Origin of the sequence: Streptomyces sp. M41(2017), assembly GCF_002078175.1 — a bacterium.
Lineage (GTDB): Bacteria > Actinomycetota > Actinomycetes > Streptomycetales > Streptomycetaceae > Streptomyces.
Genome location: NZ_MWFK01000001.1, coordinates 2,806,293 through 2,862,282 on the forward strand (window position 1 = coordinate 2,806,293; position 55,990 = coordinate 2,862,282).

General features: G+C 66.8%; 60 protein-coding genes and 1 tRNA gene (2 of these 61 only partly in view). 54 read left to right on the forward strand and 7 right to left on the reverse strand.

Going from position 1 to position 55,990, the window contains the following annotated elements; genetic code table 11:
• On the forward strand, positions 1–1,439 hold the 3' portion of the coding sequence (locus B0675_RS12350) for an MFS transporter (protein WP_241539766.1). The gene continues 202 nt to the left of window position 1, outside the view; the window shows 1,439 of its 1,641 coding nt (coding positions 203–1,641); its start codon lies off the left edge, out of view; the stop codon is at positions 1,437–1,439.
• 145 nt (positions 1,440–1,584) lie between these two features.
• Positions 1,585–2,640: a UDP-N-acetylmuramate dehydrogenase gene (locus tag B0675_RS12355; protein WP_081218859.1), complete on the forward strand. Its 1,056-nt coding sequence runs from the start codon at positions 1,585–1,587 to the stop codon at positions 2,638–2,640.
• An 85-nt stretch (positions 2,641–2,725) separates the two neighbouring features.
• Here B0675_RS12355 and B0675_RS12360 read toward each other — a convergent pair whose 3' ends face one another.
• A complete protein-coding gene (locus B0675_RS12360) occupies positions 2,726–3,358 on the reverse strand; it encodes an NAD(P)H-binding protein (RefSeq protein ID WP_081218860.1) in 633 nt (210 codons plus the stop codon).
• Between the two features lie 136 nt (positions 3,359–3,494).
• Between B0675_RS12360 and B0675_RS12365 the strand changes: the two genes are divergently transcribed.
• Positions 3,495–4,127 (forward strand): TetR/AcrR family transcriptional regulator, encoded by a 633-nt coding sequence (locus B0675_RS12365; RefSeq protein WP_179165287.1) that lies wholly within the window; start codon positions 3,495–3,497, stop codon positions 4,125–4,127.
• Positions 4,128–4,136: 9 nt separating this feature from the next.
• On the opposite strand, the gene B0675_RS12370 is transcribed toward B0675_RS12365, so the two are convergent.
• Both B0675_RS12370 and B0675_RS12375 read right to left on the reverse strand, forming a co-directional pair.
• Positions 4,137–5,156 carry an adenosine deaminase gene (locus tag B0675_RS12370; protein WP_081218861.1) on the reverse strand — a complete coding sequence of 340 codons (1,020 nt, stop codon included), beginning with the start codon at positions 5,154–5,156 and terminating at the stop codon, positions 4,137–4,139.
• A 172-nt stretch (positions 5,157–5,328) separates the two neighbouring features.
• Entirely contained in the window at positions 5,329–6,555 is a 1,227-nt protein-coding gene (locus tag B0675_RS12375) for a pyridoxal phosphate-dependent aminotransferase (protein ID WP_081218862.1), read from the reverse strand.
• Positions 6,556–6,802: 247 nt separating this feature from the next.
• On the opposite strand from B0675_RS12375, the gene B0675_RS12380 reads away from it, so the two are divergent.
• From B0675_RS12380 to tuf, 15 genes are all read left to right on the forward strand, one after another.
• Positions 6,803–6,875 (forward strand) — tRNA-Trp (locus B0675_RS12380).
• 108 nt (positions 6,876–6,983) lie between these two features.
• Positions 6,984–7,262 (forward strand): preprotein translocase subunit SecE, encoded by a 279-nt coding sequence (secE, locus tag B0675_RS12385; RefSeq protein WP_081218863.1) that lies wholly within the window; start codon positions 6,984–6,986, stop codon positions 7,260–7,262.
• Positions 7,263–7,339: 77 nt separating this feature from the next.
• Positions 7,340–8,218 carry a transcription termination/antitermination protein NusG gene (nusG, locus tag B0675_RS12390; RefSeq protein ID WP_081218864.1) on the forward strand — a complete coding sequence of 293 codons (879 nt, stop codon included), beginning with the start codon at positions 7,340–7,342 and terminating at the stop codon, positions 8,216–8,218.
• Between the two features lie 193 nt (positions 8,219–8,411).
• Positions 8,412–8,846 carry a 50S ribosomal protein L11 gene (gene rplK / locus B0675_RS12395; RefSeq protein ID WP_081218865.1) on the forward strand — a complete coding sequence of 145 codons (435 nt, stop codon included), beginning with the start codon at positions 8,412–8,414 and terminating at the stop codon, positions 8,844–8,846.
• 94 nt (positions 8,847–8,940) lie between these two features.
• Positions 8,941–9,666 (forward strand): 50S ribosomal protein L1, encoded by a 726-nt coding sequence (rplA, locus tag B0675_RS12400; protein ID WP_081218866.1) that lies wholly within the window; start codon positions 8,941–8,943, stop codon positions 9,664–9,666.
• 189 nt (positions 9,667–9,855) lie between these two features.
• Positions 9,856–10,770, forward strand: coding sequence for a hypothetical protein (locus B0675_RS12405; RefSeq protein ID WP_081218867.1), 915 nt, complete (start codon positions 9,856–9,858; stop codon positions 10,768–10,770).
• A gap of 174 nt (positions 10,771–10,944) precedes the next feature.
• Positions 10,945–11,802 carry a DUF1396 domain-containing protein gene (locus B0675_RS12410; RefSeq protein WP_081218868.1) on the forward strand — a complete coding sequence of 286 codons (858 nt, stop codon included), beginning with the start codon at positions 10,945–10,947 and terminating at the stop codon, positions 11,800–11,802.
• 320 nt (positions 11,803–12,122) lie between these two features.
• On the forward strand, positions 12,123–12,653 hold the full coding sequence (gene rplJ, locus B0675_RS12415; RefSeq protein ID WP_081218869.1) for a 50S ribosomal protein L10: 531 nt from the start codon (positions 12,123–12,125) through the stop codon (positions 12,651–12,653).
• Positions 12,654–12,763: 110 nt separating this feature from the next.
• Complete coding sequence (gene rplL / locus B0675_RS12420) at positions 12,764–13,144, forward strand: 50S ribosomal protein L7/L12 (RefSeq protein WP_081218870.1); 381 nt, start codon at positions 12,764–12,766, stop codon at positions 13,142–13,144.
• A 640-nt stretch (positions 13,145–13,784) separates the two neighbouring features.
• Entirely contained in the window at positions 13,785–17,270 is a 3,486-nt protein-coding gene (gene rpoB / locus B0675_RS12430) for a DNA-directed RNA polymerase subunit beta (protein WP_081218871.1), read from the forward strand.
• Between the two features lie 114 nt (positions 17,271–17,384).
• On the forward strand, positions 17,385–21,284 hold the full coding sequence (locus B0675_RS12435; RefSeq protein WP_081218872.1) for a DNA-directed RNA polymerase subunit beta': 3,900 nt from the start codon (positions 17,385–17,387) through the stop codon (positions 21,282–21,284).
• 641 nt (positions 21,285–21,925) lie between these two features.
• The gene (gene rpsL / locus B0675_RS12440) at positions 21,926–22,297 is read left to right on the forward strand and encodes a 30S ribosomal protein S12 (protein WP_003948652.1); all 372 of its coding nucleotides are present in this window, start codon (positions 21,926–21,928) and stop codon (positions 22,295–22,297) included.
• Positions 22,298–22,299: 2 nt separating this feature from the next.
• The gene (gene rpsG / locus B0675_RS12445; RefSeq protein ID WP_081218873.1) at positions 22,300–22,770 is read left to right on the forward strand and encodes a 30S ribosomal protein S7; all 471 of its coding nucleotides are present in this window, start codon (positions 22,300–22,302) and stop codon (positions 22,768–22,770) included.
• 39 nt (positions 22,771–22,809) lie between these two features.
• Positions 22,810–24,939, forward strand: coding sequence for an elongation factor G (gene fusA / locus B0675_RS12450; RefSeq protein ID WP_081218874.1), 2,130 nt, complete (start codon positions 22,810–22,812; stop codon positions 24,937–24,939).
• 143 nt (positions 24,940–25,082) lie between these two features.
• Positions 25,083–26,276, forward strand: coding sequence for an elongation factor Tu (gene tuf / locus B0675_RS12455; RefSeq protein WP_081218875.1), 1,194 nt, complete (start codon positions 25,083–25,085; stop codon positions 26,274–26,276).
• Positions 26,277–26,412: 136 nt separating this feature from the next.
• On the opposite strand, the gene B0675_RS12460 is transcribed toward tuf, so the two are convergent.
• From B0675_RS12460 to B0675_RS12470, 3 genes are all read right to left on the reverse strand, one after another.
• Positions 26,413–27,645 (reverse strand): cytochrome P450, encoded by a 1,233-nt coding sequence (locus B0675_RS12460; RefSeq protein WP_081218876.1) that lies wholly within the window; start codon positions 27,643–27,645, stop codon positions 26,413–26,415.
• A gap of 63 nt (positions 27,646–27,708) precedes the next feature.
• Positions 27,709–28,338 (reverse strand): Uma2 family endonuclease, encoded by a 630-nt coding sequence (locus B0675_RS12465; protein ID WP_081218877.1) that lies wholly within the window; start codon positions 28,336–28,338, stop codon positions 27,709–27,711.
• Between the two features lie 50 nt (positions 28,339–28,388).
• Positions 28,389–29,414, reverse strand: a complete 1,026-nt coding sequence (locus tag B0675_RS12470) for a hypothetical protein (RefSeq protein WP_081218878.1) — start codon at positions 29,412–29,414, stop codon at positions 28,389–28,391.
• A gap of 412 nt (positions 29,415–29,826) precedes the next feature.
• On the opposite strand from B0675_RS12470, the gene B0675_RS12475 reads away from it, so the two are divergent.
• From B0675_RS12475 to B0675_RS12505, 6 genes are all read left to right on the forward strand, one after another.
• Entirely contained in the window at positions 29,827–30,681 is an 855-nt protein-coding gene (locus B0675_RS12475) for a helix-turn-helix transcriptional regulator (protein WP_081218879.1), read from the forward strand.
• Positions 30,678–30,887 (forward strand): DUF397 domain-containing protein, encoded by a 210-nt coding sequence (locus B0675_RS12480; RefSeq protein WP_081218880.1) that lies wholly within the window; start codon positions 30,678–30,680, stop codon positions 30,885–30,887. Before B0675_RS12475 ends, B0675_RS12480 begins: the two co-directional genes overlap by 4 nt.
• Before the next feature lie 46 nt (positions 30,888–30,933).
• Complete coding sequence (locus B0675_RS12485) at positions 30,934–31,587, forward strand: hypothetical protein (RefSeq protein WP_081218881.1); 654 nt, start codon at positions 30,934–30,936, stop codon at positions 31,585–31,587.
• Positions 31,588–31,737: 150 nt separating this feature from the next.
• Complete coding sequence (locus tag B0675_RS12490) at positions 31,738–36,333, forward strand: DUF6531 domain-containing protein (RefSeq protein ID WP_241539767.1); 4,596 nt, start codon at positions 31,738–31,740, stop codon at positions 36,331–36,333.
• Positions 36,334–37,198: 865 nt separating this feature from the next.
• The gene (locus tag B0675_RS12500) at positions 37,199–37,669 is read left to right on the forward strand and encodes a hypothetical protein (RefSeq protein WP_081218883.1); all 471 of its coding nucleotides are present in this window, start codon (positions 37,199–37,201) and stop codon (positions 37,667–37,669) included.
• Between the two features lie 102 nt (positions 37,670–37,771).
• Complete coding sequence (locus tag B0675_RS12505; protein WP_081218884.1) at positions 37,772–38,245, forward strand: hypothetical protein; 474 nt, start codon at positions 37,772–37,774, stop codon at positions 38,243–38,245.
• 67 nt (positions 38,246–38,312) lie between these two features.
• Here B0675_RS12505 and B0675_RS12510 read toward each other — a convergent pair whose 3' ends face one another.
• Positions 38,313–39,020, reverse strand: a complete 708-nt coding sequence (locus tag B0675_RS12510) for a hypothetical protein (protein WP_143661065.1) — start codon at positions 39,018–39,020, stop codon at positions 38,313–38,315.
• A gap of 521 nt (positions 39,021–39,541) precedes the next feature.
• Here B0675_RS12510 and rpsJ point away from each other — a divergent pair.
• The 30 genes from rpsJ to rplQ form a co-directional block, all read left to right on the forward strand.
• Positions 39,542–39,850, forward strand: coding sequence for a 30S ribosomal protein S10 (gene rpsJ, locus B0675_RS12515; protein WP_003948644.1), 309 nt, complete (start codon positions 39,542–39,544; stop codon positions 39,848–39,850).
• Between the two features lie 17 nt (positions 39,851–39,867).
• On the forward strand, positions 39,868–40,512 hold the full coding sequence (gene rplC / locus B0675_RS12520; protein WP_081218886.1) for a 50S ribosomal protein L3: 645 nt from the start codon (positions 39,868–39,870) through the stop codon (positions 40,510–40,512).
• A 4-nt stretch (positions 40,513–40,516) separates the two neighbouring features.
• Positions 40,517–41,173, forward strand: a complete 657-nt coding sequence (rplD, locus tag B0675_RS12525) for a 50S ribosomal protein L4 (protein ID WP_081218887.1) — start codon at positions 40,517–40,519, stop codon at positions 41,171–41,173.
• Positions 41,173–41,589 carry a 50S ribosomal protein L23 gene (gene rplW, locus B0675_RS12530; RefSeq protein ID WP_081218888.1) on the forward strand — a complete coding sequence of 139 codons (417 nt, stop codon included), beginning with the start codon at positions 41,173–41,175 and terminating at the stop codon, positions 41,587–41,589. The genes rplD and rplW overlap by 1 nt, the downstream gene beginning before the upstream one ends.
• Positions 41,590–41,628: 39 nt before the next feature.
• Positions 41,629–42,465: a 50S ribosomal protein L2 gene (gene rplB / locus B0675_RS12535; RefSeq protein WP_081218889.1), complete on the forward strand. Its 837-nt coding sequence runs from the start codon at positions 41,629–41,631 to the stop codon at positions 42,463–42,465.
• Between the two features lie 12 nt (positions 42,466–42,477).
• The gene (rpsS, locus tag B0675_RS12540; protein WP_024755409.1) at positions 42,478–42,759 is read left to right on the forward strand and encodes a 30S ribosomal protein S19; all 282 of its coding nucleotides are present in this window, start codon (positions 42,478–42,480) and stop codon (positions 42,757–42,759) included.
• Between the two features lie 42 nt (positions 42,760–42,801).
• Positions 42,802–43,149, forward strand: coding sequence for a 50S ribosomal protein L22 (gene rplV, locus B0675_RS12545; protein ID WP_006604878.1), 348 nt, complete (start codon positions 42,802–42,804; stop codon positions 43,147–43,149).
• Positions 43,149–43,985, forward strand: a complete 837-nt coding sequence (rpsC, locus tag B0675_RS12550; protein ID WP_081218890.1) for a 30S ribosomal protein S3 — start codon at positions 43,149–43,151, stop codon at positions 43,983–43,985. Before rplV ends, rpsC begins: the two co-directional genes overlap by 1 nt.
• 5 nt (positions 43,986–43,990) lie before the next feature.
• The gene (rplP, locus tag B0675_RS12555; protein ID WP_010986348.1) at positions 43,991–44,410 is read left to right on the forward strand and encodes a 50S ribosomal protein L16; all 420 of its coding nucleotides are present in this window, start codon (positions 43,991–43,993) and stop codon (positions 44,408–44,410) included.
• Positions 44,410–44,634: a 50S ribosomal protein L29 gene (gene rpmC, locus B0675_RS12560; RefSeq protein WP_003998824.1), complete on the forward strand. Its 225-nt coding sequence runs from the start codon at positions 44,410–44,412 to the stop codon at positions 44,632–44,634. The genes rplP and rpmC overlap by 1 nt, the downstream gene beginning before the upstream one ends.
• Positions 44,634–44,918 (forward strand): 30S ribosomal protein S17, encoded by a 285-nt coding sequence (rpsQ, locus tag B0675_RS12565; protein WP_081218891.1) that lies wholly within the window; start codon positions 44,634–44,636, stop codon positions 44,916–44,918. The genes rpmC and rpsQ overlap by 1 nt, the downstream gene beginning before the upstream one ends.
• Positions 44,919–45,021: 103 nt before the next feature.
• Entirely contained in the window at positions 45,022–45,390 is a 369-nt protein-coding gene (gene rplN / locus B0675_RS12570) for a 50S ribosomal protein L14 (RefSeq protein WP_003992364.1), read from the forward strand.
• Positions 45,391–45,392: 2 nt separating this feature from the next.
• A complete protein-coding gene (gene rplX, locus B0675_RS12575; protein ID WP_081218892.1) occupies positions 45,393–45,716 on the forward strand; it encodes a 50S ribosomal protein L24 in 324 nt (107 codons plus the stop codon).
• On the forward strand, positions 45,716–46,273 hold the full coding sequence (rplE, locus tag B0675_RS12580; protein ID WP_081218893.1) for a 50S ribosomal protein L5: 558 nt from the start codon (positions 45,716–45,718) through the stop codon (positions 46,271–46,273). The genes rplX and rplE overlap by 1 nt, the downstream gene beginning before the upstream one ends.
• A gap of 5 nt (positions 46,274–46,278) precedes the next feature.
• A complete protein-coding gene (locus B0675_RS12585) occupies positions 46,279–46,464 on the forward strand; it encodes a type Z 30S ribosomal protein S14 (protein WP_003948630.1) in 186 nt (61 codons plus the stop codon).
• A gap of 210 nt (positions 46,465–46,674) precedes the next feature.
• The gene (gene rpsH / locus B0675_RS12595) at positions 46,675–47,073 is read left to right on the forward strand and encodes a 30S ribosomal protein S8 (RefSeq protein WP_081218894.1); all 399 of its coding nucleotides are present in this window, start codon (positions 46,675–46,677) and stop codon (positions 47,071–47,073) included.
• A gap of 24 nt (positions 47,074–47,097) precedes the next feature.
• Complete coding sequence (gene rplF, locus B0675_RS12600; protein ID WP_081218895.1) at positions 47,098–47,637, forward strand: 50S ribosomal protein L6; 540 nt, start codon at positions 47,098–47,100, stop codon at positions 47,635–47,637.
• Between the two features lie 3 nt (positions 47,638–47,640).
• Positions 47,641–48,024 carry a 50S ribosomal protein L18 gene (gene rplR / locus B0675_RS12605; protein WP_081218896.1) on the forward strand — a complete coding sequence of 128 codons (384 nt, stop codon included), beginning with the start codon at positions 47,641–47,643 and terminating at the stop codon, positions 48,022–48,024.
• A gap of 41 nt (positions 48,025–48,065) precedes the next feature.
• On the forward strand, positions 48,066–48,671 hold the full coding sequence (gene rpsE, locus B0675_RS12610) for a 30S ribosomal protein S5 (protein ID WP_037694140.1): 606 nt from the start codon (positions 48,066–48,068) through the stop codon (positions 48,669–48,671).
• Complete coding sequence (rpmD, locus tag B0675_RS12615) at positions 48,671–48,853, forward strand: 50S ribosomal protein L30 (RefSeq protein ID WP_055553514.1); 183 nt, start codon at positions 48,671–48,673, stop codon at positions 48,851–48,853. Before rpsE ends, rpmD begins: the two co-directional genes overlap by 1 nt.
• 3 nt (positions 48,854–48,856) lie before the next feature.
• Positions 48,857–49,312 carry a 50S ribosomal protein L15 gene (gene rplO, locus B0675_RS12620; RefSeq protein ID WP_081218897.1) on the forward strand — a complete coding sequence of 152 codons (456 nt, stop codon included), beginning with the start codon at positions 48,857–48,859 and terminating at the stop codon, positions 49,310–49,312.
• Between the two features lie 241 nt (positions 49,313–49,553).
• Positions 49,554–50,867: a preprotein translocase subunit SecY gene (gene secY, locus B0675_RS12625; protein WP_081218898.1), complete on the forward strand. Its 1,314-nt coding sequence runs from the start codon at positions 49,554–49,556 to the stop codon at positions 50,865–50,867.
• Positions 50,867–51,523: an adenylate kinase gene (locus B0675_RS12630; protein ID WP_081218899.1), complete on the forward strand. Its 657-nt coding sequence runs from the start codon at positions 50,867–50,869 to the stop codon at positions 51,521–51,523. The genes secY and B0675_RS12630 overlap by 1 nt, the downstream gene beginning before the upstream one ends.
• A gap of 238 nt (positions 51,524–51,761) precedes the next feature.
• The gene (map, locus tag B0675_RS12635) at positions 51,762–52,601 is read left to right on the forward strand and encodes a type I methionyl aminopeptidase (RefSeq protein ID WP_081218900.1); all 840 of its coding nucleotides are present in this window, start codon (positions 51,762–51,764) and stop codon (positions 52,599–52,601) included.
• 336 nt (positions 52,602–52,937) lie between these two features.
• Positions 52,938–53,159 carry a translation initiation factor IF-1 gene (gene infA / locus B0675_RS12640; protein ID WP_003948620.1) on the forward strand — a complete coding sequence of 74 codons (222 nt, stop codon included), beginning with the start codon at positions 52,938–52,940 and terminating at the stop codon, positions 53,157–53,159.
• Positions 53,160–53,227: 68 nt separating this feature from the next.
• Positions 53,228–53,341, forward strand: a complete 114-nt coding sequence (gene rpmJ / locus B0675_RS12645) for a 50S ribosomal protein L36 (RefSeq protein WP_003998809.1) — start codon at positions 53,228–53,230, stop codon at positions 53,339–53,341.
• 217 nt (positions 53,342–53,558) lie between these two features.
• Positions 53,559–53,939: a 30S ribosomal protein S13 gene (gene rpsM, locus B0675_RS12650; RefSeq protein ID WP_081218901.1), complete on the forward strand. Its 381-nt coding sequence runs from the start codon at positions 53,559–53,561 to the stop codon at positions 53,937–53,939.
• 69 nt (positions 53,940–54,008) lie between these two features.
• Positions 54,009–54,413, forward strand: a complete 405-nt coding sequence (rpsK, locus tag B0675_RS12655; RefSeq protein ID WP_003956432.1) for a 30S ribosomal protein S11 — start codon at positions 54,009–54,011, stop codon at positions 54,411–54,413.
• Positions 54,414–54,539: 126 nt separating this feature from the next.
• Positions 54,540–55,562 carry a DNA-directed RNA polymerase subunit alpha gene (locus B0675_RS12660; RefSeq protein ID WP_003966937.1) on the forward strand — a complete coding sequence of 341 codons (1,023 nt, stop codon included), beginning with the start codon at positions 54,540–54,542 and terminating at the stop codon, positions 55,560–55,562.
• 161 nt (positions 55,563–55,723) lie between these two features.
• On the forward strand, positions 55,724–55,990 hold the 5' portion of the coding sequence (gene rplQ, locus B0675_RS12665; RefSeq protein WP_081218902.1) for a 50S ribosomal protein L17. 231 nt of this gene lie beyond the right edge of the window; the window shows 267 of its 498 coding nt (coding positions 1–267); it begins with the start codon at positions 55,724–55,726; its stop codon lies beyond the right edge, outside the window.

The following is a 55,990-nucleotide window of genomic DNA, read 5'->3' on the forward strand; positions in this document are numbered from 1 at the left end:
TCGCCGGATTCATGGCGGCCCTCGACAACCTCGTCGTCACCACCGCCCTGCCCTCGATCCGCAAGGACCTCGGGGGAGCGCTGGACGACCTGGAATGGACCGTGAGCGCCTACACGCTCACCTTCGCCGTCCTGCTGATGTTCGGCGCGGCCCTCGGTGACCGGTTCGGCCGCCGGCGGCTCTTCCTCGTCGGCCTCGGCATCTTCACCGGTGCCTCCGCCGCCGCGGCCATGGCCCCCGGCATCGACTCCCTGATCGCCGCCCGGGCCGTCCAGGGCGTCGGCGCCGCGATCATGATGCCGCTGACCCTCACCCTGCTGACCGCGGCGGTTCCGGCCGCACGGCGCGGGATGGCGTACGGGATATGGGGCGCGGTGAACGGACTCGCGGTCGCCTCCGGACCCCTCATCGGCGGCAGCCTCACCGAACACGTGTCCTGGCACTGGATCTTCTGGCTGAACGTCCCGCTGGGTCTCGCCGTCCTCCCGCTCGCCCGGCTGCGGCTGTCGGAGTCGTTCGGCAACGGCAACCCGCTCGACTTCCCCGGCACCCTGCTCGCCAGCGGCGGCCTCTTCGGGATCGTCTACGGCCTGGTCCGCGGGCCCGCCGAGGGATGGACCAGCCCGTTCGTGCTGACCGCCCTCTTCGCGGGTGCCGCGCTGCTCGCCGGGTTCGTCCTGCACGGCAGCCGCGCCAGGAACGCGATGCTCCCGATGCGGCTCTTCCGTTCCCGCGCCTTCGCCGGGATCAACGCGGCCAGCCTGCTGATGTTCCTCGGGATGTTCGGCTCGATCTTCCTGCTCAGCCAGTACATGCAGGGCGTGCTCGGTTACTCGCCGACCGAGGCGGGCCTGCGGATGCTCCCCTGGACCGGGATGCCGATGCTGGTCGCACCCATCGCCGGCTATCTCTCCGACCGCGTCGGCGGCCGTCCCGTCGTGGCGACCGGCCTCTTCCTCCAGGCCGCCGGGCTCGCCTACTACGCCTCCGTGGTCGCCGCCGACGCCTCGTACGCGGCGCAGCTGCCCGCGCTGATCATCAGCGGCATCGGGATGTCCCTCTACTTCGCCCCCGCGTCCAACCTGGTCATGTCCAGCGTCCGGCCGCAGGAGCAGGGCATCGCCTCCGGAGCCAACAACGCGCTGCGCGAGGTGGGCGGTGCGCTCGGTATCGCGGTGATGTCCTCGATCTTCTCGGCGCAGGGCGGCTACGCGACGGCACAGAGCTTCATCGACGGACTGCGGCCCGCGCTGGTCGTCGGCGCCGTGGTGGTGGGTCTCGCGGGTCTCGCCGCGCTGGCCATCCCGAGCGCCGGACGCCCGGAGCGCGCCGAGACGGGCGGGACACCGGCGCCCGCTCCCGAAGCGGACCGGGCCGAGACCACTCGGACCGGCGCCGCCCGGGCGGAGACCGGGTCCCTGGAGACCACCGCCCGCTGACGCCCCGAACGTCCCCGCGGCACGACGAAACGGCTCCGCCCGACGGCGGGGCCGTTCGCCGTGCGCGGGCGCCTCGGCTTCGGCACGGCCGTGCGGCGCGCACCGGTGGCCGGAGGCTCCCGGCCCTTCTCGTAGTCTTGGCCCCGTGCTGGAACTCCACGATGCCCCGCTCGCCCCGCTGACCACCTTCCGGCTCGGCGGCCCGGCCGCCCGGCTGATCACCGCCACGACCGACGCCGAGGTGGTCGCCGCCGTGCGCGAGGCCGACGCCGCCGGTACGCCGCTGCTGCTGATCGGCGGTGGATCGAACCTGGTCATCGGCGACAAGGGCTTCGCGGGCACGGCTCTGCGCATCGCCACGGAGGGTTTCTCGCTCGACGGCACGACGCTGGAGCTGGCCGCCGGAGAGGTGTGGACCGACGCGGTCGCCCGCACCGTCGAGGCCGGGCTCGCCGGGATCGAGTGCCTCGCCGGCATCCCCGGCTCCGCGGGCGCGACCCCGATCCAGAACGTGGGCGCGTACGGCCAGGAAGTGTCGTCGACGATCAGTGAAGTGATCGCCTACGACCGCAGGACGGGCGAGACGGTCACGCTGACCAACGCCGAGTGCGCCTTCTCCTACCGGCACAGCCGCTTCAAGGCCGACCCCGACCGCCATGTCGTGCTGCGCGTCCGTTTCGAACTGGAGGACGCGAACGGCCTCTCGGCGCCGGTCAAGTACGCCGAGACCGCCCGCACGCTCGGTGTCGAGCCCGGGGACCGCGTCCCCCTCGCCGACGCCCGCGAGACCGTGCTGAAGCTGCGCGCCGGCAAGGGCATGGTGCTCGACCCCGAGGACCACGACACCTGGTCCGCCGGGTCGTTCTTCACCAACCCGATCCTCACCGACGAGGCGTTCGCCGCGTTCCACGCGCGCGTGCGGGAGCGCCTCGGCGCCGACGCCGTGCCGCCCGCCTATCCCGCCGGCGAGGGGCACACCAAGACCTCGGCGGCCTGGCTGATCGACAAGTCGGGCTTCACCAAGGGCTACGGAACCGGCCCCGCCCGCATCTCCACCAAGCACACGCTGGCCCTCACCAACCGGGGCGAGGCCAGCACCGAGGACCTCCTCGCGCTCGCCCGCGAAGTCGTCGCCGGAGTCCACGACGCCTTCGGCATCACCCTGGTCAACGAGCCGGTCACGGTCGGCGTCAGCCTCTGACCCCCAGGCTCTGCGTCGTCGAGGCTCCCTGACGCCGGCGGTCTCCGACACGGACGGTCCGCCGACGGCGGCTCCACGGGGGTGCCTAGTAGGCGATGCCCACGCCCTGCTTCACCGTCGCCGGGTCGTCGGTCATCGCCAGCATCGCGTGGGCCACGTCGGCGCGTCCGATGAGGCGGCCCCGGGCCGGGAATCCGCCCACGGCCGTGCGGTAGGAGCCGGTCACCGGCTTGTCCTGGAGGCGGGGCGGGCGAACGGTGGTCCAGTCCGTGGCGCTCGCGGCCAGCGCGGCCTCCATCTCCCTCAGGTCGGCGTACACGTCCTTCAGGAGCGACGAGATCATCCCCCGCATGGCGCGGTCGACGAACCCGTCCTCCGCTGCCGCCGGGCCGACCGGACTCGCGCTGACCACCAGCAGGCGCCGGGTCCGCTCCGCCTCCATGGCGCCCAGCACCGTACGGGTCAGCCGTGAGGCGACCCCGGCGTCCTTGCGGCGACGCGCGCCGAGACCCGACAGCACCGCGTCCCGGCCCGCGACGGCGGGGCGCAGCGCCTCCGGGTCGGTGAGGTCGGTGCGGAACACCTCCAGACCGGCGCCGGTGACCGTGAGGCGCGCGGGATCCCGCACGACGGCTGTGACCTGGTGGCCCGAGCCCAGGGCCTGACGGACGATCTCCTGGCCGATGCCTCCGGTGGCACCGAGAACGGTGAGTTTCATGACCTGCTCCCAGCGGGTGGACGGGACGGAAGAACGAGGTGGGTGAGTGTTCACTCACCTCTGCTCCTCCTAGAGTGAGTAAGTACTCACCCACCCGTCAACCCCGCGAGGACGCGCCGTGGAATCCTTGGGCCCCATGCAGCAGACATCAGCCACCGAGCCCGTGCGGTCGAAGCCGGCCAGAATCCGCATCCTGGACGCGGCACACGAGCTCATGCTCACCCTCGGCCTCTCCCGTGCCACCACCAAGGAGATCGCGAAGGCGGCCGGCTGTTCCGAAGCGGCCCTCTACAAGTACTTCTCGAGCAAGGAAGAGCTGTTCATCCGCGTCCTGCAGGAGCGCCTGCCCCGGCTCGGCCCGCTGCTGGAACGGCTGACCGCCGAACCGGAGCAGCACTCCCTGGAGGAGAACCTCACCGCGATCGCCCGCCAGGCGGCCCTCTTCTACGAGCAGAGCTTCCCGATCGCCGCCTCGCTGTACGCGGAGACCCAGCTCAAGCGCCGTCACGACGAGGCGATGCGGGCCATGGGAGCCGGACCCCACATGCCGATCCGGGGTGTCGCCGCGTATCTGCGCGCGGAGCAGGAGGCCGGGCGGGTCCAGCCCGGCGCCGACACCTACGCCGCCGCCTCACTCCTCCTCGGCGCCTGCGCGCAGCGCGCGTTCGCCTACGACGCGACCCAGGACGGCACGGCCCCACCGCTCGACACCTTCGCGCCGGGGCTCGCCCGCACCCTGCTCACCGGGATCGCGCCGGTCGGCCCGTGACGGACCGCTCTAGGAGGTCAGCCAGTCGTCGACGCCGGACAGCAGCTTGGCGCGCATGTCCTCCGGTGCCGCCGAGGCGCGGATCGACTGCCGGGCCAGCTCGGCCAGCTCCGCGTCCGTGAAGGCGTGGTGGCGCCGCGCGATCTCGTACTGGGCGGCGAGCCGTGATCCGAACAGCAGCGGGTCGTCGGCGCCGAGGGCCATCGGGACCCCGGCTTCGAACAGAGTCCTCAGGGGTACGTCGGCCGCCTTCTCGTAGACGCCCAGCGCGACGTTCGACGCGGGGCAGACCTCACAGGTCACCCCGCGGTCGGCCAGACGCTTCAGCAGACGGGGGTCCTCGGCGGCCCGCACCCCGTGGCCGATCCGGGAGGCGTGCAGGTCGTCCAGGCAGTCGCGGACGGAGGCGGGCCCGGTCAGCTCCCCGCCGTGCGGCGCGGCCAGCAGCCCGCCCTCCCGCGCGATCGCGAAGGCGCGGTCGAAGTCCCGCGCCATGCCCCGCCGTTCGTCGTTGGAGAGCCCGAATCCGACGATCCCGCGGTCCGCGTACCGCACGGCGAGCCGGGCCAGCGTCCGGGCGTCCAGCGGGTGCTTCATCCGGTTCGCGGCCACCAGGACGCGCATCCCGAGCCCGGTGTCCCGCACGGCCGAGTCGACCGCGTCGAGGATGACCTCCAGGGCCGGGATCAGACCGCCGAGCCGGGGGGCGTACGACGTCGGGTCGACCTGGATCTCCAGCCACCCGGAGCCGTCCTTGATGTCCTCCTCGGCGGCTTCGCGGACCAGCCGCTGGATGTCCTCGGGCTCTCTCAGGCAGGACCGGGCGGCGTCGTACAGGCGCTGGAAGCGGAACCAGCCGCGCTCGTCGGTCGCCCGCAGCTTCGGCGGTTCCCCGCTGGTCAGCGCGTCCGGCAGTCGTACGCCGTACTTGTCGGCCAGTTCCAGCAGGGTCGTGGACCGCATCGACCCGGTGAAGTGCAGGTGCAGATGGGCCTTCGGCAGTTCACTTACATCACGTACGCGCTCCATCCCAGGATCTTGCCGCACGCGGATGGCGTGCCGGTAGCGCTTTCCCTGATCGGGGGCTTGCCCGAACGAAGAAACGGGGGCCGGCCACCGGGTGGGTGGCCGGCCCCCGCACGTGCGCGTGGAGCGTGGTGTCCGCCGGTGCTCCCAGGGGCACCGGCGGACGAGTGAGGTGTCAGGCCGTCGCCTCGGCGAGCAGCTTCTGGATCCGGCTGACGCCCTCGACGAGGTCCTCGTCACCCAGGGCGTACGACAGCCGCAGGTAGCCCGGCGTGCCGAAGGCCTCGCCCGGGACGACCGCGACCTCGGCCTCCTCCAGGATCAGCGCGGCCAGCTCGACCGTGTCCGCGGGGCGCTTGCCGCGGATCTCCTTGCCGAGCAGTGCCTTCACCGACGGGTACGCGTAGAACGCGCCCTCGGGCTCGGGGCAGAGCACGCCGTCGATCTCGTTCAGCATGCGGACGATGGTCTTGCGGCGGCGGTCGAAGGCCTCGCGCATCTTCGCGACGGCCGTGAGGTCGCCCGAGACGGCGGCGAGCGCGGCGACCTGGGCCACGTTCGAGACGTTGGACGTGGCGTGCGACTGAAGGTTGGTCGCGGCCTTGATGACGTCCTTCGGGCCGATGACCCAGCCCACACGCCAGCCGGTCATCGCGTACGTCTTGGCGACGCCGTTCACGACGATGCACTTGTCGCGCAGCTCGGGCACCACGACGGGCAGGGAGTGGAACTCCGCGTCGCCGTAGACCAGGTGCTCGTAGATCTCGTCGGTCAGGACCCACAGGCCCTTCTCGGCGGCCCAGCGGCCGATCTCCTCGATCTGCTCGCGGGTGTAGACGGCGCCCGTCGGGTTGGACGGCGAGACGAAGAGCAGCACCTTGGTGTTCTCGGTGCGGGCGGCCTCGAGCTGCTCGACCGAGACGCGGTAGCCGGTGGTCTCGTCGGCGACGACGTCCACCGGGACACCGCCGGCGAGACGGATGGACTCCGGGTAGGTCGTCCAGTACGGCGCGGGGACGATGACCTCGTCGCCCGGGTCGAGGATCGCGGCGAAGGCCTCGTAGATGGCCTGCTTGCCGCCGTTGGTGACGAGGACCTGGGCGGCCTCCACCTCGTAACCCGAGTCGCGCAGCGTCTTCGCGGCGATGGCGGCCTTCAGCTCGGGGAGCCCGCCGGCCGGGGTGTAGCGGTGGTACTTGGGGTTCGAGCAGGCTTCGATGGCCGCCTGCACGATGTAGTCGGGGGTCGGGAAGTCCGGCTCACCGGCGCCGAAGCCGATCACCGGACGTCCGGCGGCCTTGAGGGCCTTGGCCTTGGCGTCCACGGCGAGAGTGGCGGACTCGGAGATCGAGCCGACTCGGGCGGAGACCCGGCGCTCGGTGGGAGGGGTTGCAGCGCTCATGGCACCCATCGTTTCAGACCGGAAACGCCCCCGGCACGCGGGTTTCACAGACTGAACAGCGGCAGAACATCCGTCCGCTTCTCCGGGCCCCACCAGTGGATCTTCAGCGGAGGCGGCACGTGCGGACACTTTCTGTTCGACGCCCGGCTCAGGAGCACGTACACTCTCACCTCGTTGGCCTTCACCGGCCGCACCCAACCGATGCCACCGAGCACCCGGGCGGATGCGGTACGTTGGGGGAAATCAAAGGGTCGTAGCTCAATTGGTAGAGCACTGGTCTCCAAAACCAGCGGTTGGGGGTTCAAGTCCCTCCGGCCCTGCTACACACACCTTTCGCCAGGATGTGTGCGCATGTACGTACTGCATTGCACCGCCGTGCGGCTCAACCGGGCGCGGCACGGCCACGACCCGGAATCAGGTGAGGACGAGTGACGGACGCCGTGGGCTCCATCGACATGCCTGATGCCGAGGCGCCCGAGTCCAAGAAGCCCCGCAAGGGCGGTAAGCGTGCCAAGAAGGGCCCGCTGAAGCGCCTTGCCACCTTCTACCGCCAGATCGTCGCGGAGCTCCGCAAGGTCGTCTGGCCGACTCGCAATCAGCTGACGACGTACACCACCGTGGTGATTGTCTTCGTCGTCATCATGATCGGCCTGGTGACCGTGATTGACTATGGGCTCAACCACGCCGCCAAGTACGTCTTCGGCTGAGCCGAGAGCGAAGGGCGCCGTCACCGGCGCCCCTTTCGCGTGTTCCACCCCCATGTATCCAGGAAGAAGCAGCCACCGTGTCTGACCCGAACCTGAACGACGCCTCCGAGTCGGTCGAGTCCGTTGACGACGAACTCGAGGTCGTCGAGGGAGCGGACGTCGTGGACGAGTTCGAGGCTGCCGATGCCGCCGCCGGCGAGCCCGCCGAGGACGCGGCCCTGCACGTCGAGGACGAGTCCGGTGAGGACGTCGCGGACGAGGACGTGCCCGCCGAGGCCGTCGCCGCCGACGAGTCCGAGGAAGCCGCCGAGGTCGAGGCCGAAGAAGAGGCCGAGCCCGTCGACCCCGTGACCGCCCTGCGCGAGGAGCTGCGCACGCTCCCCGGCGAGTGGTACGTCATCCACACGTACGCCGGTTACGAGAACCGCGTGAAGACCAACCTCGAACAGCGTGCCGTCTCGCTGAACGTCGAGGACTTCATCTTCCAGGCCGAGGTGCCGCAGGAAGAGGTCGCGCAGATCAAGAACGGCGAGCGCAAGACCATCAAGCAGAACAAGCTCCCGGGCTACGTCCTGGTCCGCATGGACCTGACGAACGAGTCCTGGGGCGTCGTTCGCAACACCCCCGGCGTCACCGGCTTCGTGGGCAACGCCTACGACCCGTACCCGCTGACCCTGGACGAGATCGTCAAGATGCTCGCTCCGGAGGCCGAGGAGAAGGCGGCCCGCGAGGCTGCCGAGGCCGAGGGCAAGCCCGCGCCGCAGCGCAAGGTCGAGGTCCAGGTCCTGGACTTCGAGGTCGGCGACTCGGTCACCGTCACCGACGGCCCGTTCGCCACGCTGCAGGCCACGATCAACGAGATCAACGCCGACTCGAAGAAGGTCAAGGGCCTCGTCGAGATCTTCGGCCGCGAGACTCCGGTCGAGCTCTCCTTCGACCAGATCCAGAAGAACTAGCAGCTTCTGGACGTACGTCTTCCGAACAGGTCAGACGGGCTCTAGCAGCCGGTCTGACCTGCTCGGTTTTTAGCCGCGCATGGATACCCGTTATCGTTGTGCGGTATGCCTCCATCCGGATCATTGGTCCGACTGGGGGCAGCCGTCCGGGGCGACTCGGACGTAGGAAGGCGAAAACGAAAGAGGACCCGGAATGCCTCCCAAGAAGAAGAAGGTCACGGGGCTCATCAAGCTCCAGATCAACGCCGGTGCGGCGAACCCGGCCCCGCCGGTCGGCCCCGCGCTGGGTCAGCACGGCGTCAACATCATGGAGTTCTGCAAGGCCTACAACGCCGCGACCGAGTCGCAGCGTGGCTGGGTGATCCCGGTGGAGATCACGGTCTACGAGGACCGCTCCTTCACCTTCATCACCAAGACTCCGCCGGCCGCCAAGATGATCCTCAAGGCCGCGGGTGTCGAGAAGGGCTCCGGCGAGCCGCACAAGACCAAGGTCGCCAAGATCAGCCAGGCGCAGGTCCGCGAGATCGCCACGACCAAGCTGCCCGACCTCAACGCCAACGACCTGGACGCCGCGTCGAAGATCATCGCCGGCACCGCCCGTTCCATGGGCATCACGGTCGAGGGCTGACACCCACCTTCGTAGGAAATCTGCGGCTCCGGCCGCACGTGGCAGGGCCTGCTCGGCCCACACCACGACTCCTCAGAACACATCAGGAGCAGTAGTGAGCAAGCGCAGCAAGTCTCTCCGCGCTGCGGACGCCAAGATCGACCGGGAGAAGCTCTACGCCCCGCTCGAGGCCGTCCGTCTCGCCAAGGAGACCTCCACGAGCAAGTTCGACGGCACCGTCGAGGTCGCCTTCCGCCTGGGTGTCGACCCGCGCAAGGCCGACCAGATGGTCCGTGGCACCGTGAACCTGCCGCACGGCACCGGCAAGACCGCCCGGGTCCTGGTCTTCGCGACCGGTGACCGTGCTGCGGCCGCGGAGGCCGCCGGCGCCGACATCGTCGGCTCCGACGAACTGATCGACGAGGTCGCGAAGGGCCGTCTGGACTTCGACGCCGTCGTCGCCACCCCGGACCTCATGGGCAAGGTCGGCCGCCTCGGCCGCGTGCTCGGTCCCCGTGGTCTCATGCCGAACCCCAAGACCGGCACCGTGACCCCCGACGTCGCCAAGGCTGTCACCGAGATCAAGGGTGGCAAGATCGAGTTCCGCGTCGACAAGCACTCGAACCTGCACTTCATCATCGGCAAGGTGTCCTTCGACGACACCCAGCTGGTGGAGAACTACGGCGCGGCCCTCGACGAGATCCTTCGTCTGAAGCCGTCGGCCGCCAAGGGTCGCTACATCAAGAAGGCCGCTCTCAGCTCGACGATCGGCCCCGGCGTCCCGGTCGACCCCAACCGCACCCGCAACCTCCTCGTCGAGGAGGACCCGGCCGCCGTCTGAGCCCTCCGCTCACCCCGGTGACCGCGTCGCGCACGCGAATCTGAGACGGGCCCCGCAACCTTTCGAGGTGCGGGGCCCGTCCTCATGTCCGGAGCCCTTCCGCGGCGAGCGCCCGGCGGGATTCCGGACACGTGCGTCAGTGGCCCGCGCTAGCGTGCGGTCACAGGAATCACACAGGGGTGGGAACGAATGAAGAGCACCATCGTGCGCGGGGCGAGCCTTTCGATCGCGCTGACCGCCGCGCTCGGGGGCCTGACCGCCTGCAACTCCTCGGACACGTCCGGGAGTTCCGGGAAGGACGACAAGGCGGTCCACAAGGGCACCGCCCGCGTGAGCCCCATAGCGGCGCTCCGCTCGGCGGAGCGGTCCACCGACGGCGCCGACTCCGCGAAGGTCGAGTCCACGACGTCCATGGGCACGCTGATGGACATGAAGGCCGACGGCGTCATGGGCTGGGCGGACGGCCTCACCGGCACGATGACCATCACCTACACGGGTGGCACGCTCGCCGACACCATGCGGCGGACCGGCAGCACCTCGATGCAGGCGCGGTACCTCTCCGACGCGTACTACGCGCGGATGAGCGACACGTTCGCCCGGCAGTCGGGCGGCAGGCACTGGATCCGGTACGCGTACGACGACCTCGCCCAGTTCGGCGGCAGCTCGGGCGCGTATCTGAAGGACCAGATGCAGAACACCACGCCGAACCAGTCGGTGAAGCTCCTGCTCGCCTCCGGGGACGTACGGAAGGTCGGCCCGGAGACCGTGCGCGGCCGGCGGACCACGCACTACTCCGGCACGGTCGACGTGGCCGACCTCGCGACCAGGTCGTCCCACCTCAGCGCCGGCCAGCTCGCCGATCTCAAGAAGCAGCTCACCACGGCCGGCGTCAGCACCGAGAAGGTCGACATCTGGGTGGACGGCGACGACCTGCTCGTCAAGAAGGTCGAGAAGGGCGAGCTGACGAGCGGCACCATGACGTCGACGGCGTACTACAGCGACTACGGGACGAAGGTCTCCGCCGAGAAGCCCCCGGCCTCCGACACCGCCGACTTCAAGGACCTCCTGAAGGCCCAGGGAGCCGCCGGAGGGGCCACGTCCTGACCTCCGGAGGCCGCGCCTCCGGTCCCGCCCGCACAGCGGTCCTGAGGCGGTCTCGCGTCGGCCGCGCGACCGCTGGACGGGCGCCGGAAACTCTGAGGATCTTGTCCGACCCCTCAGGTATGTTCATGCCGCATCTGAATCTGTGAATCACTCATCTGTTTCCTGGGGGGAATCATGAGAACTGCTGTGCACACCTCGGTACGGCGCGGAGCGACCGGCGCGGCCCTCGCGGCCCTGGTCCTGGGCGGGGGAGCGGTGGCCTGTTCCCAGGGCACCGACCAGTCGCCGGAGATGTCGCCCGCCGCGGCCGTGGCGAAGGCGGCGAAGAACACCGACGACATCACCTCCCTGCACTACCGCATGGCCGGCACGGTCCCGGAGGAGGGGAAGGTCACCGCCGAGGCGTCGATGAGCATGAAGCCGTTGGCCATGAGCATGAAGATGACGGCCGCGGACTCGGGTACCGACGGCCCGGTCGAGATGCGCCTGGTGGACGGCGCGATGTACATAGGCGGCGGCGCGCAGGCCGCCAAGGAGATGGACGGCAAGAGCTGGATCAAGTTCGACATGTCCGCGCTCGGCGCCGACAACGGAATGAACGCGGACCAGCTGGGCGGGGGCGAGGCCGACAAGAACCCGGCGGCCGAGTCCACCTTCCTCACCGGCTCGAAGAACGTGAAGAAGGTCGGCACCGAGACCGTCGAGGGCGTGAAGACCACGCACTACAAGGGGTCGATCACCCTCGCGGGCCTCCGCAAGACGCTGAAGGGCGAGAAGAAGGCCACCCGCGAGCAGCGCGAGAAGAGCCTCGAACAGTACGAGAAGATGGGCCTCGACGGGTTCACGATGGACGCCTGGATCGACGGCGAGAGCCGCACCAAGCAGTTCCGCATGCGGGGGACCGCCGACAAGGGCCCGCTCGACATGACCGTCACCTTCCTCGACTACAACAAGCCGGTGACCGTGAAGGCCCCGCCGGCCAAGGACACCGCCGATCTCGCCGAGATGATGAAGGGCGCCCAGGCGGGCTGATCCGCGTGGGCGGGTCCGGTCGGCGCCCGGTATCACTGGGCCGTTCGGCCGGATTTGCTTCGCGGAGTTCGTTTCACGTACTCTCCACGAGAAGCCAAAGACCGCTGGTCGTTGCCTCGTTCTCGCAAGAGGGCGTGGTGGCCGAAGGATCCGCTGAAACTGCGGACGACCCGCGTAGGTGATCGTGGACATGTTCCCGGAACCCGCTGCCACGCGTGCGGATCATCCGGTAGAGCTACGCCCCGTGCGCCTGCGCCGGGGCGTTTTGTTTTGTCGGCCCCTTCTGAGCGGTCCTCATCACCCGGAAGGAGGCCACGCTTATGGCAAGGCCCGACAAGGCTGCCGCGGTAGCCGAGCTCGCGGACCAGTTCCGCAGCTCGAACGCCGCTGTGCTGACCGAGTACCGGGGTCTCACCGTGGCGCAGCTCAAGACGCTGCGTCGTTCGCTCGGTGAAGACGCCCAGTACGCCGTGGTGAAGAACACGCTGACCAAGATTGCGGCCAACGAGGCCGGGATCTCTACGCTCGACGACCTTTTCAACGGTCCGACGGCGGTCGCCTTCATCACCGGTGACCCGGTGACGTCGGCGAAGGGTCTTCGTGACTTCGCCAAGGACAACCCGAACCTCGTCATCAAGGGCGGTGTCCTTGACGGCAAGGCGCTGTCCGCCGACGAGATCAAGAAGCTTGCGGACCTCGAGTCCCGCGAGGTTCTGCTCGCCAAGCTGGCGGGTGCCTTCAAGGGCAAGCAGACGCAGACTGCTCAGCTCTTCCAGGCCCTCCCCTCGAAGTTCGTCCGCACCGCGGAGGCGCTTCGTGTCAAGCAGGCCGAGCAGGGCGGTGCCGAGTAATTCGGCTCGCGCATTGACCGCCGCCTGAGGCGACGGTCGCAGCGGGCCGAACGTACGCCCGCCTCACCAGTACATACCGGCACCTGCCGAATGAGTGGAAGGACGCCATCATGGCGAAGCTGTCCCAGGAAGAGCTGCTCGCGCAGTTCGAGAACCTCACCCTCATCGAGCTCTCCGAGTTCGTGAAGGCCTTCGAGGAGAAGTTCGACGTCACCGCCGCCGCCGCGGTCGCCGCTGCCCCGGCCGGCCCCGCCGCCGCCGCCGAGGCCGCTGAGGAGCAGGACGAGTTCGACGTCATCCTCACGGGTGCCGGCGACAAGAAGATCCAGGTCATCAAGGTCGTGCGTGAGCTCACCTCGCTGGGTCTGAAGGAGGCCAAGGACCTCGTCGACGGCGCTCCGAAGCCGGTCCTCGAGAAGGTCGCCAAGGAGGCCGCCGAGAAGGCTGCCGAGTCCCTCAAGGGCGCCGGCGCCTCCGTCGAGGTCAAGTAACTCGACGAGCCTCTCAAGGGCTCCTGTGAAGCTGCCACAGCCGCTCACGTAGCGCTGTAACGCTGACGCACCGAAGAGCGATCACCCAACTGGGTGGTCGCTCTTCGGCGTTGCCGGGGGTCCCCGAAGCGGCTGCCTTGCACTGCAGGTCACGGCGAGTATGGTGATCTTCGTTGTGCCCCTCGCAGCCCTGTGACAGGCAGAGAGACGGGTTGCGGGACGGGCCGGACGTGACGATCGCGGCACACGCTTTGGGCCTGGGGGGCCTTGACGAACCGCACGCAGCGCGCAATTCTCAGGACGCGTCGTCACAACGATCCGTATCCGAGGCATGGATCGGCGGCGAAGAGGGCAGTATCGATGTGCATCGAGGGCATGGCTTGCGGCAGGTGTTGAGGACGACGAAGAGGGTCTCAAAAACCGGGACTGGACATCAGTGGGCCGAGTGGCTACACTGACCCTTTGCGCTGCCTGTTAGCTGCCTCCTGCCCGTCACCAGGGGCATACCCATGCTGGAGCATCGACGATCGGATCATCTCTGACCTGGCCTTATCCGGCCGGACAGAGAAAGGCCCGATGCTGTGTCCGACATGGGACCGGTACGCGCGTAGTGAGTCCGAGCCCTCGGAAGGACCCCCTCTTGGCCGCCTCGCGCACTGCCTCGACCGCGAATACGAACAACGGCGCCAGCACCGCCCCGCTGCGCATCTCCTTTGCAAAGATCAAGGAGCCCCTCGAGGTTCCGAACCTTCTTGCGCTGCAAACCGAGAGCTTCGACTGGCTGCTCGGCAACGACGCGTGGAAGGCTCGTGTCGAGGCGGCTCTGGACAGCGGACAGGACGTCCCCACCAAGTCCGGTCTGGAGGAGATCTTCGAGGAGATCTCCCCGATCGAGGACTTCAGCGGGTCGATGTCCCTGACGTTCCGCGACCACCGCTTCGAGCCCCCGAAGAACTCCATCGACGAGTGCAAGGACCGTGACTTCACGTTCGCGGCCCCGCTCTTCGTCACCGCCGAGTTCACCAACAACGAGACCGGCGAGATCAAGTCCCAGACGGTCTTCATGGGCGACTTCCCGCTCATGACCAACAAGGGCACCTTCGTCATCAACGGCACCGAGCGTGTCGTCGTGTCGCAGCTGGTCCGCTCGCCGGGTGTCTACTTCGACTCCTCCATCGACAAGACGTCCGACAAGGACATCTTCTCCGCCAAGGTCATCCCGTCCCGGGGTGCCTGGCTGGAGATGGAGATCGACAAGCGCGACATGGTCGGTGTCCGCATCGACCGCAAGCGCAAGCAGTCCGTCACCGTTCTCCTGAAGGCCCTCGGTTGGACCACCGAGCGGATCCTCGAGGAGTTCGGCGAGTACGAGTCCATGCGCGCCACCCTGGAGAAGGACCACACCCAGGGCCAGGACGACGCGCTGCTCGACATCTACCGCAAGCTGCGTCCGGGCGAACCGCCGACCCGTGAGGCCGCGCAGACGCTTCTGGAGAACCTCTACTTCAACCCGAAGCGCTACGACCTCGCCAAGGTCGGCCGGTACAAGGTCAACAAGAAGCTGGGCAGCGACGCCCCGCTCGACGCCGGGATCCTGACCGTCGAGGACATCATCTCGTCGATCAAGTACCTGGTGAAGCTGCACGCCGGTGAGACCGAGACCGTTGGTGACAACGGCACCTCGATCGTCGTCGAGACCGACGACATCGACCACTTCGGCAACCGTCGTCTGCGCAACGTCGGCGAGCTCATCCAGAACCAGGTCCGCACGGGTCTGGCTCGTATGGAGCGCGTCGTCCGCGAGCGCATGACGACTCAGGACGTCGAGGCGATCACGCCGCAGACCCTGATCAACATCCGGCCGGTCGTCGCCTCCATCAAGGAGTTCTTCGGCACCAGCCAGCTGTCGCAGTTCATGGACCAGAACAACCCGCTGTCGGGTCTCACCCACAAGCGCCGTCTGTCGGCGCTTGGCCCGGGTGGTCTCTCCCGTGAGCGGGCCGGCTTCGAGGTCCGTGACGTGCACCCGTCGCACTACGGCCGCATGTGCCCGATCGAGACCCCCGAAGGCCCGAACATCGGCCTGATCGGCTCGCTCGCCTCCTACGGCCGGGTCAACGCGTTCGGTTTCGTCGAGACCCCGTACCGCAAGGTCACCGGTGGCGTCGTCACCGACGACGTCGACTACCTGACGGCCGACGAAGAGGACCGATTCGTCATCGCGCAGGCCAACGCGCCGCTGTCGGACGAGTTCCGCTTCGAGGAGTCCCGCGTCCTGGTCCGCCGTCGTGGCGGAGAGGTCGACTACGTCCCCGGTGACGACGTCGACTACATGGACGTCTCCCCGCGCCAGATGGTGTCGGTCGCGACCGCCATGATCCCGTTCCTGGAGCACGACGACGCCAACCGTGCCCTCATGGGCGCGAACATGATGCGCCAGGCCGTTCCGCTCATCAAGTCCGAGGCGCCGCTGGTCGGCACCGGCATGGAGTACCGCTGCGCGGTCGACGCCGGTGACGTCCTGAAGTCGGAGAAGGACGGTGTGGTCCAGGAGGTCTCCGCGGACTACATCACCACCGCCAACGACGACGGCACGTACACCACGTACCGCCTGCACAAGTTCTCCCGGTCGAACCAGGGCACCTCCGTCAACCAGAAGGTTGTCGTGGACGAGGGCGCCCGCGTGATCGAAGGCCAGGTCCTGGCCGACGGTCCCGCGACCGAGGACGGCGAGATGGCGCTCGGCAAGAACCTGCTCGTGGCGTTCATGCCGTGGGAGGGTCACAACTACGAGGACGCGATCATCCTGTCGCAGCGCCTCGTGCAGGACGACGTCCTCTCCTCGATCCACATCGAGGAGCACGAGGTCGACGCCCGTGACACCAAGCTCGGCCCCGAGGAGATCACCCGGGACATCCCGAACGTCTCCGAAGAGGTCCTCGCCGACCTCGACGAGCGCGGCATCATCCGTATCGGTGCCGAGGTCGTCGCCGGCGACATTCTCGTCGGCAAGGTCACGCCCAAGGGTGAGACCGAGCTGACGCCGGAGGAGCGCCTGCTGCGCGCGATCTTCGGTGAGAAGGCCCGTGAGGTCCGCGACACCTCCCTGAAGGTCCCGCACGGCGAGATCGGCAAGGTCATCGGTGTCCGCGTCTTCGACCGTGAAGAGGGCGACGAGCTGCCGCCGGGCGTGAACCAGCTGGTTCGTGTCTACGTGGCGCAGAAGCGCAAGATCACGGACGGTGACAAGCTCGCCGGCCGTCACGGCAACAAGGGTGTCATCTCGAAGATCCTGCCGATCGAGGACATGCCGTTCCTGGAGGACGGCACCCCGGTCGACATCATCCTCAACCCGCTGGGTGTCCCGTCCCGAATGAACCCGGGACAGGTCCTGGAGATCCACCTCGGCTGGCTCGCCAGCCGCGGCTGGGACGTCTCCGGTCTCGGAGAGGACTGGGCGAAGCGCCTGCAGGCGATCGGAGCCGACAAGGTTCCGCCGCGCACGAACGTCGCCACCCCCGTCTTCGACGGTGCGCGTGAGGACGAGCTCGCCGGTCTCTTCGAGCACACCCTGCCCAACCGCGACGGTGACCGTCTGGTCCTCCCGTCCGGCAAGGCGCGGCTGTTCGACGGTCGCTCGGGTGAGCCGTTCCCGGACCCGATCTCGATCGGCTACATGTACATCCTCAAGCTCCACCACCTGGTCGACGACAAGCTGCACGCCCGGTCGACCGGTCCGTACTCGATGATCACCCAGCAGCCGCTGGGTGGTAAGGCTCAGTTCGGTGGTCAGCGCTTCGGTGAGATGGAGGTGTGGGCGCTGGAGGCGTACGGCGCCGCTTACGCCCTCCAGGAGCTCCTGACGATCAAGTCCGACGACGTCACCGGCCGCGTGAAGGTCTACGAGGCCATCGTCAAGGGCGAGAACATCCCTGAGCCCGGCATCCCCGAGTCCTTCAAGGTGCTCATCAAGGAGATGCAGTCCCTCTGCCTCAACGTGGAGGTGCTGTCCAGCGACGGCATGTCCATCGAAATGCGTGACACCGACGAGGACGTCTTCCGCGCGGCGGAGGAGCTCGGCATCGACCTGTCCCGGCGCGAGCCGAGCAGCGTCGAAGAGGTCTGACGGGAGTCCGGCCGGGCCTTGACCGCCTGTGGAAAAGGTGATCAAGGCCCGCCGGCCCCAGGACCCCCGTATCAGACCCCTAAGACTTACAACCCTGAGAGGGATTGACGCATAGTGCTCGACGTCAACTTCTTCGATGAGCTCCGGATCGGTCTGGCCACCGCTGACGACATCCGTCAGTGGAGCCACGGCGAGGTCAAGAAGCCCGAGACCATCAACTACCGCACCCTCAAGCCCGAGAAGGACGGACTCTTCTGCGAGAAGATCTTCGGTCCGACCCGGGACTGGGAGTGCTACTGCGGCAAGTACAAGCGCGTCCGCTTCAAGGGCATCATCTGTGAGCGCTGTGGCGTCGAGGTCACGCGCGCCAAGGTGCGTCGTGAGCGGATGGGCCACATCGAGCTTGCCGCTCCCGTCACCCACATCTGGTACTTCAAGGGCGTTCCGTCGCGGCTGGGCTACCTGCTCGACCTCGCCCCGAAGGACCTCGAGAAGGTCATCTACTTCGCCGCGTACATGATCACGTTCGTCGACGAGGAGCGCCGCACCCGCGACCTGCCCTCGCTGGAGGCCCACGTCTCCGTCGAGCGTCAGCAGGTCGAGAACCGTCGCGACGCCGACCTCGAGGCCCGCGCCAAGAAGCTCGAGACCGACCTGGCCGAGCTGGAGGCCGAGGGCGCCAAGGCCGACGTGCGCCGCAAGGTGCGCGAGGGTGCCGAGCGTGAGATGAAGCAGCTGCGCGACCGTGCGCAGCGCGAGATCGACCGTCTCGACGAGGTGTGGACCCGCTTCAAGAACCTCAAGGTCCAGGACCTGGAGGGCGACGAGCTCCTCTACCGCGAGCTGCGTGACCGCTTCGGCACGTACTTCGACGGTTCGATGGGTGCCGCGGCGCTGCAGAAGCGCCTGGAGTCCTTCGACCTGGACGAGGAGGCCGAGCGCCTCCGCGAGATCATCCGCACCGGCAAGGGCCAGAAGAAGACCCGTGCGCTCAAGCGCCTCAAGGTCGTCTCCGCGTTCCTGCAGACCAGCAACAGCCCCAAGGGCATGGTGCTCGACTGCGTGCCGGTCATCCCGCCGGACCTTCGCCCGATGGTGCAGCTGGACGGTGGCCGCTTCGCGACCTCCGACCTGAACGACCTGTACCGCCGTGTGATCAACCGCAACAACCGCCTGAAGCGCCTTCTCGACCTCGGTGCCCCCGAGATCATCGTGAACAACGAGAAGCGCATGCTCCAGGAGGCCGTCGACGCGCTCTTCGACAACGGCCGTCGTGGCCGCCCGGTGACGGGCCCCGGCAACCGTCCGCTGAAGTCGCTGTCCGACATGCTCAAGGGCAAGCAGGGTCGATTCCGTCAGAACCTGCTCGGCAAGCGTGTGGACTACTCCGCGCGTTCCGTGATCGTCGTCGGTCCGCAGCTGAAGCTGCACCAGTGCGGTCTGCCGAAGGCCATGGCGCTGGAGCTCTTCAAGCCGTTCGTGATGAAGCGCCTGGTGGACCTGAACCACGCGCAGAACATCAAGAGCGCCAAGCGGATGGTCGAGCGCGGCCGCACGGTCGTGTACGACGTCCTGGAAGAGGTCATCGCCGAGCACCCGGTTCTGCTGAACCGTGCGCCGACGCTGCACCGCCTCGGCATCCAGGCCTTCGAGCCGCAGCTGGTCGAGGGCAAGGCCATCCAGATCCACCCGCTCGTCTGCACCGCGTTCAACGCGGACTTCGACGGTGACCAGATGGCCGTGCACCTGCCGCTCTCCGCGGAGGCGCAGGCCGAGGCCCGCATCCTGATGCTGTCCTCGAACAACATCCTCAAGCCGGCCGACGGCCGCCCGGTCACGATGCCGACCCAGGACATGGTCCTCGGTCTGTTCTTCCTGACCACCGACGGCGACCTGCGGAACGTGAAGGGCGAGGACCGCTCCTTCGCTTCCGTGGCCGAGGCGATCATGGCGTTCGACGCCGGCGAGCTCTCGCTGCAGTCGCGCGTGGACATCCGCTTCCCGGTGGGCACCATCCCGCCGCGCGGCTGGACCCCGCCGGCCCGCGAGGAGGGCGAGCCGGAGTGGCAGCAGGGTGACACCTTCCGCCTGCGGACGACCCTGGGCCGCGCGCTCTTCAACGAGCTGCTGCCCGAGGACTACCCGTTCGTCGACTACGAGATCGGCAAGAAGCAGCTCTCGGAGATCGTCAACGACCTCGCCGAGCGCTACCCCAAGGTCATCGTGGCGGCGACGCTCGACAACCTGAAGGCGGCCGGCTTCTTCTGGGCGACCCGTTCCGGTGTCACCGTGGCCATCTCCGACATCGTCGTTCCCGACGCGAAGCGCGCGATCGTCAAGGGCTACGAGGACCAGGACGAGAAGGTCCAGAAGCAGTACGAGCGTGGTCTGATCACCAAGGAAGAGCGCACGCAGGAGCTCATCGCGATCTGGACCAAGGCGACCAACGAGGTTGCCGAGGCGATGAACGCGAACTTCCCGAAGACCAACCCGGTTTCGATGATGGTGAACTCGGGCGCACGAGGCAACATGATGCAGATGCGTCAGATCGCCGGTATGCGTGGTCTGGTGTCCAACGCCAAGAACGAGACGATCCCGCGCCCCATCAAGGCCTCCTTCCGTGAAGGCCTGTCGGTGCTCGAGTACTTCATCTCGACCCACGGTGCCCGTAAGGGTCTGGCGGACACCGCTCTGCGTACCGCCGACTCGGGTTACCTCACCCGTCGTCTCGTCGACGTCTCCCAGGACGTCATCATCCGCGAGGAGGACTGCGGCACCGACCGTGGTCTGCGCCTGGCCATCGCCGAGCGCGGCGAGGACGGCGTGCTGCGCAAGACGGAGAACGTCGAGACCAGCGTGTACGCACGTGCGCTGGCCGAGGACATCACCGTCGACGGCAAGGTGCTGGCCCCGGCCAACACCGACCTCGGCGACGTCCTCATCGATGAGCTCGTCAAGCACGGCATCGAGGAGGTCAAGACCCGCTCGGTCCTGACCTGTGAGTCCGCCGTCGGTACCTGCGCCATGTGCTACGGCCGCTCGCTGGCCACCGGCAAGCTGGTCGACATCGGTGAGGCGGTCGGCATCATCGCCGCCCAGTCCATCGGTGAGCCAGGTACCCAGCTGACGATGCGTACCTTCCACACCGGTGGTGTGGCCGGTGACGACATCACCCAGGGTCTGCCCCGTGTCGTCGAGCTCTTCGAGGCTCGTACGCCGAAGGGTGTCGCCCCGATCTCCGAGGCCTCCGGCCGCGTGCGGATCGAGGAGACCGAGAAGACCAAGAAGCTCGTCGTCACCCCGGACGACGGCAGCGACGAGACGGCGTTCCCGATCTCGAAGCGTGCCCGTCTCCTGGTGTCGGAGGGCGAGCACGTCGAGGTGGGCCAGAAGCTCACCGTGGGTGCCACCAACCCGCACGACGTGCTGCGCATCCTGGGTCAGCGTGCCGTCCAGGTCCACCTGGTCGGAGAGGTCCAGAAGGTCTACAACTCGCAGGGTGTGTCGATCCACGACAAGCACATCGAGATCATCATCCGGCAGATGCTGCGCCGTGTGACGATCATCGAGTCGGGCGACGCGGAGCTGCTGCCCGGCGAGCTGGTCGAGCGTTCGAAGTTCGAGACCGAGAACCGTCGTGTGGTCCAGGAAGGCGGCCACCCGGCCTCCGGCCGTCCGCAGCTGATGGGTATCACCAAGGCCTCGCTGGCGACCGAGTCGTGGCTGTCGGCGGCGTCCTTCCAGGAGACGACCAGGGTTCTGACGGACGCGGCGATCAACGCCAAGTCCGACTCCCTGATCGGCCTCAAGGAGAACGTCATCATCGGTAAGCTCATCCCGGCCGGTACGGGTCTGTCCCGCTACCGCAACATCCGGGTGGAGCCGACCGAAGAGGCCAAGGCCGCGATGTACTCGGCCGTCGGTTACGACGACATCGACTACTCGCCGTTCGGCACCGGCTCCGGCCAGGCCGTCCCGCTGGAGGACTACGACTACGGTCCGTACAACCAGTGAGCGGTAGGCAGTAGGCAGTAGTACGGAGGGCGGTCATCCCCGGTGGGGGTGGCCGCCCTCCTGCGTGCGCCGCGCGAAGGCGTTCCGCGGCGGCAGGAGGGCTCCCCGCTCCGCATGCCGTGAGTGGGTTCCGGGGGTGCCGCGGGAGCCGGTCCAGCGGCGGCGTACGGCCTTGCCGGTGAGCGGGGCCGAAGGCGCCGAGCGGGCGGGCCGGCGGAAGCGCGTCGGTGTCCGGCGGAGGAGGGCGTCGCCGACGCGCGGTGACCGGTCGGCGGCAGCCGGTCAGCATCCCGCGCGGTGTTCACGCACAGCGCAACCGACCTGGTCGTTCCGGGCCTCCGCGAAGCTGCGGGAGGGTCGGGGAACGCCCAGAATGGAAGCGGAGAAGTCCGGCGTGTCGGGCACCACGGCATTTGTTTTGACCGAAGTCCGTGAGGTAGGTACCCTCAGACCTTGTGCCTGGGGTGTGCCCTGGCTCTGGTGCGTGCCTTCAAACCGCAACGAGAGCCGTAAGCGGCCACCGCAATCTGCGCCCTTCTTGCTTCACGGCGAGAGTCTGCAGTGTTCGACACACCCGACCGCGTGGGTCGGTGATGTTCCAGGTTAGCTTCACCATTCGGCACACAGAAACCGGAGAAGTAGTGCCTACGATCCAGCAGCTGGTCCGGAAGGGCCGGCAGGACAAGGTCGAGAAGAACAAGACGCCCGCACTTGAGGGTTCGCCCCAGCGTCGTGGCGTCTGCACGCGTGTGTTCACGACCACCCCGAAGAAGCCGAACTCGGCCCTGCGTAAGGTCGCGCGTGTGCGTCTGACCAGCGGGATCGAAGTCACCGCTTACATCCCGGGTGAGGGACACAACCTGCAGGAGCACTCGATCGTGCTCGTGCGCGGCGGCCGTGTGAAGGACCTGCCGGGTGTTCGCTACAAGATCATCCGCGGTTCGCTCGACACCCAGGGTGTCAAGAACCGCAAGCAGGCCCGCAGCCGCTACGGCGCCAAGAAGGAGAAGTAGAAATGCCTCGTAAGGGCCCCGCCCCGAAGCGCCCGGTCATCATCGACCCGGTCTACGGTTCCCCCCTGGTGACCTCCCTCATCAACAAGGTGCTGCTGAACGGCAAGCGCTCCACCGCCGAGCGCATCGTCTACGGCGCCATGGAGGGTCTGCGTGAGAAGACGGGCAACGACCCGGTCATCACGCTGAAGCGCGCGCTTGAGAACATCAAGCCGACCCTCGAAGTCAAGTCCCGCCGCGTCGGCGGTGCGACGTACCAGGTGCCGATCGAGGTCAAGCCCGGTCGCGCCAGCACGCTCGCGCTGCGTTGGCTCGTCGGTTACTCCCGCGCCCGTCGCGAGAAGACGATGACCGAGCGTCTGCTCAACGAACTTCTCGACGCCTCCAACGGCCTTGGTGCCGCTGTGAAGAAGCGCGAGGACACCCACAAGATGGCCGAGTCCAACAAGGCCTTCGCGCACTACCGCTGGTAGTCGCTACCCACATCGAGACCGAGAGAAGACCGAAGCCTTATGGCTACCACTTCACTTGACCTGGCCAAGGTCCGCAACATCGGGATCATGGCCCACATCGACGCGGGCAAGACGACCACCACCGAGCGGATCCTCTTCTACACCGGCGTCAGCTACAAGATCGGTGAGGTCCACGACGGCGCTGCCACCATGGACTGGATGGAGCAGGAGCAGGAGCGTGGCATCACGATCACCTCTGCTGCCACCACCTGTCACTGGCCGCTCGAGGACAACGACTACACGATCAACATCATCGACACCCCCGGGCACGTCGACTTCACGGTCGAGGTGGAGCGTTCGCTCCGCGTCCTCGACGGTGCCGTCACGGTGTTCGACGGTGTCGCCGGTGTCGAGCCGCAGTCCGAGACGGTGTGGCGTCAGGCCGACCGTTACGGCGTGCCGCGCATCTGCTTCGTGAACAAGCTGGACCGTACCGGCGCCGAGTTCCACCGCTGCGTGGACATGATCAAGGACCGCCTCGGCGCCGTCCCGATCATCATGCAGCTCCCGATCGGTGCCGAGATGGACTTCCAGGGCGTTGTGGACCTGGTCCGCATGAAGGCGCTCGTGTGGTCCGCCGAGGCGGCCAAGGGCGAGATGTACGACGTCGTCGACATCCCGGCCACGCACGTCGAGGCCGCTGAGCTGTACCGCGGTCAGCTGGTCGAGACCGTCGCGGAGCACGACGACGAGATCATGGAGCTGTTCCTGGAGGGCCAGGAGCCCACCGAGGAGCAGCTGTACGCCGCGATCCGTCGCGTCACCATCGCGTCCGGCAAGTCCGGTGGCGTCACGGTCACCCCCGTGTTCTGTGGCACCGCGTTCAAGAACAAGGGCGTTCAGCCCCTGCTCGACGCGGTCGTGCGCTACCTCCCGACTCCGCTTGACGTCGAGGCCATCGAGGGCCACGACGTCAAGGACGCGGAGCTCGTGATCAAGCGCAAGCCGTCGGACGAGGAGCCGCTGTCCGCGCTCGCGTTCAAGATCATGAGCGACCCGCACCTCGGCAAGCTCACCTTCGTCCGGGTCTACTCGGGCCGCCTGGAGACCGGCACTGCGGTGCTGAACTCCGTCAAGGGCAAGAAGGAGCGCATCGGCAAGATCTACCGCATGCACGCGAACAAGCGTGAGGAGATCGAGTCGGTGGGCGCCGGCGACATCGTCGCCGTCATGGGCCTGAAGCAGACCACCACCGGTGAGACGCTGTCCGACGACAAGAACCCGGTCATCCTGGAGTCCATGGACTTCCCGGCGCCGGTCATTCAGGTCGCCATCGAGCCCAAGTCCAAGGGTGACCAGGAGAAGCTGGGTGTAGCCATCCAGCGTCTCGCGGAGGAGGACCCCTCCTTCCACGTTCACTCGGACGAGGAGACGGGCCAGACCATCCTCGGTGGTATGGGCGAGCTGCACCTCGAGGTGCTGGTCGACCGTATGAAGCGCGAGTTCAGGGTCGAAGCCAACGTCGGTAAGCCGCAGGTCGCCTACCGCGAGACGATCCGCAAGACCGTCGAGCGTCACGACTACACCCACAAGAAGCAGACCGGTGGTACCGGTCAGTTCGCCAAGGTGCAGATCGCGATCGAGCCCATCACCGAGACCGACGGTCCGGCGTACGAGTTCGTGAACAAGGTCACCGGTGGCCGTATCCCGCGGGAGTACATCCCGTCGGTGGACGCCGGTGCGCAGGAGGCCATGCAGTTCGGCATCCTGGCCGGTTACGAGATGACGGGCGTCCGCGTCACCCTCATCGACGGTGGCTACCACGAGGTCGACTCCTCGGAGCTCGCCTTCAAGATCGCCGGTTCGCAGGCGTTCAAGGAAGCCGCGCGCAAGGCCAGCCCCGTGCTGCTCGAGCCGATGATGGCCGTCGAGGTCACCACGCCCGAGGAGTCGATGGGCGATGTCATCGGCGACCTCAACTCCCGCCGTGGCCAGATCCAGGCCATGGAGGAGCGCAGCGGCGCTCGCGTCGTGAAGGGCCTCGTGCCCCTCTCGGAGATGTTCGGCTACGTCGGAGACCTCCGCAGCAAGACGTCGGGTCGCGCAAGCTACTCGATGCAGTTCGACTCCTACGCCGAGGTTCCCAGGAACGTCGCCGAGGAGATCATCGCGAAGGCCAAGGGCGAGTAACACACCCCGTTTACACGCTTTAGGCTTGACACCGACCGCCGGGGATGACCCGGGAGGGAAAACCCCGGCGGGCGGCATCCCAGCAAAGATCACCTGGCGCCGATGAGTAAGGCGTACCAGAACCACTCCGCAGGAGGACCCCAGTGGCGAAGGCAAAGTTCGAGCGGACTAAGCCGCACGTCAACATCGGCACCATCGGTCACATCGACCACGGTAAGACGACCCTCACGGCCGCCATTACCAAGGTGCTGCACGACGCGTACCCGGACCTGAACGAGGCCTCGGCCTTCGACCAGATCGACAAGGCTCCCGAGGAGCGCCAGCGCGGTATCACCATCTCGATCGCGCACGTCGAGTACCAGACGGAGGGCCGTCACTACGCCCACGTCGACTGCCCGGGTCACGCTGACTACATCAAGAACATGATCACGGGTGCGGCGCAGATGGACGGCGCCATCCTCGTCGTCGCCGCGACCGACGGCCCGATGCCGCAGACCAAGGAGCACGTGCTCCTGGCCCGCCAGGTCGGCGTTCCGTACATCGTCGTCGCCCTGAACAAGGCCGACATGGTGGACGACGAGGAGATCCTGGAGCTCGTCGAGCTCGAGGTCCGTGAGCTCCTCTCCGAGTACGAGTTCCCGGGCGACGACCTTCCGGTCGTCAAGGTCTCGGCGCTCAAGGCGCTCGAGGGCGACAAGGAGTGGGGCCAGTCGGTCCTGGACCTCATGGCCGCCGTCGACGAGGCGATCCCGACCCCCGAGCGTGACGTCGACAAGCCGTTCCTCATGCCCGTCGAGGACGTCTTCACGATCACCGGTCGCGGTACGGTCGTCACCGGCCGTATCGAGCGTGGTGTCCTGAAGGTCAACGAGACCGTTGACATCATCGGCATCAAGCAGGAGAAGACCACCACCACGGTCACCGGCATCGAGATGTTCCGCAAGCTGCTCGACGAGGGCCAGGCCGGTGAGAACGTCGGTCTGCTCCTCCGTGGCATCAAGCGCGAGGACGTCGAGCGCGGCCAGGTCATCATCAAGCCCGGTTCGGTCACGCCGCACACCGAGTTCGAGGCCCAGGCCTACATCCTGTCGAAGGACGAGGGTGGCCGTCACACCCCCTTCTTCAACAACTACCGCCCGCAGTTCTACTTCCGCACCACGGACGTGACCGGCGTCGTGACCCTCCCCGAGGGCACCGAGATGGTCATGCCGGGCGACAACACTGAGATGAAGGTCGAACTCATCCAGCCCGTCGCCATGGAAGAGGGCCTGAAGTTCGCCATCCGTGAGGGTGGCCGGACCGTGGGCGCCGGCCAGGTCACCAAGATCAACAAGTAATTGTTGACCGTATGACCTGGTAGCTCCTTCACGAGCTCCAGAAAGGGCCCGTACGACTTCGGTCGTGCGGGCCCTTTCGCTGTTCCCGGACGTGTCGACGGCGCGGTGCCTGACGGCGCGGTGCCTGCCCATGCCGTCACCAGCGGACGGGCAGGCTCCTCGGTCCACGGACCATCGCGCGCCGGCGGAACGGCACCTGGTCGACGTGCACGGCCAGGCGCAGTCCCGGGAGCCGGTCCAGCAGGGTGTCGACCAGCAGCTCGGTCTGCATCCGGGCGAAGCCGGCGCCGGCGCAGTGGTGCGGCCCGCTGCCGAACGCGAGGTGCGCGCCGGCGTCCCGGCCGACGTCGAGCCGGTCGGGGTCGGGGAAGACGTCCGGGTCGCGGTTGGCGGCGAGGTAGGACACGTAGACCGGTTCGCCGGCGGAGATCCGCACGCCGTGCACGTCGACGTCCTCCAGGGCGATACGGGCGAGGCCCACGGACGCGCGGTGCGGGAGGTGGCGGAGCAGCTCGTCGACGGCCGCGGTACGGGACTCGGGCTGCCCGCGGAGCCGTTCGTAGAGCGCGGTGTCCGTCAGCATGAGGAACAGCATCTGCCCGCACGTGTGGGTGACGGCGTCGCCGCCGGTCTGGAGCGGTCCCGCGAGGCCGACCGCCTCGGCCTCGCTGATCTCCCCGCGCCCGACGGCGGCGCCGAGCAGTGACAGCACGTCCGCGTCCGTACTGTCGTGGCGCTCCCGCACGATGCCGCCGATCCACTCGTAGAGAGCGGACATGGCCTCCTTCGCCCGCTTCGCGGTGTCGGCGCAGCCGTCGGTCGAGCCGATCCGTCGCACCCAGGCCTGCACCTGCCGGCGCTCTCCCGAGGGCACGCCCATGACCTCGCAGGCGACGGCGACGGGGAAAGGTTCGAGGACGCGTTCGACGAGGTCGGCCGGGGGGCCGTCGTGCAGCATGCCGTCCACCAGTTCGTCGAGCATCTGCTGGGCGTGCGGCCTCAGCCGCTCCACGGCGCCGTCGGTGAAGGCGCTCTCGACCGTGCGGCGCAGCCGGCCGTGATCGGGCGGATCGGCGAAGGCCAGGCATCCGGGGTCGGGCTCGAAGGTGGGCGCGGGGCGGGTGATCGGCCGCTCGACGGCCGCGGCCCGGCTGAACCGGGGGTCGTCGGCGATCATCCGTACGTCCTCGTACCGGGTCGCGAGCCAGGCCCAGCCCTCCCCGTGCGGCAGCCTGATCCGGGCGAGGGGCCCGTCCTGCATCAACTCGGCCAGCACGGGATCGAAGTCGGTCCCTTTCACGTCCCCCGCGATCCAGTCCCGCACGGGAGGAAGGTTCTGCCCGGTCAGCAGGGTGGTCTGTTCAGCCATGCTTCCACTGTCCGGGGACGGGTGGGGGGTGTCGCGGGGGAGTGGGCCAGGTGGCGGGGGGAGTCAGGACGACGGGTCGGTGGCGGTGCTGTCCGTGGGGGTGTCTCCGTAGCGGGGGAGCCCGACCGTGGAGATGGTCCAGTCGGCAATCGTGACGTCCTCGCCGTACAGGAAGTCCTTGCGGGTGGCGTAGCGGGGGCCGCTGGGGGTCGGGTGGATGTCGGACAGTACGGCGCCGGTGGCGGTGCGCGGGTCGAAGATCGCGTAGATCGGGATGCCGAGGCGCGGGTAGTCGCGTGTCTTGCCGACCCAGTCGTTCTCAGGGTTGGAGCGGGACACCACTTCGATGGCGGCGATCAGCGTCCGTCCGTCGATGGAACCCGGAACGTCCATGTCGGCCATCGCGATGACCATGATGTCGGGATGCCTCATGATCCCCTCGGATTCGGCTTCCACGTCCGGAGTGCCTGTGTGGGCCACGAGCTCCTCCGGCATGACCTTCTCCAGGCGCCTTCGGAGGTGCAGGGTGGTCAGTTCATGTGGGCCGACGGGCGCCATCATGTCGTGGACGATCCCTACCTTGGTGATCTCGAATTTGCCCGGAAGCGTGTCGTCCATCGATTCCAGGAATTCGCGCATCGCCCGGTAGAGGTGGTGGGCGTCTCGCCGCGCGTTGTCAGGGACGATGCTCATGGCGTGCGCTCCTCGTCTCTGCCCGGGGGGCAAGGGTCGTCACGTTCATGCTAGGCGGCTCCCTCGGGCCGGGGTCGGTGGCGGCAGGCGCGGCAGTGGCCCGGTTCCGGGGCGCGGAAGGCGCGGTCGCAGCCGTCGCAGTTCTGGAGAGGGTCCCGGTGCGCGGGCGGGAGCGTTGCGGGGAGCGGGGGCGGCAGCAGCTCGGTCAGGCGGTGGGCGAGCAGGGCGGCCGGGTGGCGGAGCGGCTCGGGCAGATCCGCGGTCAGGGCCCGGCGTACGGCCTCGGGGGTGGGCCCGCGTTCCAGCCAGGCGGTGACGGCGGGCGCGAGACGGAGAACGTCGCGTTCGGCGAGCAGGAGGCGGGGGTCGTACCGGTGCAGGCCGGCGAGCAGGTCGACCGCGGTGCGGTCGCCGTCCGGGCCGGGGGTCTGTGGGGTGGGGAGTGGCGGCTTGTGTCGGGTATGCGCGGGGGTTTCGCCGGAAGGCGGGGGAGGGACGGCGGGGGCGGGGGGTGTCCCGACCGGAGGGGTGGGCGGCTCGACCGGTGAGTCGGCGCGGGCGGTGGGGGACCCGACGGATGGCTCGACGCACGTGATGGGGCCGTCCGGGGCTCCCTGCGCGCGGGTGAGGATCGGGTCGCGTCGCAGGGGGCGGAGGGGGTCGACGCGGGCGCGCTCTGGATGCCGGAGGCCCGCGAGCGCGGCTCGGGCGCGCTGTACGGCGGATTCCCGAGGCTGGTTGTACGACACCGTGTGCGTGACCACCTGGCCGCTCGGGAGGCGTTCCCGTGTACGGGAGAGGTAGCCGTGCGCCTCCAACTCCCGTAAGGCGGAGGCGATCCGCGTCTCGCCCTCGGGGAAGCGTGCCGTGAGCGACTTGATGTCGACGCGGGCCCCGCTGGGCAGCGACTGGATGTGGGCGCCGAGGCCGATCGCGAGGAGCGACAGCTCGCGGTGCTGGGCGAGGTGGTTGCCGATCACCGTGTAGCGCGAGGTCTGGCGGACGTTGATGTGGGTGATACCCCGCGGAATCCGGGGTTGGGCGCACGAGGGCGCGCTAAGGTTTTGGGTATCCATCGGGAAGGTGTTGCTTCCTTGTTGGTGAGGCCCTCGATCGGGATGCCAGTCCCGGCCGGGGGCCGTCGTATGTCCGCGGTGGTGCGTGCCCCACCCACTGATGGTGCGGCTGCGGTTGTGGTTCGCCGCGAGCATATGCCCCCCAACGTGCGGAGAATCCAGCTCAGTTGGCGATTGTCACCCTTGCGGGTGATGTGACGACCGACGGGAGGCTGGTGGGGTTGGGAGGGGTTCTCTCCCCGGTACTTGGGATCTTTTGCGTCGCGTACGACCGCGTCGTCGTTCACCGGGGCGGGGAGATCCACGACCCGGTGCGACCGGCTTCCGCTCCGTACGCCGGCTGTCCGCCCGCTGTCCCGTTCTGTCCCGGCTGTCCTGGGTGCCGTACGGGAAGGGTGGGCGTTGGAGGTGGGTGGGAGTGAACGGTGAGGGCACGGACGAGCCGGGCTGGGACGTCAGCCCCGAGGACGAGATCGCCCCGGTGGTCGAGGCGGCGGGCCGCCAGGTCAGGCTCTGGCGCGAGGCCGCCGGGATGCGCGTCGTCGAGCTGGGCCAGGCGATCGGCTACGGGGAGGACCTGGTCCGCAAGGTGGAGCGGGGGGCCCGGATTCCCCGGGCGGAGTTCCTGGACAGGGCGGACGGGGTTCTGAACGCGGGCGGCCATATCGCGGCGTTCAAGGAGGACATGGAGAGGGCTCGCTACCCGAAGAGGGTGCGGGAGCTGGCCCAACTGGAGGCTCGGGCCGTCGAGCAGTTGCTCTACAGCAACCACAACATCCATGGGCTGTTGCAGACGGAGGAGTATGCGCGGGCGCTGCTCGGCACGTGGCGACCGGCGTACTCACCGGACGAGCTGGAACGGATGGTCGCGGCGAGGGTGGCCCGCAAAGCAATCTTCGAACGCTTGCCGGCACCTGAGCTGAGCTTCGTCCAAGAAGAGGTGACGCTACGCCGCCCCGTGGGAGGCACAATGGTGCTGCGCCGACAGCTCGAACACATGCTGGAGTTGGCTCAGTTGCCGTACGTGGAGCTCCAGGTGATGCCGACAAGTCGCGCCGATCACCCGGGCACGGGTGGACGGATCCAGGTGCTGAAGTTCGGAGACGGCACTGCTGCCGGGCGTACAGACGACGAGTTCGCTGGGCGCCCTGTCTCCGAGCCGCGGCAGCTCAGGGTCCTGGAACTGCGGTACGGCATCATCCGGGCCCAGGCGCTCACACCGAGGGAGTCCGTGGCCTTCATCGAGCGACTGCTGGGAGAAACGTGATCCACATGACCTCTGCCGAGGAAGCCGCGGGCCTTCACTGGCGCAGGAGCAGCTACAGCGACAGCAGTAACGGAAACGACTGCGTCGAGGTGGCCACCGCTCCGCCCGGGGTCCACGTCCGGGACTCCAAGCGCCCGGACGACGCACACCTCACCCTGGCCCCCTCCACCTGGTCGGCGTTCCTCACGTTCGCTGCGCGGGGCTGAACCATCCCTGCGCTGGTGCACATCCCACCCGAGTGACGGAGCGGTGATGCGATCAGGCAGCGACGCCCGGCCCGTGTTCGCGGCCCTGGGCGGAGTCGTGGAGATCGGTGCGCTGACCCACGCAGGAACCTGGAGGCCGGCCGACGCGTCGGTGGGGGACTTCCTGGCCCTCAGGCGCGATGAGGTGACGCGGGTCGTCGCCGGCATCCAGGCGGTCGGCCGGTTCGGTGGCTCGGTCATGGCCGAGGCCCACGAACTGGGATACCTGCGCGACCATCCTGTCGACGTGCGGTCCCTGCTGCTCTGGTCGGCGGGAGTCACCTGGGTACCTCAGGGTTGGCAGCCGTCGGAGGATCTGTCCTACCTGGAGGAGCCGCAGGTGGTGCGCCGCATGTGCCGCATGGGCGCGGATCTCCAACTCACCCATCTGCTGGATGGCTTGGTCGCCGCGGGAGTTGCCGCAGGCGTGGAGGCGGGTGTCGGGGTCCCGGACACGACGGACGAGATCGCCTCGATCCTCCGTATCGCCTGCGAACTCGTGGACGGCGCGGGGCGCAACACCCCTGAGGGGGTGTTCCGTATGTGGCGGGTCGCTCACCTGCCCGGCCTCCTCGATCCGAACGCGGCTGCGCCGGAGTGGGTCAAGGCGGGCCACCGTGCGTACGACGAGGAACTGGAACGGCTGCTGACGCCGATGTGATGCCTGCGAGACGGCTTCACGGGGATGGCTGGGAAGCGAACCCCTGTTCCCTGTAAGTTCGCTTGTGCATACGCAAGTTGTTGGTGTCGTTGGTGGTGTTGCTGTCACGGGGGTTGCGGCATGGCGGGGAATCGGCCGGGTGACTGGCATGTGCTGGATCTGGACAGGGATCCGACGCCGGGTGATCCGGATCGGGTGCGGCATCTGTCGAAAAATCTGCATGACTTCGCCGATGACGTGGGTGATGCGCTGCGTCTGATCAAGGGGATGGCGGCCGAGGACACGGTTCTGCAGTGGGCGGGGAAGTCGGCGAAGGCGTTCCAGGACGAGTTCGCCGGTGTGCCGAAGCAGTTGAAGAAGCTGAAGAAGTCGTACGAGATGGCGGGGGATGCCCTGGCCGCTTACTGGCCGAAGCTGGAGCGGGCGCAGGCGCTGGCGGACAAGGCGCTGGCGAAGGGGCGGGACGCGCAGTCCGATCTGACGTCTGCGAAGTCGCGTCTTTCTTCGGCTGATTCGTGGGTGACGCGGGCGAACAAGGAAGCGGACAAGTACAAGGACGACCCGACCGGCAGCAAGGGCAGCGCTGAGAAGCCGGACGAGGCGAAGGTACGGGCCGCCACGCGGGATGCCCAGCACGCCAAGTCCGCGCACGACAGTGCTCAGTCGGATGTGACGACGGCGAGCAATGCGCTGGACGCGGCGAAGAAGATGGCTGCGGATGCCCGGACGATGCGGGAGGAGGCGGCGCGGGACGCGAAGTCGAAGATCGATGAGGCGTCGGATGCGGGGATCCACAACCGGAAGTGGTGGGAGGAGGTCGGGGACTGGTTCTCCGACAACTGGGACACGATCGTCGCGGTGTGCAAGGTCGTCGTCGCGGTGCTGGGGATCATCGCGATGATCATCGGGGGGCCGATCCTCGGCGCGATCGTGCTGATCGCGGCCCTGGTCGTGCTCGCGGACACTCTCAATAAATATGCGAAGGGGCAGGCGTCCCTATGGGATGTCGCCTTCGCCGCGCTGGACTGCATACCCGGCATGAAGGGCCTGACCACCCTCGGCGGCCTGGCCAAGGGCCTCAAGGGCGGCCTCGCCGCGATGAAGGGCCTCAAGGGCGGCCTGAAGGGGATGAGTCTGGCGGCGCGGGGGCTGGGCAAAAACGCCCGGGGGATGCTCGCGGATGGGGCGAAGGGCGCGTACAACCGGGTCAAGAGCGTGGTTCGCTCCAAGGGCAGCGACCCCGTGGACATGGCCACCGGGGCGATGTTCCTACCTCAGACCGACGTTGAACTTCCCGGCAACCTTCCTCTGGCCTTCACGCGACGGATTGCGTCCGACTATCGCTGCGGGTCGTGGTTCGGCCCTGGCTGGGCTTCCACCATCGACCAGCGTCTCGAGGTCGACGACCGAGGCGCTGTCTTCGTCACCGAAGATGGTCTGCTTCTGGCCTATCCCCACCCAACAGGACCTGGCATCCCTGTTCATCCGGAGGCCGGCCCACGGTGGAGCCTGACTCTCCTCGGCGACGGTGGCTACCGCGTCGATGATCCGCTCTCCGGTCACGCTCGCCACTTTGCCGCTCCTGCAGGCGGTGTTGCCAGGCTCACGCATATATCCGACCGCAACAACAACACCATCACGGTTGACTACGACGAGTACGAAGCTCCTGTGGCCATCCGCCACTCGGGCGGGTATCAGCTCAAACTGGATACCCAAGACGGCCGCGTCACCGCTCTGGCTCTGGCGGACGCCGCCCCCGACGGATCTGACGTCGTCATCAAGTGCTATCGGTACACCGATGGCAATCTCACCGAGGTCGTGAACTCGACTGGTCTTCCATTGCGGTTCACGTACGACGATCGTCTCCGCATCACGTCGTGGACTGACACCAACGACAGTCGTTACGAGTATGAGTACGACGAGCGCGACCGTTGTGTCGGCGAAGGCGGCGAGGCGGGCCACATCACCATCGCCCTCGACTATGACGGAAGCGACCCGGCCTGGCCGAACTGCCGCATCACCAGCCTTACTACGGCCGACGGCGCCATCACACGCTTCGTCATCAACGAAGCCAGTCAGGTCATCGCCGACATTGACTCCCTCGGTTCAGTGGTCCGTACCGAGTACGACGCTCATCACCACGTTGTGTCGCGCACCAATGAACTGGGCCACTCCACGCGTTTTGTCGTCGATGAGAGAGGCGCTGTGACGGAAGTCCTCCGTCCGGACTTTGCGACGACGCGCATCGACTACAACGACCTGAACTGTCCCACGATCATCCGTATGCCTGATGGAGCGTCCTGGTACAGAGAATACGACGAGCGCGGAAACTGCACGGCCATGACCGATCCAGTAGGGGCCACCACTCGGTTCACCTACGACACCGTGGGTCAACTCGTAGCAGTGGCAGATGCTTTGGGCAATGCCAGGACCGTCCAGTGTGACCCGGCGGGACTTCCGGTGGCAGCAACCGACCCCCTCGGCGCAATGACCACCTGGCAGCGTGATGCATTTGGTCGCATCGTCACCTACACGGATCCGGAGGGCCACAGCACTCAGATCGAATGGACAGTCGAGGGTCAGATTGCCAGCCGCACGACTGCGGACGGCGCCGTTGAGAGCTGGTCCTACGACGGGGAGGGCAACTGCACCAGCCATACGACACCCGCAGGCGCCACCACGCTCTTCGAGTACACCCACTTCGACCTGCCGTCCGCTCGGGTCGGTCCAGACGGGGCGCGGTACGAATTCATCCACGATCAGAACCTTCGGCTTACCAGCGTCATCAATCCGCAAGGTCTGATATGGGAGTACGAACACAATGCAGCCGGGCATCTGATCTCGGAGTCCGATTTCGACGACCGGAGCTTCGCGTACACCTACGATAAGGCGGGACGCCTTACCACTCGCACAGACATCCTCGGCAATCGCGTCCACTACGAACGCGACATCCTCGGAGATGTGGTCAAGAAAGTCACTGACGACGGTGCCACTGAGTTCGCGTACGACCCGAATCGACGGTTGGTCGAAGCGAACGGGCCGGATGTGTCGCTCACTCTTGAGCTCGACCCGAGCGGGCAGGTCATCTCGGAGACTGTTGGCGGCCGCAGCACAACCTACTGCCGTGACGCGCTGGGACGCCTGAAAGGCCGAACGACCCCCTCCGGGGCTTCTACGACCTGGACGTACGATGCGGCAGGTAACCGCACACAGCTGAACGCCTCAGGCCACAGTGTGCTCTTCGAGCGGGACTGGTCGGGCAACGAGGTCCGTCGCTCGGTGGGTGAGAACATCACCCTCACACACGCCTATGACGGCCTCGGCCGCCGTACTTCCCTGTCACTGAGCGTCCCCGGTGAAGTTCCTGTGCTGCACCGTGCCTACCGTTTCGGTGCGGACGGAAATCTCGTAGGCGACGATGACCAGTTCCACGGCGATCGTCGATTCGATCTGGATCTCGCCGGCCGTGTCACGGCCGTGCACGCCAATAACTGGACCGAGAGCTATGCGTACGATGGAGCGGGCAATCTCACCCGTGCCTCCTGGCCCGCGAAATATTTCGGTGAAGATTCCACCGGAGACCGTGCATACGCTGGTACGAGGCTCGTCGGTTCAGGCGGCACCAGCTACGAGTACGACGCCTTGGGGCGAACGGTTCTCCGACAGAAAAAACGACTGTCGCGCAAGCCTGACACCTGGCGTTACACATGGGATGTCGAAAGCAGGTTGACATCGGTTACGACGCCGGACGGAACGCTTTGGCGATACATGTACGATCCGCTTGGGCGGCGTACCGCCAAGCAGCGCATCGCTGAGGACGGACGAACCGTTGCGGAGCAGGTGGTTTTTACATGGGACGGTGCCACTCTTTGCGAGCAGACCACGCGTGAACGGTCTTACTCTCATGCGGTAACGGTCACATGGGACTATGACGGATTCCACCCGATAGCGCAGACGGAACGTATCGCGGAGGCCGAAGCACCTCAGGAGGAAATAGACTCACGGTTCTTCGGTATCATTACCGATCTCGTCGGTACGCCGACAGAGCTCTTCGATGAGGATGGTGCAGTCGCGTGGCGAGCACGGTCTAATCTCTGGGGCAAAGCGGCGTGGAATGCCGACGCTAAGGCTTACACGCCATTGCGATTCCCTGGCCAGTATTATGATCCAGAGTCGGGTCTCCACTACAACTATTTCCGCTTGTATGATCCGGAGAGTGCACGCTACCTGACGCCTGACCCTCTCGGCCTGGCACCCGCTCCGAATCCAGTTGCTTACGTCCACAACCCGCACACTGGAATAGACCCGCTCGGGTTGAGCCCCTACTACAGCGATATCGCGCCGAACGGCCAGCGAGGTCCTGCCTATGCGGAAGTCAGCCCGCAGACTTTGGACGATGCGGCCAACAAGCTGATCGGGAGCCCTCCGGGGCGCGGTCCCAGGTACGCGCCCCCTGGATTCCAGGGTGGTGCCGCCGGTCATTCGAGGGGACATCTGATCGGCCAGCAGTTCGGAGGGGACGGCCGGGACATGCGGAATATCGTCACGCAAGGTACGACACAAAACAATGGGCCGATCTCCGATGCCGAAGACCTGATCGCTGGGCATGTTAGATCTTCCGGCAACACCGTCACCATGAGTGTAACTCCTGAATATGCCAACGGTGGAAATGTTCCCAGCCACGTGCTTATAGAGGCTGTAGATGACTTCGGCTGGTCGTTCAGCCGGCGACTGTCGAATCTGTAAAGAGGTGTATCTCATGACTGGATCGGATCGTGTGGGTGCGGACGATCTCTCGGATCTCACATCACTCTGTCCGCCTCCAGAAATGCCCAGTCTGCCGTCACCGTGTGAGCTCCCGAGACTTCCTCAAAGCCATGGTGCTCTGGTTGACGCTTATGGGACCGGATGCTTTGACGAATTCCTATGGATCTTCGCTGCGGGTGCGGACAACGCGAACCTCGACATCGAAATCGCTACCGGAGCAATGCGGTCCATCCTGGACAGCAAAGCCGCTCCGGATCTCCGTGAAGCTCTTGCACGACACCAGTCGGAGCCAGGGGACCTCATCCAGTGGGGTACGACCGACAACGGGGACCCTCTCTTGTGGATTCCTGACGGGGACCCTGCCGACTGGCCGACCGTAATCATCCAGGCTGGGCAGCTTGAATTCATCGTCTCGTCGAGAACTTCAACGGGGGTCGTGCTGGACCTCTTGACCAGAGAGCTTCAACCTCCGTTCTTTCCGGAAGACTTCCCGAGCTCCCGCCCCGTGTTCTCCACGAATCCATACGAGTAGGCAGCTTCCTACGGGATGTTCTAGGCGGCACTCGTGTAGAGCTCCCGGGTAGCGCTGGAGCTGCGGGACTGCGTCACGGCTCTCGTATATTCAGTCGCGGAGCGGTTCGCGTTCTGGGAGCGTGTGGTGCGCTGGCCGGGGCCTGGCTGGGCGAGCGACGGTTTTTCCATCCCGTCAGCGCCAGGGCGAGGCCGGCGGCGGAACGTGGAGTGTGGTGGAAGCGCAGGTCAGTGCGTGATCCGTGGGGTTGATCACCGAGGCGTTGGAGGATCGCTGTGTGGGCCAGCGTCAGGGGAACGGTGAAGTACCGGCATGACATCCGGTCCTAACTGGGACACCGGAGAGGGGCTCATCCGTGTCCATGACCCCGCCGAGGTGGACGCCGCCTTTGAGCGGGGCAACGGGCACCTCGGGACCGCAGTGATCGGGCTGGCCTTCAACTGTTCGCTGAAGGAAGCCTCCCCGCGGATCATCCGGGCGATGCGCCTGTCGGACATCGACCAGCGCGTGTTCGCGTTCACCGCGGCCGGTGTCGCGGCCCGGCTCAACGGGGCGTTGACGCCGGAGCTCTACGCCGCGCTGCGCGCGGAAGGCCCCGGGCGGCTGAGTATCGCCGTGAACGCGATCGCCGACACCCTGTGCTTCGTGCCGTTCCGCGATCTGCCCCTATGGCTCAAGTGGTGGAAGATCGAGTCGAGGATTCGGGACAAGCTGGAGACCTGGCGACTGGAGTTCGTGTACGCGGTCGGTGATGTCCGGAAGGCCCTGCGCAGGAAGAGCTGACGGGTGTCTCTTAGCTGGTGACGAACGCCTTCGGTGGACGGCTGGGTGGAACACGAACCCAACTTTCCCCTGAGGTGCGGAGCACACCGGAAGGCAGGCGTCGTGGCGTACGAGATGTTTCGTTCCGCGCCGGAAACCAATGCTGCATGGGCCGCGCTGCCCGCGGCGGTCAGGGACGGCGTCGCCCGGTGTGACGCGGAGCGCCATGAGGCGGAGCGTTCCCGAGTAGCGCCGGAGCTGGGGGAGAGGATCACGTCACCCCTCTATTCGGTCGCGGAGCGGTTCGCGTCCTGGGAGCGTGTGGTCCGCCACTTGGAGCCCGGGTGGACGAGCGACGATTTCCATGCCATCAGCGCCTACGAGAACGACCTCGACTCCCGTGACTCGCTTGGGCAGTTGATGAAAGGACAGCTCGCGGAGGCGCAGGAGGGTGCCCTGGGCTGGCTGCTGTCGCAGTTGGGCCAGCGCTTCGTGGGCGCGATAGTTCCGGCCGAGCATTCGCTCCTGGGTGCGTCCGACCAGGGCGAGGCCCGAGGCGGAGTTCGGACTGTGGTGGAAGCGCAGGCCAGTGCGTGATCCATGGGACTGAGCATCGATGCGGCGGAGTATCGCTGTGCTGGGAAGCACCTCCCGGCCATGGCCCTCAACGCGTGAGCCGTTGCCCAAGCACCGGCAGCAGCCGATCCCTCAGCAGGCGGCCCGCCGGCTCCGTCGACAGCCACAGGAGCTTGTGGCGGGTGCCGTCTCGCATGGTCGCCGTCATCCCGGACGTCGTGAGGCCCCGGTGGAGGCGGGCCTCCGACAGTTCGGCGAGGGGGATCACCTTGTTCGTGCGGTGGACCGAGCGAACGCTCTCGGCGTCGAAGGGGATCACCTCGTAGGGGTCCTTCGCCGAGACGCCTGAGCCGCTCGCCGAGTTCACCACGGAATCCATCAGGCCGCTGCGCACGCGGATCAGGGCGTCCGGGAGCAGCCACAGCTCACCGTGTATCCAGTCCAGCCATCCCGTCGTGCAGGTGCGGGCCAGCAGACGGGCGGGCAGCAGGCGCAGCCGGGAGGCGCGGGCGGCAGCCTCGTCCAGCAGGGCGGTCCAGGCCCCGACGGAGCGGATGCGGCGGGGCTCCTCCGCGGTATGCGTGGGGGAGGAGAAGAAGAGCTGGGCCCAACCGCTCCGGTGCAGTTCCACGGTCAGCCGGACGTGCCAGTCGGCCGACGTGAGACTGATGCCCAGGTGCTCGCCGCCCTCGGACCGCAGCACGGGGGAGGGGTGGAGCCCCTCGGTCGACCAAAGCCCTCTCTGGAACTCCAGGACCTCTGCCATCGCATCCAGGGGTATGCCTGCTCGCGTCACGCCGGTGATCCTGTCGCAACGCGATCCCACGGGCCAGCGTTCTCTGCCTGTCAGGGCATGCTCAAGCCACCCAATTCGGCGTCGGCCGGAGAGTGCAAGGGGTCGCGGGTTTGACCTGCGTCACCTTAGGGGTACGATCCTCGGCTCGATTGGCCAGGTCCCTGCCCCGTATGGCAGACTAGCGGGGTTGCTCGGTCGAGTGCCGATGCTGCGCGCCTCCCGTCGGGAGGACTGGAAGCGAGTCCCACAGTACTCGTCGCTCGATCTGCCGTAAGGCAGCGCTCGGGCGGACGTACGGGAATCTTCCGGGAAGTGTCAGCGGGGTGCAGGCCAGGCGCCCGGTGGGTGTTCAGCCCCCGGTCCAGCGGTTGCTTTCGGGCGAGCCGCGTCCCACGTAGGGAAATCCGTTACGGATATCTGTGCGGCAGGAGCGCGACACACCCGACCGCGTGGGTCGGAGAGCAGGACGCGAACCCCCGGGTTCCAGAGCGTTTCACTAGACAAAGGACTACTGAGTAGCCATGGCGGGACAGAAGATCCGCATCCGGCTCAAGGCCTACGACCACGAGGTCATCGACTCCTCGGCGAAGAAGATCGTCGAGACGGTGACGCGCACTGGTGCGTCGGTCGCGGGCCCGGTGCCGCTGCCCACTGAGAAGAACGTGTACTGCGTCATCAAGTCGCCGCACAAGTACAAGGACTCGCGCGAGCACTTCGAGATGCGCACGCACAAGCGCCTCATCGACATCCTCGACCCGACGCCCAAGACCGTTGACTCCCTGATGCGACTCGACCTTCCGGCCGGTGTCGACATCGAGATCAAGCTCTAGGGATCGGTGATCTGAGAATGGCTAAGCAGATCAAGGGAATCCTGGGCGAGAAGCTCGGCATGACGCAGGTGTGGGACGAGAACAACCGTGTTGTTCCCGTCACCGTCGTCAAGGCCGGCCCGAACGTCGTGACCCAGGTCCGTACGAATGACTCCGACGGCTACGAGTCGGTCCAGATCGCCTTCGGCGAGATCGACCCGCGCAAGGTGAACAAGCCCCTCAAGGGTCACTTCGCCAAGGCCGACGTCACGCCCCGCCGCCACCTCGTCGAGATCCGTACCGCTGACGCCAGCGAGTACACCCTCGGCCAGGAGATCACCGCTGAGGTGTTCGAGGCCGGCCTCAAGGTGGACGTGACCGGCAAGAGCAAGGGCAAGGGCTTCGCCGGTGTCATGAAGCGTCACAACTTCAAGGGCCTCGGCGCCGGACACGGTGTCCAGCGCAAGCACCGCTCTCCCGGCTCCATCGGTGGCTGTGCCACCCCGGGCCGTGTGTTCAAGGGCGTCCGCATGGCGGGCCGCATGGGCAACGAGCGGGTCACCACCCAGAACCTGACCGTTCACGCCGTTGACGCGGAGAAGGGCCTGCTCCTCATCAAGGGAGCGATCCCTGGTCCGAACGGCGGCCTCGTCCTGGTCCGTACCGCGGCCAAGGGGGCCTGAGGACATGAGCACCATTGACATTCTGTCGCCCTCCGGCGACAACGCCGGGACCGTAGAGCTCCCGGCCGAGATCTTCGATGTAGAGAAGATCAGCATCCCGCTGCTCCACCAGGTTGTCGTCGCGCAGCTGGCCGCGGCCCGTCAGGGCACGCACAAGGTCAAGCGTCGTGGCGAGGTCCGTGGTGGTGGCCGCAAGCCTTACCGCCAGAAGGGCACCGGCCGCGCCCGTCAGGGCTCGACCCGCGCGCCTCAGTTCGCCGGCGGTGGCGTCGTTCACGGCCCCACCCCGCGTGACTACTCGCAGCGGACCCCGAAGAAGATGAAGGCCGCGGCCCTGCGCCACGCCCTCACCGACCGGGCCCGCAACGCTCGCATCCACGTCATCACCGGCGTGATCGAGGGCGAGACCCCCTCCACCAAGGCCGCGAAGAGCTTCCTCGGCAAGGTCAGCGAGCGCAAGAACGTGCTCCTGGTCATCGAGCGCTCCGACGAGGCCGCGCTGCTCTCCGCGCGCAACCTGCCCCAGGTCCACATCCTGGAGCCGGGCCAGCTCAACACGTACGACGTTCTCGTCTCGGACGACGTGGTCTTCACCCAGGCCGCTTTCGAGTCCTTCGTGTCTGGCCCCCAGGCCGCTGACACCGAAGGGAGCGAAGCCTGATGGCTACGCGTCACCCGAGCATTGCCTCGAAGGCCGCCAAGGTCGCCAAGGCCGCGCGCGTCGCCAAGGCGAAGCGCCACGAGGCCGAAGGCAAGAACACCGTCGAGACCCCGCTGAGCAAGAGCTTCACGGACCCCCGTGACGTCCTCCTCAAGCCGGTCGTCTCGGAGAAGAGCTACGCGCTGCTCGACGAGGGCAAGTACACCTTCGTCGTCGACCCGCGGGCCAACAAGACCCAGATCAAGCAGGCCGTCCAGGCGGTCTTCTCGGTCAAGGTCACCGGGGTCAACACGATCAACCGTCAGGGCAAGCGCAAGCGCACCAAGACGGGCTTCGGCAAGCGTGCTGACAGCAAGCGCGCGATCGTGACCCTCGCTGAGGGCGACCGTATCGACATCTTCGGCCAGGCCTCCTAACGGAGCGCCCTGGTCCGAATATCGGACGAGGACTGAGAAATGGGAATCCGCAAGTACAAGCCGACTACGCCGGGCCGTCGTGGCTCGAGCGTCGCCGACTTCGTCGAGGTCACGCGGTCCACGCCGGAGAAGTCGCTGGTCCGCCCGCTGCACAGCAAGGGCGGCCGTAACAACGCCGGTCGTGTGACCGTTCGCCACCAGGGTGGCGGACACAAGCGCGCCTACCGAGTGATCGACTTCCGTCGTCACGACAAGGACGGCGTGCCGGCGAAGGTCGCGCACATCGAGTACGACCCCAACCGCACCGCGCGCATCGCGCTGCTTCACTACGCGGACGGCGAGAAGCGCTACATCCTCGCCCCCCGCAACCTGTCGCAGGGCGACCGCGTCGAGAACGGTCCCGGGGCCGACATCAAGCCGGGCAACAACCTGGCGCTCCGCAACATCCCGGTCGGTACCACGATCCACGCGATCGAGATCCGTCCCGGTGGCGGCGCCAAGTTCGCCCGCTCCGCCGGTGCCTCGGTGCAGCTGCTCGCGAAGGAGGGCACCATGGCCCACCTCCGCATGCCGTCGGGTGAGATCCGCCTGGTCGACCAGCGCTGCCGCGCCACGGTCGGCGAGGTCGGCAACGCCGAGCAGAGCAACATCAACTGGGGTAAGGCCGGCCGTAAGCGCTGGCTGGGCGTTCGCCCGTCCGTCCGCGGTGTGGCGATGAACCCGGTTGACCACCCGCACGGTGGTGGTGAGGGCAAGACCTCCGGTGGTCGCCACCCGGTCTCCCCGTGGGGTCAGAAGGAGGGTCGTACTCGTTCGCCGAAGAAGGCTTCGAACAAGTACATCGTCCGCCGCCGCAAGACGAACAAGAAGCGCTAGGAGCGGGTTTAGATGCCGCGCAGTCTCAAGAAGGGACCCTTCGTCGACGGACACCTTGTAAAGAAGGTGGACGTACAGAACGAAGCCGGTACCAAGAACGTCATCAAGACCTGGTCCCGTCGCTCGATGATCATCCCGGCCATGCTCGGCCACACGATCGCGGTGCACAACGGCAAGACCCACATCCCGGTGTTTGTCACCGAGTCGATGGTCGGCCACAAGCTCGGCGAGTTCTCGCCGACGCGCACCTTCCGGGGTCACGTCAAGGACGACCGGAAGTCGAAGCGCCGCTAACGCGGGGTGGAATCGACCATGACAGACACTGGAAGGACAACCATGGAAGCCAGGGCCCAGGCGCGGTACATCCGCGTCACGCCCATGAAGGCCCGCCGAGTGGTGGACCTTATCCGTGGCATGGATGCCACGGAGGCTCAGGCGGTCCTGCGTTTCGCCCCGCAGGCCGCGAGCGTGCCGGTCGGCAAGGTGCTTGACAGCGCCATTGCCAACGCCGCACACAACTACGACCACACCGACGCCGGCAGCCTCGTCATCTCCGAGGCCTACGTCGACGAGGGTCCGACCCTGAAGCGGTTCCGGCCGCGTGCCCAGGGCCGTGCCTACCGGATCCGCAAGCGGACCAGCCACATCACCGTGGTCGTCAGCAGCAAGGAAGGAACCCGGTAATGGGCCAGAAGGTTAACCCGCATGGGTTCCGGCTCGGCATCACCACGGACTTCAAGTCCCGCTGGTACGCCGACAAGCTGTACAAGGACTACGTCAAGGAAGACGTCGCCATCCGTCGGATGATGTCGTCCGGCATGGAGCGCGCCGGTATCTCGAAGGTTGAGATCGAGCGCACCCGTGACCGCGTGCGGGTGGACATCCACACCGCGCGTCCCGGCATCGTCATCGGCCGCCGTGGCGCCGAGGCCGACCGCATCCGCGGTGACCTCGAGAAGCTCACGGGCAAGCAGGTCCAGCTGAACATCCTCGAGGTCAAGAACCCCGAGACCGATGCTCAGCTGGTGGCCCAGGCCGTTGCCGAGCAGCTGTCCTCCCGCGTTTCCTTCCGTCGCGCCATGCGTAAGAGCATGCAGGGCACGATGAAGGCCGGCGCCAAGGGCATCAAGATCCAGTGCGGCGGCCGCCTCGGTGGCGCCGAGATGTCCCGCTCGGAGTTCTACCGCGAGGGCCGTGTGCCCCTGCACACGCTCCGCGCGAACGTCGACTACGGCTTCTTCGAGGCCAAGACGACCTTCGGCCGTATCGGTGTGAAGGTCTGGATCTACAAGGGCGACGTCAAGAACATCGCCGAGGTCCGCGCCGAGAACGCTGCTGCCCGCGCCGGCAACCGCCCGGCCCGTGGTGGCGGCAACGACCGCCCGGCCGGCCGTGGTGGCCGCGGTGGCGAGCGTGGCGGTCGCGGTCGTAAGCCGCAGCAGGCTCCCGCCGCCGAGGCCCCCAAGGCCGAGGCTCCGGCGGCTGCCGCTCCGGCTGAGAGCACCGGAACGGAGGCCTGACCGACATGCTGATCCCCCGTAGGGTCAAGCACCGCAAGCAGCACCACCCGAAGCGCCGTGGTCAGGCCAAGGGCGGTACGCAGGTTTCGTTCGGCGAGTACGGCATTCAGGCCCTCACGCCGGCGTACGTGACGAACCGTCAGATCGAGGCCGCTCGTATCGCGATGACCCGCCACATCAAGCGTGGCGGCAAGGTCTGGATCAACATCTACCCGGACCGCCCGCTCACGAAGAAGCCTGCCGAGACCCGCATGGGTTCCGGTAAGGGTTCGCCCGAGTGGTGGATCGCGAACGTGCACCCGGGCCGGGTCATGTTCGAACTGTCCTACCCCAACGAGAAGATCGCCCGTGAGGCCCTCACTCGCGCAGCCCACAAGCTGCCGATGAAGTGCCGGATCGTCAAGCGCGAGGCAGGTGAAGCGTGATGTCGGCCGGTACCAAGGCGTCCGAGCTGCGCGAACTGGGTGACGAGGAGCTTCTCGCGAAGCTCCGCGAAGCCAAGGAAGAGCTGTTCAACCTCCGCTTCCAGGCGGCGACCGGTCAGCTCGAGAACCACGGTCGGCTCAAGGCCGTCCGTAAGGACATCGCGCGGATCTACACCCTGATGCGTGAGCGCGAGCTGGGCATCGAGACGGTGGAGAGCGCCTGATGACTGAGAGCAACGTGACCGAGCAGAAGACCGACCGCGGTTTCCGCAAGACCCGTGAGGGTCTGGTCGTCAGCGACAAGATGGACAAGACCGTCGTCGTCGCTGTCGAGGACCGCGTGAAGCACGCCCTGTACGGCAAGGTCATCCGCCGTACGAGCAAGCTCAAGGCCCACGACGAGCAGAACGCCGCAGGCGTCGGCGACCGCGTCCTCCTCATGGAGACCCGGCCGCTGTCCTCGACGAAGCGCTGGCGCATCGTCGAGATCCTCGAGAAGGCCAAGTAATTACCTGAGGGGTATCCCTCAGGTTGGTTCCGCCAGGCTCGGGGCGGGGTCGCCGTAAAGGCCGACCCCGCCCCGGGAACCGGCAGACAATCAGGAGATAGACGTGATCCAGCAGGAGTCGCGACTGCGTGTCGCCGACAACACTGGTGCGAAGGAAATCCTTTGCATCCGTGTGCTCGGTGGCTCCGGTCGCCGCTACGCGGGCATCGGTGACGTCATCGTCGCCACCGTCAAGGACGCGATCCCCGGCGGCAATGTGAAGAAGGGTGACGTCATCAAGGCGGTCATCGTTCGCACCGTCAAGGAGCGCCGCCGTCCGGACGGCTCGTACATCCGTTTCGACGAGAACGCCGCCGTCATTCTGAAGAACGACGGCGACCCTCGCGGCACCCGTATCTTCGGCCCGGTGGGCCGTGAGCTGCGCGAGAAGAAGTTCATGAAGATCATCTCGCTCGCGCCGGAGGTGCTGTAAGCATGAAGATCAAGAAGGGCGACCTGGTTCAGGTCATCACCGGTAAGGACAAGGGCAAGCAGGGCAAGGTCATTGCCGCTTACCCGCGCGACGAGCGCGTCCTGGTCGAGGGTGTCAACCGGGTCAAGAAGCACACGAAGGCCGGCCCGACCGCCAAGGGTTCGCAGGCTGGTGGCATCGTCACGACCGAGGCGCCCGTCCACGTCTCCAACGTCCAGCTGGTCGTTGAGAAGGACGGCGACAAGGTCGTCACGCGCGTCGGTTACCGCTTCGACGACGAGGGCAACAAGATCCGCGTTGCCAAGCGGACGGGTGAGGACATCTGATGGCTACCACCACCACTCCGCGTCTCAAGACGAAGTACCGCGAGGAGATCGCGGGCAAGCTGCAGGACGAGTTCTCCTACGAGAACGTCATGCAGACCCCGGGTCTCGTCAAGATCGTGGTCAACATGGGTGTCGGCGACGCCGCCCGTGACTCGAAGCTCATGGACGGTGCCGTCCGTGACCTGACCACCATCACCGGTCAGAAGCCGGCCATCACCAAGGCCCGGAAGTCCATCGCGCAGTTCAAGCTGCGCGAGGGTCAGCCGATCGGTGCGCACGTCACCCTCCGTGGCGACCGCATGTGGGAGTTCCTGGACCGCACCCTGTCGCTCGCGCTTCCGCGCATCCGCGACTTCCGTGGTCTGTCCCCCAAGCAGTTCGACGGCCGTGGCAACTACACCTTCGGTCTCACGGAGCAGGTCATGTTCCACGAGATCGACCAGGACAAGATCGACCGCGTCCGGGGTATGGACATCACCGTGGTCACCACGGCGACCAACGACGCTGAGGGCCGTGCCCTTCTCCGTCACCTCGGCTTCCCCTTCAAGGAGGCGTAAGCGAGATGGCGAAGAAGGCTCTGATTGCCAAGGCTGCTCGTAAGCCCAAGTTCGGTGTGCGTGGCTACACGCGCTGCCAGCGCTGCGGTCGTCCGCACTCCGTGTACCGCAAGTTCGGCCTGTGCCGCGTCTGCCTTCGTGAGATGGCTCACCGTGGCGAGCTGCCGGGCGTGACCAAGAGCTCCTGGTAGTCCCCCCAACAAGGGATTCCAGGGCTCTCGGTAAGTAAAGGGCTCTGTCAGGTGCCCACCCCTCCATGCCTTAGGCTAGGAGGGTTGGGCGCCTGACGCCCGTACGACTTACTACGCCGTAGGTCCCCGCACCGCACCCGTCCCGCCACTGAGTGGGGAGAGGGATGGCGCATACAGGAAACCCCGGCGAGAGAGGCCGAAGGCCAATTCATGACCATGACTGATCCCATCGCAGACATGCTTACTCGTCTGCGTAACGCGAACTCGGCGTACCACGACGATGTCGCGATGCCGCACAGCAAGATCAAGTCGCACATCGCAGAGATCCTCCAGCAGGAGGGCTTCATCACCGGCTGGAAGGTCGAGGACGCCGAGGTCGGCAAGAAGCTCGTCCTCGAGCTGAAGTTCGGCCCGAACCGTGAGCGCTCCATTGCGGGCATCAAGCGGATCTCGAAGCCTGGTCTGCGTGTGTACGCGAAGTCCACCTCCCTGCCCAAGGTGCTCGGTGGCCTCGGCGTGGCGATCATCTCCACGTCGCACGGTCTCCTCACTGGACAGCAGGCCGGCAAGAAGGGCGTAGGCGGAGAAGTTCTCGCCTACGTCTGGTAGCGGAAGGGAACGGAGGAAACAGCTATGTCGCGTATTGGCAAGCTCCCCATCACGGTTCCCGCCGGCGTGGACGTCACCATCGACGGCCGTACGGTCCAGGTGAAGGGCCCCAAGGGCGCCCTCTCCCACACCGTCGCGGCGCCGATCGAGGTCGCCAAGGGTGAGGACGGCATTCTCAATGTCACCCGCCCGAACGACGAGCGTCAGAACAAGGCCCTCCACGGCCTGTCCCGCACGCTGGTGGCGAACATGATCACCGGCGTGACCACGGGTTACGTGAAGAAGCTCGAAATCAGCGGTGTCGGTTACCGCGTCCTGGCGAAGGGCTCCAACCTGGAGTTCTCGCTCGGCTACAGCCACTCGATCACGGTCGAGGCGCCCGAGGGCATCTCGTTCAAGGTCGAGAACCCGACGCACTTCTCGGTCGAGGGCATCGACAAGCAGAAGGTCGGAGAGGTTGCGGCCAACATCCGCAAGCTGCGGAAGCCCGACCCGTACAAGGCCAAGGGTGTCAAGTACGAAGGCGAAGTCATCCGCCGCAAGGTCGGAAAGGCGGGTAAGTAAGCCATGGCATACGGTGTCAAGATTGCTAAGGGCGACGCTTACAAGCGTGCTGCCATCAAGCGTCGTCACATCCGGATCCGTAAGCACATCTCGGGTACGGCTGAGCGTCCGCGCCTGGTCGTGACGCGTTCCAACCGCCACATCGTGGCCCAGGTCATCGACGACGTTAAGGGTCACACCCTGGCGTCGGCGTCGACCCTGGACACGACGATCCGCGGCGGCGAGAACGACAAGTCGGCCCAGGCGAAGTCGGTCGGCGCTCTTGTCGCCGAGCGCGCCAAGGCCGCCGGTGTCGAGGCTGTCGTATTCGACCGTGGTGGAAACCAGTACGCCGGGCGCATTGCCGCCCTGGCGGACGCCGCCCGCGAAGCCGGACTCAAGTTCTGAGTCGGTTCCGTAGCTAGCGGAAACAGAGAGAGGTAATTCCAATGGCTGGACCCCAGCGCCGCGGTGGCGGTGCCGGTGGCGGCGAGCGGCGGGACCGGAAGGGCCGTGACGGCGGCGCAGCTGCTGCCGAAAAGACCGCGTACGTTGAGCGCGTTGTCGCGATCAACCGCGTCGCCAAGGTTGTGAAGGGTGGTCGTCGCTTCAGCTTCACCGCGCTGGTCGTGGTGGGCGATGGTGACGGCACCGTCGGTGTCGGTTACGGCAAGGCCAAGGAGGTGCCGGCCGCGATCGCCAAGGGTGTTGAAGAGGCCAAGAAGCACTTCTTCAAGGTCCCCCGTATCCAGGGCACCATCCCGCACCCGATCACGGGCGAGAAGGCTGCGGGCGTCGTCCTGCTCAAGCCTGCTTCCCCCGGTACCGGCGTTATCGCCGGTGGCCCGGTGCGAGCTGTCCTGGAGTGCGCCGGCGTGCACGACATCCTGTCGAAGTCGCTCGGCTCGTCGAACGCGATCAACATCGTGCACGCGACCGTGGCGGCCCTCAAGGGTCTGCAGCGTCCCGAGGAGATCGCGGCTCGCCGTGGTCTGCCCCTCGAGGACGTCGCCCCCGCGGCTCTCCTTCGGGCGCGTGCAGGGGCGGGTGCGTAATGGCTCGCCTCAAGGTCACGCAGACGAAGTCGTACATCGGCAGCAAGCAGAACCACCGTGACACCCTGCGCTCCCTTGGTCTCAAGGGCATCAACACGCAGGTCGTCAAGGAGGACCGCCCCGAGTTCCGCGGAATGGTTCACACCGTCCGCCACCTCGTGACGGTCGAGGAGGTCGACTAGATCATGGCGGAGAACAACCCGCTCAAGATCCACAACCTCCGTCCCGCCCCGGGCGCCAAGACCGCCAAGACTCGTGTTGGTCGTGGTGAGGCGTCGAAGGGTAAGACGGCTGGTCGTGGTACCAAGGGCACGAAGGCTCGTTACCAGGTTCCGGAGCGTTTCGAGGGTGGCCAGATGCCCCTCCACATGCGCCTTCCGAAGCTCAAGGGCTTCCGTAACCCGTTCAAGACCGAGTTCCAGGTCGTGAACCTCGACAAGCTGGGCGCGCTGTACCCGGACGGTGGCGAGGTCACCGTCGAGGGTCTCGTCGCCAAGGGTGCCGTTCGCAAGAACAGCCTCGTCAAGGTCCTCGGCCAGGGCGAGATCTCCGTGGCGCTGCAGGTGGCGGTCGACGCCGTCTCCGGTTCCGCCAAGGAGAAGATCACCGCCGCGGGCGGTACGGTCACCGAGCTCGTCTGATTTCAGACACCTCGATGACATGAGCGATCCCGACCGGGGATGCCCCACAAAAGGGGCATCCCCGGTTGGTCGTTCCTAGGGGGGCAGTGTCGCCGGTAAGGTGGCCTGCACTGTTAATTTTCGTCCGGTGTGACTCAAGGGAACTCCGGGCGGGCTTTGACTGTTGGTTAGCTGTCAGTCATCCGTCGAACCTCAAGACCGTCACCTCTGACGCAGTAGCGCGGGGGTCGCAGGAGGCACCGTGCTCACCGCGTTCGCCCGGGCGTTCAGGACGCCCGACCTGCGCAAGAAGCTGCTCTTCACGCTGGCCATCATCGTGGTCTACCGGGTCGGTACGCACATTCCGATCCCCGGCGTGGACTACAAGAACGTCCAGACGTGTATGGACGTGGCCGACAAGAACCGCGGGCTGTTCAGCCTGATCAACATGTTCAGTGGCGGCGCGCTGCTGCAGATCACCATCTTCGCGCTCGGGATCATGCCGTACATCACGGCGAGCATCATCCTGCAGCTGCTGACCGTGGTCATCCCGCGTCTGGAGGCCCTCAAGAAGGAGGGTCAGGCCGGCACGGCGAAGATCACGCAGTACACGCGGTACCTGACGGTCGCGCTCGCCATCCTGCAGGGCACGGGCCTGGTGGCCACCGCTCGCAGCGGCGCCCTGTTCGGTACCTGCCCGGTCGGCAACCAGATCGTCCCGGACCAGTCGATCTTCACCACGATCACGATGGTCATCACGATGACCGCCGGTACCTGCGTCGTCATGTGGCTCGGTGAGCTCATCACCGACCGCGGCATCGGCAACGGCATGTCGATCCTCATGTTCATCTCGATCGCCGCGACCTTCCCGAGCGCCCTGTGGACCGTCAAGATCCAGGGCAAGCTGGCGGACGGCTGGATCGAGTTCGGCACGGTGATCCTGGTGGGCCTGTTCATGGTCGGCCTGGTGGTCTTCGTCGAGCAGGCGCAGCGACGGATCCCGGTCCAGTACGCGAAGCGCATGATCGGCCGCCGTTCGTACGGCGGCACGTCGACCTACATCCCGTTGAAGGTCAACCAGGCAGGTGTGATCCCTGTCATCTTCGCGTCGTCGCTGCTCTACATCCCGAGCCTCATCGCCCAGTTCTCGAAGGGCAATTCGGGGTGGAAGACGTGGATCACGAACAACCTGACCAAGGGTGACCACCCGATTTACATCGCGATGTACTTCCTTCTGATCGTTTTCTTCGCGTTCTTCTACGTGGCGATCTCGTTCAACCCCGAGGAAGTAGCCGACAACATGAAGAAGTATGGTGGCTTCATCCCGGGCATCCGGGCTGGCCGGCCGACCGCTGAGTACCTCAGTTACGTACTCAACCGGATCACCTGGCCGGGTTCGCTGTATCTGGGGCTGATCGCTCTCGTACCGACAGTGGCGTTGGTTGGTTTCGGGGCAAACCAGAACTTCCCGTTCGGTGGCACAAGCATCCTGATCATCGTGGGTGTCGGCCTCGAGACGGTGAAGCAGATCGAGAGTCAGCTTCAGCAGCGCAATTACGAAGGGTTCCTCCGCTGATGCGAATCGTCCTCGTCGGGCCGCCCGGTGCCGGGAAGGGAACGCAGGCTGCGTTCCTCGCCAAGAATCTGGGGATCCCGCACATCTCCACGGGCGACCTGTTCCGCGCCAACATCAGTCGGCAGACGGAACTGGGCAAGCTGGCGAAGTCCTACATGGACAAGGGCGATCTGGTACCCGACGAGGTCACCATCGCCATGGCCAAGGACCGCATGGAGCAGCCCGACGCGGAGAACGGCTTCCTCCTCGACGGCTTCCCGCGCAACGTCTCGCAGGCCGAGGCGCTCGACGAGATGCTGAGCACCGAGGGCATGAAGCTGGACGCGGTGCTGGACCTGGAGGTCCCCGAGGACGAGGTGGTCCGCCGTATCGCGGGCCGTCGCATCTGCCGCAACGACTCGTCGCACGTGTTCCACGTGTCGTACAAGGCGCCCGAGCAGGAAGGCGTCTGTGACGTCTGCGGCGGCGAGCTGTACCAGCGCGACGACGACTCCGAGGAGACCGTCCGCAAGCGCCTGGAGGTCTACCACACGCAGACCGAGCCGATCATCGACTACTACCGGGCGCAGAGCCTGGTCGTCACGATCCTCGCGCTCGGCAAGGTGGAAGAGGTCACGGGACGCGCCATGGAGGCGCTGTCCCGCGAGGCCGCCTAGGTCTCGTGCGGGATCCGCTCCGCGGTGCAGGTGACCGCGGGCGCGTGAAGCAGTACGTCGCATCGGCCGCGGTACCCGCTCGGGGTGCCGCGGCCGACGTGCGCGACGGGGTCGGGCCGTGAGCCCCGCGGGGGAGAGGTCCAAGGCCCCGGGCGGGGCGGGGCCCGGTCCCCGTATCGTTGGGGTAGTCCGTCGTTGAGACAGTCCGTCGTCCCGGTCCAGAAAGGCCGCAGCCACCATGGTGCAGATCAAGACCCCCGAGCAGATCGCCAAGATGCGTGAGGCGGGACTGGTCGTCGCCGCGATCCATGCGGCCACGCGTGAGGCGGCCGTGCCCGGTGCGACGACCCGGGATCTGGACGAGGTCGCGCGCAAGGTCCTGGCGGAGCACGAGGCCAAGCCGAACTTCCTCGGGTACGGCGGGTTCCCCGCGACGATCTGCACCTCGGTGAACGAGGTCGTGGTCCACGGCATCCCGGACGACAAGACCGTCCTGAAGGACGGCGACATCATCTCCATCGACGCCGGCGCGATCGTGGACGGCTGGCACGGCGACGCCGCGTTCACCGCCTTCGTGGGCTCCGGCCACGCTCCGGAGGTGGTCGAGCTCTCCCGGGTGACCGAGGAGTCGATGTGGGCGGGCATCGCGGCCATGAAGCTGGGCAACCGGCTGGTGGACGTCTCCCGGGCCATCGAGACGTACATCCGCCGGCAGCCGAAGCCGGGCGGCGGCAAGTACGGCATCGTCGAGGACTACGGCGGCCACGGCATCGGCACCGAGATGCACATGGACCCGCACCTGCTGAACTACGTCGAGCGCAGGCGTGGCAAGGGTCCGAAGCTGGTCCCCGGGTTCTGCCTCGCGATCGAGCCGATGGTGTCGCTCGGCACTCCGCGGACCGAGGTCCTGGAGGACGACTGGACCGTCATCACCACGGACGGCACCTGGTCCTCGCACTGGGAGCACTCCGTGGCGCTGACCGAGGACGGTCCGCTGGTCCTGACGGCCCCCGACGGCGGCAAGGCCAAGCTCGCCGAGTTCGGGATCACGACGGCCCCCGACCCCCTGGCCGGCTGAGACGACCGCGTGCGGAACGCGGGGGAGATCCTTTACGATCTTGCTCGCGTTCCCCTCTCTTCCCTCGACCCTCCTCGCGACTCCCTCGTCACTGTGGCGTTCGGCTCACCTCCGCGCCGCCCCTTCCAGCCGACCGTGTGCTAGCCGGTCCGCCCTGCTCCTCGCGCATACCACGCCGACGGGTGGGGCATCGTCATGAGAAGGCGGAGAACGCCGGAGACGAATTCGTCTTTCCGGGAGCCCTGACGTAGACTGACTCGTCGGCTCTCGTGCACCCGCATGTCTGCATGCGGCTCGTGCGGAGTCGATCAAGGTAGTCGATTCGAAGGGCGAAGCGTGGCCAAGAAGCAAGGTGCCATCGAGATCGAAGGCACTGTCGTCGAGTCTCTCCCGAACGCCATGTTCAAGGTGGAGCTCCAGAACGGCCACCAGGTCCTGGCTCACATCAGCGGCAAGATGCGTATGCACTACATCCGTATCCTCCCTGACGACCGGGTCGTGGTGGAGTTGTCTCCGTACGACCTGACGCGTGGCCGGATCGTCTACCGCTACAAGTAGATCTTGCCTTGCTCCGTGTTCCCGTTCCGGGGCGCGGGGGGTGGCACTGACCCGGAGAACCTCACCTAATGAAGGTCAAGCCGAGCGTCAAGAAGATCTGCGACAAGTGCAGGGTGATCCGCCGTCACGGTCGGGTCATGGTCATCTGCGAAAACCCGCGCCACAAGCAGCGCCAGGGCTGACGCACGACCGAACCTTCTGCATCCGCAGATACTTCGCGCGACGCAAGCAGTACATGTTCATACGCGGAACCCAGGGCTGACGTACGTCGGCCCTGACACCCCCGGTCGGAGGCCGGGGACCCGGTTCGTACCGAATTCTCGATCCAAGGATCGGAGAACGACGGCGGGCGGGATCCGGTTCTGTGGAAGACCTCCGAACGACAACTGGAGCCATTGAATGGCACGCGTTTCCGGTGTTGACATCCCGCGCGAAAAGCGTGTGGAGGTCGCCCTCACCTACGTGTTCGGCATCGGCCGGACGCTTTCCCAGCTGACGCTGGCCGAGACTGGCGTGAACCCCAACACGCGCGTTCGTGACCTCTCCGAGGAGGAGCTGGTCAAGATCCGCGAGTACGTGGACGCCAACATCAAGACCGAGGGTGACCTCCGTCGCGAGATCCAGGGCGACATTCGCCGGAAGATCGAGATCGGCTGCTACCAGGGCATCCGCCACCGTCGTGGCCTGCCCGTGCACGGTCAGCGCACCAGCACGAACGCCCGTACCCGCAAGGGCCCGCGTCGCGCGATCGCCGGCAAGAAGAAGCCGGGCAAGAAGTAGTCCTCAGCGGACAACGCTTCACCAGCGGTCTTCGCTGTAGGACCGACCACCTCCCCGTAGGAGAAATAGATGCCCCCCAAGGGTCGTCAGGGCGCTGCCAAGAAGGTGCGCCGCAAGGAAAAGAAGAACGTCGCTCACGGCCACGCGCACATCAAGAGCACGTTCAACAACACGATCGTCTCGATCACGGACCCCTCGGGCAACGTGATCTCCTGGGCCTCCGCCGGCCACGTCGGCTTCAAGGGCTCGCGCAAGTCCACTCCGTTCGCCGCGCAGATGGCCGCCGAGTCGGCTGCCCGTCGCGCGCAGGAGCACGGCATGCGCAAGGTGGACGTGTTCGTCAAGGGTCCCGGCTCCGGCCGTGAGACCGCGATCCGCTCCCTCCAGGCCACCGGCCTCGAGGTCGGCTCGATCCAGGACGTCACTCCCACCCCGCACAACGGCTGCCGTCCGCCCAAGCGCCGCCGCGTCTGACGCACGGTTGTCTCGCGTCTGACCGGGCTTTCGGGCGGTACGTCTCCTCGGAGGTGTGCCGCCCGTACCCTTGCAGTAACAGCAGGGCGTCAAATAGCGGGCGCCCATGACTGAAGGATTCACACCATGCTGATCGCTCAGCGTCCCTCGTTGACCGAAGAGGTCGTCGACGAATTCCGCTCCCGGTTCGTGATCGAGCCGCTGGAGCCGGGCTTCGGCTACACCCTCGGCAACTCTCTTCGCCGCACGCTCCTCTCCTCGATCCCCGGCGCCGCTGTCACCAGCATCCGGATCGACGGTGTCCTGCACGAGTTCACCACCGTGCCGGGCGTCAAGGAGGACGTCACCGACCTGATCCTCAACATCAAGCAGCTGGTCGTCTCCTCGGAGCACGACGAGCCGGTCGTGATGTACCTGCGCAAGCAGGGCCCGGGTCTGGTCACCGCCGCCGACATCGCGCCCCCGGCCGGTGTCGAGGTGCACAACCCCGACCTCGTCCTCGCCACGCTCAACGGCAAGGGCAAGCTGGAGATGGAGCTGACCGTCGAGCGCGGTCGCGGCTACGTCTCCGCCGTTCAGAACAAGCAGGTCGGTCAGGAGATCGGGCGCATCCCGGTCGACTCGATCTACTCGCCGGTGCTGAAGGTCACGTACAAGGTCGAGGCGACCCGTGTCGAGCAGCGCACCGACTTCGACAAGCTGATCGTCGACGTCGAGACCAAGCAGGCCATGCGTCCCCGTGACGCCATGGCGTCGGCCGGTAAGACCCTGGTCGAGCTGTTCGGTCTGGCGCGCGAGCTCAACATCGACGCCGAGGGCATCGACATGGGCCCGTCCCCCACGGACGCCGCCCTCGCCGCCGATCTCGCCCTGCCGATCGAGGAGCTGGAGCTCACCGTTCGGTCGTACAACTGCCTCAAGCGTGAGGGCATCCACTCCGTGGGTGAGCTCGTCGCCCGCTCCGAGGCCGACCTCCTGGACATCCGCAACTTCGGCGCGAAGTCCATCGACGAGGTCAAGGCGAAGCTGGCCGGCATGGGCCTGGCCCTGAAGGACAGCCCGCCCGGATTCGACCCGACCGCCGCCGCCGACGCCTTCGGCGCCGACGACGACGCGGACGCCGGCTTCGTCGAGACCGAGCAGTACTGAGGCTCGGGACCGACGGTTCCGTCTTGGCTGCCGACCGGCCGTGGCTGGTCGGCAGTTCCCCGCGCCCCTTCGGGGCGCGCGGGGTCTCCGACGGGCAATCGCCCGCTCGGACACTGACTTCGGTACCTGATACGGCCGAAGCAGACACCTAGGAGAAACACATGCCGAAGCCTGCCAAGGGTGCCCGTCTGGGCGGCAGCGCCGCGCACGAGAAGCTGCTCCTCGCGAACCTCGCGAAGTCGCTCTTCGAGCACGGCCGCATCACCACCACCGAGGCCAAGGCCCGTCGCCTGCGTCCCTACGCCGAGCGTCTGGTCACCAAGGCGAAGAAGGGTGACCTTCACAACCGCCGTCAGGTGCTCTCGGTGATCACGGACAAGAGCGTCGTGCACACGCTCTTCACCGAGATCGGCCCGCGCTACGAGAAC

What these genes read in the sequence shown, in the direction of transcription:
- B0675_RS12360 (WP_081218860.1), bottom strand. Translation starts at nt 3,358, where the DNA reads ATGAAACTCACCGTTCTCGGTGCCACCGGAGGCATCGGCCAGGAGATC.
- B0675_RS12365 (WP_179165287.1), top strand. Translation starts at nt 3,495, where the DNA reads ATGCAGCAGACATCAGCCACCGAGCCCGTGCGGTCGAAGCCGGCCAGA.
- B0675_RS12370 (WP_081218861.1), bottom strand. Translation starts at nt 5,156, where the DNA reads ATGGAGCGCGTACGTGATGTAAGTGAACTGCCGAAGGCCCATCTGCAC.
- B0675_RS12375 (WP_081218862.1), bottom strand. Translation starts at nt 6,555, where the DNA reads ATGAGCGCTGCAACCCCTCCCACCGAGCGCCGGGTCTCCGCCCGAGTC.
- rplK (WP_081218865.1), top strand. Translation starts at nt 8,412, where the DNA reads ATGCCTCCCAAGAAGAAGAAGGTCACGGGGCTCATCAAGCTCCAGATC.
- B0675_RS12405 (WP_081218867.1), top strand. Translation starts at nt 9,856, where the DNA reads ATGAAGAGCACCATCGTGCGCGGGGCGAGCCTTTCGATCGCGCTGACC.
- B0675_RS12410 (WP_081218868.1), top strand. Translation starts at nt 10,945, where the DNA reads ATGAGAACTGCTGTGCACACCTCGGTACGGCGCGGAGCGACCGGCGCG.
- rplJ (WP_081218869.1), top strand. Translation starts at nt 12,123, where the DNA reads ATGGCAAGGCCCGACAAGGCTGCCGCGGTAGCCGAGCTCGCGGACCAG.
- rplL (WP_081218870.1), top strand. Translation starts at nt 12,764, where the DNA reads ATGGCGAAGCTGTCCCAGGAAGAGCTGCTCGCGCAGTTCGAGAACCTC.
- rpsG (WP_081218873.1), top strand. Translation starts at nt 22,300, where the DNA reads ATGCCTCGTAAGGGCCCCGCCCCGAAGCGCCCGGTCATCATCGACCCG.
- fusA (WP_081218874.1), top strand. Translation starts at nt 22,810, where the DNA reads ATGGCTACCACTTCACTTGACCTGGCCAAGGTCCGCAACATCGGGATC.
- B0675_RS12460 (WP_081218876.1), bottom strand. Translation starts at nt 27,645, where the DNA reads ATGGCTGAACAGACCACCCTGCTGACCGGGCAGAACCTTCCTCCCGTG.
- B0675_RS12465 (WP_081218877.1), bottom strand. Translation starts at nt 28,338, where the DNA reads ATGAGCATCGTCCCTGACAACGCGCGGCGAGACGCCCACCACCTCTAC.
- B0675_RS12470 (WP_081218878.1), bottom strand. Translation starts at nt 29,414, where the DNA reads ATGGATACCCAAAACCTTAGCGCGCCCTCGTGCGCCCAACCCCGGATT.
- B0675_RS12485 (WP_081218881.1), top strand. Translation starts at nt 30,934, where the DNA reads ATGCGATCAGGCAGCGACGCCCGGCCCGTGTTCGCGGCCCTGGGCGGA.
- B0675_RS12500 (WP_081218883.1), top strand. Translation starts at nt 37,199, where the DNA reads ATGACATCCGGTCCTAACTGGGACACCGGAGAGGGGCTCATCCGTGTC.
- rpsJ (WP_003948644.1), top strand. Translation starts at nt 39,542, where the DNA reads ATGGCGGGACAGAAGATCCGCATCCGGCTCAAGGCCTACGACCACGAG.
- rplC (WP_081218886.1), top strand. Translation starts at nt 39,868, where the DNA reads ATGGCTAAGCAGATCAAGGGAATCCTGGGCGAGAAGCTCGGCATGACG.
- rplD (WP_081218887.1), top strand. Translation starts at nt 40,517, where the DNA reads ATGAGCACCATTGACATTCTGTCGCCCTCCGGCGACAACGCCGGGACC.
- rplW (WP_081218888.1), top strand. Translation starts at nt 41,173, where the DNA reads ATGGCTACGCGTCACCCGAGCATTGCCTCGAAGGCCGCCAAGGTCGCC.
- rplB (WP_081218889.1), top strand. Translation starts at nt 41,629, where the DNA reads ATGGGAATCCGCAAGTACAAGCCGACTACGCCGGGCCGTCGTGGCTCG.
- rpsS (WP_024755409.1), top strand. Translation starts at nt 42,478, where the DNA reads ATGCCGCGCAGTCTCAAGAAGGGACCCTTCGTCGACGGACACCTTGTA.
- rplV (WP_006604878.1), top strand. Translation starts at nt 42,802, where the DNA reads ATGGAAGCCAGGGCCCAGGCGCGGTACATCCGCGTCACGCCCATGAAG.
- rpsC (WP_081218890.1), top strand. Translation starts at nt 43,149, where the DNA reads ATGGGCCAGAAGGTTAACCCGCATGGGTTCCGGCTCGGCATCACCACG.
- rplP (WP_010986348.1), top strand. Translation starts at nt 43,991, where the DNA reads ATGCTGATCCCCCGTAGGGTCAAGCACCGCAAGCAGCACCACCCGAAG.
- rpmC (WP_003998824.1), top strand. Translation starts at nt 44,410, where the DNA reads ATGTCGGCCGGTACCAAGGCGTCCGAGCTGCGCGAACTGGGTGACGAG.
- rpsQ (WP_081218891.1), top strand. Translation starts at nt 44,634, where the DNA reads ATGACTGAGAGCAACGTGACCGAGCAGAAGACCGACCGCGGTTTCCGC.
- rplX (WP_081218892.1), top strand. Translation starts at nt 45,393, where the DNA reads ATGAAGATCAAGAAGGGCGACCTGGTTCAGGTCATCACCGGTAAGGAC.
- rplE (WP_081218893.1), top strand. Translation starts at nt 45,716, where the DNA reads ATGGCTACCACCACCACTCCGCGTCTCAAGACGAAGTACCGCGAGGAG.
- B0675_RS12585 (WP_003948630.1), top strand. Translation starts at nt 46,279, where the DNA reads ATGGCGAAGAAGGCTCTGATTGCCAAGGCTGCTCGTAAGCCCAAGTTC.
- rpsH (WP_081218894.1), top strand. Translation starts at nt 46,675, where the DNA reads ATGACCATGACTGATCCCATCGCAGACATGCTTACTCGTCTGCGTAAC.
- rplF (WP_081218895.1), top strand. Translation starts at nt 47,098, where the DNA reads ATGTCGCGTATTGGCAAGCTCCCCATCACGGTTCCCGCCGGCGTGGAC.
- rplR (WP_081218896.1), top strand. Translation starts at nt 47,641, where the DNA reads ATGGCATACGGTGTCAAGATTGCTAAGGGCGACGCTTACAAGCGTGCT.
- rpsE (WP_037694140.1), top strand. Translation starts at nt 48,066, where the DNA reads ATGGCTGGACCCCAGCGCCGCGGTGGCGGTGCCGGTGGCGGCGAGCGG.
- rpmD (WP_055553514.1), top strand. Translation starts at nt 48,671, where the DNA reads ATGGCTCGCCTCAAGGTCACGCAGACGAAGTCGTACATCGGCAGCAAG.
- rplO (WP_081218897.1), top strand. Translation starts at nt 48,857, where the DNA reads ATGGCGGAGAACAACCCGCTCAAGATCCACAACCTCCGTCCCGCCCCG.
- B0675_RS12630 (WP_081218899.1), top strand. Translation starts at nt 50,867, where the DNA reads ATGCGAATCGTCCTCGTCGGGCCGCCCGGTGCCGGGAAGGGAACGCAG.
- map (WP_081218900.1), top strand. Translation starts at nt 51,762, where the DNA reads ATGGTGCAGATCAAGACCCCCGAGCAGATCGCCAAGATGCGTGAGGCG.
- rpmJ (WP_003998809.1), top strand. Translation starts at nt 53,228, where the DNA reads ATGAAGGTCAAGCCGAGCGTCAAGAAGATCTGCGACAAGTGCAGGGTG.
- rpsM (WP_081218901.1), top strand. Translation starts at nt 53,559, where the DNA reads ATGGCACGCGTTTCCGGTGTTGACATCCCGCGCGAAAAGCGTGTGGAG.
- rpsK (WP_003956432.1), top strand. Translation starts at nt 54,009, where the DNA reads ATGCCCCCCAAGGGTCGTCAGGGCGCTGCCAAGAAGGTGCGCCGCAAG.
- B0675_RS12660 (WP_003966937.1), top strand. Translation starts at nt 54,540, where the DNA reads ATGCTGATCGCTCAGCGTCCCTCGTTGACCGAAGAGGTCGTCGACGAA.